This is a genomic window from Aquimarina mytili, from assembly GCF_016735115.1.
Classification (GTDB): Bacteria; Bacteroidota; Bacteroidia; order Flavobacteriales; family Flavobacteriaceae; genus Aquimarina; species Aquimarina mytili.
Genome location: NZ_JAERQJ010000014.1, coordinates 1 through 57671 on the forward strand (window position 1 = coordinate 1; position 57671 = coordinate 57671).

The 57671-nt window shown below is 32.1% G+C and carries 23 protein-coding genes, 1 tRNA gene and 1 rRNA gene (1 of these 25 running past the window's edge); 18 read left to right on the top strand and 7 right to left on the bottom strand.

Features of this window, described 5'->3' with window-relative positions; translation table 11 throughout:
* Positions 1-103 (top strand): 5S ribosomal RNA (gene rrf, locus JJQ60_RS20385); the annotation flags it as partial.
* Positions 104-229: 126 nt separating this feature from the next.
* The gene (locus JJQ60_RS20390) at positions 230-736 is read left to right on the top strand and encodes a TlpA family protein disulfide reductase (protein WP_201924364.1); all 507 of its coding nucleotides are present in this window, start codon (positions 230-232) and stop codon (positions 734-736) included.
* A gap of 62 nt (positions 737-798) precedes the next feature.
* Here JJQ60_RS20390 and JJQ60_RS20395 read toward each other — a convergent pair whose 3' ends face one another.
* Positions 799-1941: an acyl-CoA dehydrogenase gene (locus tag JJQ60_RS20395; RefSeq protein ID WP_201924365.1), complete on the bottom strand. Its 1143-nt coding sequence runs from the start codon at positions 1939-1941 to the stop codon at positions 799-801.
* Positions 1942-2394: 453 nt separating this feature from the next.
* Between JJQ60_RS20395 and JJQ60_RS20400 the strand changes: the two genes are divergently transcribed.
* The 7 genes from JJQ60_RS20400 (at position 2395) to JJQ60_RS20430 (ending at position 8557) form a co-directional block, all read left to right on the top strand.
* On the top strand, positions 2395-3621 hold the full coding sequence (locus tag JJQ60_RS20400) for a Glu/Leu/Phe/Val dehydrogenase dimerization domain-containing protein (RefSeq protein WP_201924366.1): 1227 nt from the start codon (positions 2395-2397) through the stop codon (positions 3619-3621).
* A 26-nt stretch (positions 3622-3647) separates the two neighbouring features.
* Complete coding sequence (gene nhaB, locus JJQ60_RS20405) at positions 3648-5117, top strand: sodium/proton antiporter NhaB (RefSeq protein ID WP_201924368.1); 1470 nt, start codon at positions 3648-3650, stop codon at positions 5115-5117.
* Positions 5118-5202: 85 nt separating this feature from the next.
* On the top strand, positions 5203-5886 hold the full coding sequence (locus JJQ60_RS20410) for a MotA/TolQ/ExbB proton channel family protein (RefSeq protein WP_394369558.1): 684 nt from the start codon (positions 5203-5205) through the stop codon (positions 5884-5886).
* 1 nt (position 5887) lies between these two features.
* Positions 5888-6280 carry an ExbD/TolR family protein gene (locus JJQ60_RS20415; protein WP_201924372.1) on the top strand — a complete coding sequence of 131 codons (393 nt, stop codon included), beginning with the start codon at positions 5888-5890 and terminating at the stop codon, positions 6278-6280.
* 2 nt (positions 6281-6282) lie between these two features.
* Positions 6283-7170: an energy transducer TonB gene (locus JJQ60_RS20420; RefSeq protein ID WP_201924373.1), complete on the top strand. Its 888-nt coding sequence runs from the start codon at positions 6283-6285 to the stop codon at positions 7168-7170.
* Between the two features lie 7 nt (positions 7171-7177).
* Positions 7178-8395, top strand: a complete 1218-nt coding sequence (locus JJQ60_RS20425) for a bifunctional folylpolyglutamate synthase/dihydrofolate synthase (RefSeq protein WP_201924374.1) — start codon at positions 7178-7180, stop codon at positions 8393-8395.
* Positions 8396-8482: 87 nt separating this feature from the next.
* A tRNA-Val gene (locus JJQ60_RS20430) sits at positions 8483-8557 on the top strand.
* A gap of 105 nt (positions 8558-8662) precedes the next feature.
* Here JJQ60_RS20430 and JJQ60_RS20435 read toward each other — a convergent pair.
* From JJQ60_RS20435 to JJQ60_RS20460, 6 genes are all read right to left on the bottom strand, one after another.
* Positions 8663-10831: a prolyl oligopeptidase family serine peptidase gene (locus tag JJQ60_RS20435; protein ID WP_201924375.1), complete on the bottom strand. Its 2169-nt coding sequence runs from the start codon at positions 10829-10831 to the stop codon at positions 8663-8665.
* 284 nt (positions 10832-11115) lie between these two features.
* Positions 11116-11295 (bottom strand): hypothetical protein, encoded by a 180-nt coding sequence (locus JJQ60_RS20440; protein ID WP_201924376.1) that lies wholly within the window; start codon positions 11293-11295, stop codon positions 11116-11118.
* 86 nt (positions 11296-11381) lie between these two features.
* Positions 11382-11561 (bottom strand): hypothetical protein, encoded by a 180-nt coding sequence (locus JJQ60_RS20445; RefSeq protein WP_201924377.1) that lies wholly within the window; start codon positions 11559-11561, stop codon positions 11382-11384.
* A 157-nt stretch (positions 11562-11718) separates the two neighbouring features.
* Positions 11719-13464 carry a helix-turn-helix domain-containing protein gene (locus tag JJQ60_RS20450; RefSeq protein WP_201924378.1) on the bottom strand — a complete coding sequence of 582 codons (1746 nt, stop codon included), beginning with the start codon at positions 13462-13464 and terminating at the stop codon, positions 11719-11721.
* Positions 13465-13482: 18 nt separating this feature from the next.
* Positions 13483-14358 (bottom strand): thiopeptide-type bacteriocin biosynthesis protein, encoded by an 876-nt coding sequence (locus tag JJQ60_RS20455; RefSeq protein ID WP_201924379.1) that lies wholly within the window; start codon positions 14356-14358, stop codon positions 13483-13485.
* Positions 14355-16637: a lantibiotic dehydratase family protein gene (locus JJQ60_RS20460; protein WP_201924380.1), complete on the bottom strand. Its 2283-nt coding sequence runs from the start codon at positions 16635-16637 to the stop codon at positions 14355-14357. The genes JJQ60_RS20455 and JJQ60_RS20460 overlap by 4 nt, the downstream gene beginning before the upstream one ends.
* 558 nt (positions 16638-17195) lie before the next feature.
* Between JJQ60_RS20460 and JJQ60_RS20465 the strand changes: the two genes are divergently transcribed.
* From JJQ60_RS20465 to JJQ60_RS20505, 9 genes are all read left to right on the top strand, one after another.
* A complete protein-coding gene (locus tag JJQ60_RS20465; RefSeq protein ID WP_201924381.1) occupies positions 17196-17723 on the top strand; it encodes a UpxY family transcription antiterminator in 528 nt (175 codons plus the stop codon).
* Positions 17723-19807: a condensation domain-containing protein gene (locus tag JJQ60_RS20470; RefSeq protein ID WP_201924382.1), complete on the top strand. Its 2085-nt coding sequence runs from the start codon at positions 17723-17725 to the stop codon at positions 19805-19807. The genes JJQ60_RS20465 and JJQ60_RS20470 overlap by 1 nt, the downstream gene beginning before the upstream one ends.
* A gap of 168 nt (positions 19808-19975) precedes the next feature.
* Positions 19976-26434 (top strand): non-ribosomal peptide synthetase, encoded by a 6459-nt coding sequence (locus tag JJQ60_RS20475; RefSeq protein ID WP_201924384.1) that lies wholly within the window; start codon positions 19976-19978, stop codon positions 26432-26434.
* 37 nt (positions 26435-26471) lie between these two features.
* Positions 26472-27446 carry a TauD/TfdA family dioxygenase gene (locus JJQ60_RS20480; protein ID WP_201924387.1) on the top strand — a complete coding sequence of 325 codons (975 nt, stop codon included), beginning with the start codon at positions 26472-26474 and terminating at the stop codon, positions 27444-27446.
* Between the two features lie 303 nt (positions 27447-27749).
* Positions 27750-29264: an amidohydrolase family protein gene (locus tag JJQ60_RS20485; RefSeq protein ID WP_201924389.1), complete on the top strand. Its 1515-nt coding sequence runs from the start codon at positions 27750-27752 to the stop codon at positions 29262-29264.
* 64 nt (positions 29265-29328) lie between these two features.
* Positions 29329-37071 carry a non-ribosomal peptide synthetase gene (locus JJQ60_RS20490; RefSeq protein WP_201924391.1) on the top strand — a complete coding sequence of 2581 codons (7743 nt, stop codon included), beginning with the start codon at positions 29329-29331 and terminating at the stop codon, positions 37069-37071.
* Positions 37072-37078: 7 nt separating this feature from the next.
* Entirely contained in the window at positions 37079-47440 is a 10362-nt protein-coding gene (locus JJQ60_RS20495; protein ID WP_201924393.1) for a non-ribosomal peptide synthetase/type I polyketide synthase, read from the top strand.
* Positions 47441-47487: 47 nt separating this feature from the next.
* Complete coding sequence (locus JJQ60_RS20500; protein ID WP_201924395.1) at positions 47488-53607, top strand: non-ribosomal peptide synthetase; 6120 nt, start codon at positions 47488-47490, stop codon at positions 53605-53607.
* A gap of 12 nt (positions 53608-53619) precedes the next feature.
* A protein-coding gene (locus tag JJQ60_RS20505) for a hybrid non-ribosomal peptide synthetase/type I polyketide synthase (RefSeq protein WP_201924396.1) crosses the window boundary here: on the top strand, positions 53620-57671 show its 5' end (the start). It continues 4876 nt past the right edge of the window; only the first 4052 of its 8928 coding nucleotides appear in the window; its start codon is at positions 53620-53622; its stop codon lies off the right edge, out of view.

A 57671-nucleotide genomic window follows, 5' to 3' on the forward strand; every position in this document is an offset into this window, starting at 1 on the left:
TGGTTATAGCATCGGGGCTCACCTCTTACCATTCCGAACAGAGAAGTTAAGCCCGTTAGCGCCAATGGTACTACAATCGTGGGAGAGTAGGTCGCCGCCTTCCTTGAAAACCCTTCATTATCATAATGAAGGGTTTTTTTTATATCCTGTTTTTTATGTTGTGAATTTAAGATTGTAACGACTATCTATAGTAGAATGTGTATTTTTAGAAATACAAATCAATAACCATATGAAAAAACTATTTCAATATATAATATTTGTTATAATAATTGGGGGTAGTGTGTTTTATCTATTTACTAAATATTCTGGTGTGGATGAAGGAGAACAAGCTCCTGACTTTGAAGCAACTTTAGTAGATGGTACGCCTTTTAAGCTATCTGATTTAGAAGGAGGTTATGTTTTACTCGATTTCTGGGGTTCATGGTGCCCACCTTGTCGAAAGGAAAACCCTAAATTGGTTAAGCTTCATCAAAAATATTCTGATAGACTTACTATAGTAACCATTGCATTAGAAAAAGACTCCTTATCATGGAAAAAAGCGGTCAAAAAAGATGGATTCTTATGGAAGAATCAGATTGTTAATCAGAACAGGTATGTAATGTTGTCCTCAATAGCAAGAAAATATGGAGTCTCAGAGATCCCTGCAAAATTTCTTATTTCTCCTGAAGGAAAATTATTAGGAAAACTTTCTTTTAAAGAGATCGATAACTTGTTTTCGGTTACAAGTAATTACTAAATATAATAGCCCAAATTATCATCTATAATTTGGGCTATTATATTTAGTAATTCTTTATTAAATTAATCCTTAAGAATACTTCGGGATATTACGATTTTCTGAATTTCACTAGTTCCTTCATAGATCTGCGTAATCTTAGCATCTCTCATTAAACGTTCTACATGGTATTCTTTTACAAAACCATTACCACCATGTACCTGTACGGCCTCAACAGTAACATCCATTGCTACTTGAGAGGCATACAATTTTGCCATTGCACCCGATAAATCATAGCTTTCATGATTGTCTTTATCCATTGCGGCTTTATATACCAACATTCTTGCAGCTTCTATTTGTGTATGCATGTCTGCAAGTTTAAAAGCTATGGCTTGATGATTCATAATTTCAGTACCAAAAGCCTTTCTAACCTTGGAATATTCTTTTGCTAGCTCATAAGCGCCTGCGGCAATACCCAAGGCTTGAGCAGCAATACCAATACGTCCACCAGCAAGAGTTTTCATTGCAAATTTAAAACCAAAACCATCTTCGCCAATGCGGTTTTCTTTTGGAACTTTTACATCATTAAAAATAAGAGAATGAGTGTCACTACCACGAATTCCAAGTTTATCTTCTTTTGGACCAACTTCAAAACCTTCCCATCCTTTTTCTACGATAAATGCATTGATACCTCTATGCTTTTTTTCTCTATCAGTTTGAGCAATTACTAAATAATAATCTGCACTTCCACCATTAGTAATCCAGTTTTTGGTTCCATTTAAAATATAATGATCTCCTTTGTCTATTGCTGTTGTCTTTTGCGAGGTAGCATCACTTCCAGCTTCAGGTTCAGATAAACAGAAAGCTCCTATCGATTCTCCTGTTGTTAATTTTGATAAATATTTTTCTTTTTGCTCAGGAGTTCCATAAGTGTCAAGTCCCCAACATACCAAAGAATTATTTACAGAAACAATTACAGAACAAGAAGCATCGATTTTAGATAACTCTTCCATGGCTAAAACATAAGAAACAGTATCCATACCACCACCTCCGTATTCTGGAGAAGCCATCATTCCTAAGAAACCAAGCTCTCCCATCCTTTTTACTTGTTCGGTAGGAAATTCTTGTTTATTATCACGTTCTATCACTCCTGGTAGTAATTCAGCTTTTGCAAAATCGCGAGCTGCATCGCGTATCATTAATTGTTCTTCGGATAGTTTAAAGTCCATATTTCTTTATGATTTACTGTGCGTGCATAACACGCAATTTTTGGTTTTTGATGAAAATAAATCGAGATAACTTCGATATTTTTATTAATCTTACAAATATAGTTGATAATATGATAGTTTTAATGTTTTTTTTATTTTTTGATAACATCATTTTTTTAACATAGAAATTTAAAAAACGAATCCATATGCTTTGATAAAATTGAATATTCTTCATTGAAAAAAGTATGCTTAAGGGGGTATAATTTTATTTTATTTAAGCTTTTGCCATGTTTAGTTTTTTATATTTGTGAGTCGCATATCGACAATAGTTCAATTTATTGTAATATTCTTTAATATGACTCAGCTCTAACCTCCGTTTGGGGGATTGTTTTTTAATTAAAAAAATAGATCAACACTATTGGTGTTGTTTTTAGAACATAGAGTTAAATGCCTAATAAATTGAAATCATTATCAATGAAAGAATTATTAAAAAAATACGAAAATAAGGCTCCAGAAATTGTCTTTAATTGGAAGGATTCCGAAACAGAAGCAGAGGGATGGACTGTTATAAATTCATTGCGAGGTGGTGCTGCAGGAGGTGGTACTAGAATGCGTCAGGGATTAGATATGAATGAGGTACTTTCTTTAGCAAAAACTATGGAAGTAAAATTTACAGTATCTGGTCCAGAAATAGGAGGTGCCAAATCTGGAATTAATTTTGATCCTAATGATCCTCGAAAAAAAGGAGTGCTTAAACGTTGGTATAAAGCAGTGTCTCCACTTTTAAAAAGTTATTATGGTACAGGGGGAGATCTAAATGTAGATGAAATCCATGAAGTGATTCCTATTACTGAGGAATGTGGTGTTTGGCACCCACAAGAAGGTGTTTTTAATGGACATTTTCAACCATCAGAGGCCGATAAGATAAATAGAATAGGACAATTAAGACAAGGGGTTATTAAAGTTTTAGAAAATACTACTTTTTCTCCCGATGTTTCCAGAAAATATACTGTTGCCGATATGATTACAGGATATGGCGTGGCCGAAGCTGTGCGTCATTATTATGAAGTGTATGGAGGCGATGTAAAGGGAAAAAGAGCCATTGTTCAAGGTTTTGGAAATGTTGGATCGGCCGCTGCTTACTATCTTTCTGAAATGGGGGCTAAAGTTGTAGGTATTATAGATCATGCTGGAGGACTTATAAAAGAAGAAGGATTTTCTTTTGAAGAAATAAAGCAATTATATCTTAATAAAAAGGGAAATAAACTCTATAACGAATCATTGATTTCTTTTGAGGAAATGAATGAAAAAATTTGGTCGTTACCAACCGAGATTTTTGCTCCTTGTGCTGCATCAAGGTTAATCACAAAAGATCAAATTACGAGTATGATTAGTGCAGGTTTGGAGGTTATTTCTTGTGGTGCCAATGTTCCTTTTGCAGACAAAGAAATATTCTTTGGCCCTATTATGGAATATACTGATGAAAGAGTGAGTTTAATCCCAGATTTTATTTCTAATTGTGGAATGGCGAGAGTTTTTGCTTACTTTATGGAGCGAAAAGTACAAATGACCGATGAAGCAATTTTTAAAGATACTTCAGAAACTATAAAAAAAGCAATTCAAAACACATATAATACTTTACAAACAAAAACAAATATAAGTAAAACAGCTTTTGAGATAGCTCTTAAGCAACTGATATAATATTAATCGAATAACCAAGTATAACTATGTTTAAATATTTTCTAGGTAATAGCCCAAAATGGTTTAAAACTGTAATGATCGGATTTTTAATTTTTAATGTATTTTCTTATTTCACTTTAGGGGCCACTATTACAGCTTGGTTGTTTATAGGAGAGTTTATTTTTACTTTGGCAATGGCACTTAAGTGTTATCCACTGCAGTCAGGAGGTTTGTTGGCGATTCAAATTCTAATATTGAATCTTACAACCCCTAAAAAGGCTTATCATGAGGTAGATCAAAATCTGGAGGTAATTTTATTACTAGTTTTTATGGTTGCCGGTATTTATTTCATGAAGCCCTTACTGATGTATATTTTTAGTAAGGTGTTTACCAAGATAAAATCCAAAATGATACTCTCTTTATTGTTTGTGTTTCTGGCAGCAGTACTGTCGGCATTTTTGGATGCATTGACAGTAACCGCGGTTTTAATTAGCGTGGCTGTTGGGTTTTATGGAGTATATCATAAAATTCATTCAGGGTCTGGAGATTATGACGAAAGTGGAGTACTCGATAGAAAAGAATTAAGCGGCGAAACACTGGAGCAATTTAGAAGCTTTTTAAGAAGTTTGGTTATGCATGGAGTCGTAGGAACGGCACTTGGAGGAGTATGTACTTTGGTGGGAGAACCTCAAAATTTATTGATAGGAGAGAGAATGGGTTGGGATTTCATTGAATTCTTCTTAAAAATGGCCCCAATTTCGATACCCGTTTTAGGAGCTGGGCTTTTGACCACAATGGTTCTAGAAGGGACTAAAGTATTTGGTTTTGGAGCTAAACTACCCGATGTAGCAAGAACAATTATTGAACGATATACCGAAGAAGAAGATGCAAGCCGATCAGATAAATCTAAATATGGACTAATTGTACAAGCTGTTTCTGCTTTATTATTGATTATTGGGCTTGCATTGCACCTGGCCCCAGTTGGTTTTATTGGCTTAGCGCTTATCGTAGTACAAACGGCATTTATGGGAATTATTGACGAACATCAATTAGGACCCGCTTTTGAAGAAGCATTGCCTTTTACAGGATTGCTTGTGGTGTTCTTTGTGATTGTAGCGATGATTCATGATCAACATCTATTTTCTCCGATTATCGAATGGGCCTTAACCCTAAAACCAGAAGATCAACCCGCCATGTTTTATGTTGCAAATGGAGTATTGTCTATGATAAGTGATAATGTCTTTGTGGCTACGGTATATATAGGCGAAGTGAAACAAGCATTTGATAATGGAGTTATTACTAGAGATCAATTTGAAAAACTAGCAGTAGCTATAAATACCGGAACAAATTTACCAAGTGTTGCAACGCCTAACGGTCAGGCAGCATTCTTATTCTTATTAACTTCTTCTTTAGCTCCTTTAATAGGTTTGTCATATACTAGAATGGTAAAAATGGCTTTTCCATATACAATAGTACTAGGAGGTATTGGTTTATTAGGAATTATTTACGTACTATAAATACAAAAAAACATATACTTAACCTGTAGAAATAACGTTAGTATACTAACACTAAATTAACAAAACTAAAATGATAAATTTATTTATGCTTAGCGCTTTAGCCCAAAAAGCCAGTGAGTCTACAACTAACGAAGAAAAAACATTATCTATAATGGATCTTTTACTTAGTGGTGGAACAGGAGCAATAGTAATCATTGCTATTTTATTTGTATTACTGTTTGTTGCAGTTTATATATATTTTGAAAGACTTTTTGCTATTAAAGCAGCCTCAAAATACGATGAGAGCTTTATGAGTAAGATTAGAGACAATGTTGTCAGTGGTAAAATTGAAGCAGCAAAAATCTTATGTGCGCAAACAAATAATCCAGTAGCCCGACTAACCGAAAAAGGGATTTCTAGAATAGGTCATTCTTTAGAAGATATTAATAAAGCTATTGAAAATGCAGGTCGACTGGAAGTATACAAACTAGAAAAGAATGTAAGTATTTTGGCAACTGTAGCAGGAGCCGCGCCTATGATTGGTTTTTTAGGAACCGTAATTGGCATGATTTTGGCATTTCATAATTTAGCATCTAGTTCTGGAACTGCGGATATGGGAGTTCTTGCAGAAGGTATTTATACTGCCATGACCACCACTGTTGGTGGATTAGTAGTAGGAATTATAGCTTATATTGGATATAACCACCTTGTAGTAAGAACTGATAAGGTGATTCATAGTATGGAAGCTAATGCAGTGGATTTCTTAGATTTGTTAAACGAACCTGCATAATATGAATTTAAGAGGAAGAAATAAAGTAAGTCCGGAGTTTAGTATGTCATCGATGACAGATATTGTATTTCTGTTATTGGTTTTTTTCTTACTAACTTCTCCTGCAATTACCCCGGAAGCCTTGGATTTAGTATTGCCAAAAGCTAAAGGTAAAAGCTCTAATGTGCAGAATATATCGGTTAGTATAACCAATAAGTTGCAGTATTATATTGATGATGAGAGAATAAGTCAAAGCCGCTTAGAATCTTTGTTATTGTCACGTTTAGAAGGGCAAAATGAGCCTACAATTATTTTGAGAGCCGAAGAAGGTGTTCCTATAGAAAAAGCAGTAGGTGTGATGGATATAGCAAATCGTAATAAATTCAAAGTTATATTAGCGGTGAAACCCGAATAGAAATGATAAAGCTCGATACAAAACATAAAAGAAAGTCCTTTGTGTTAACATTGATTGTACACATAGGGATCGTTTTTTTATTGTTTTATCTGGGCTTAAGCTACATTGATCCAGAAGAAGAAAGTGGTATTGCTTTAAATTTTGGAACCACTATAGCAGGATCGGGTAAAGTTCAACCTAATAAACCTATAAAATCATCTCCAAAACAAACTTCTCAAAAACCGACACCTCCTACTTCTGATGTACAAAAGGTAGTACCAGAAATTAGAGATAAGGTAGTTACTCAAGATATAGAAGATGCTCCAGTAATAGATAAAAAACCAAAAAAGAAAAAGACAGAGCTACCGAAAAAGAAACCTGAAAAAAACATTTCAAAACAAAAGACGGTCGAAAAATCGGTTGAGAAGCCTATTAAAAAGGTGGAGCAGAAAAAACCAGATCCTAAACCAGATAAATCTACTTTAGATATTCTCAATAGCTTTTCTAATGGTCCAAAAAGTGATGGAACAGCAAAAGGAGGAGAAGGAAATGATAAATCACCTGGCGATAAAGGAAATCCAAATGGAGATCCTAATGCTAAATCGTATTATGGGACTGGTAAAGGGTTAGATGGAGATGGTAATTACCGATTAGGAGGACGTAAAGCCTTAAATAAAGAAAAATTTGTTCAAAATTGCAATGAGTCAGGTATTGTTGTTGTAAAGATAGAAGTTAATCAAAACGGAAATGTTATTAGAGCTACTCCTGGAGTTAAAGGAACTACAAATAGTACGCCATGTTTGATGGAACCTGCAAAAAGAGCAGCTTTAGCCACACGATTTAATAGCGACTCTAAGGCGCCTGTAAAACAGGTTGGCGTCATTATCTATCAATTTAAACTTTCAGAATAATATTTTTATGACATATACTGAGACACTGGATTGGATGTTTACCCAATTGCCAATGTATCAACGTCAAGGTGCTAGTGCATATAAAATTGATCTTAGTAATACTTTTGATTTAGCTTCTTATCTTGATAATCCTGAGGCCAAATTTAAAAGTGTTCATGTAGCAGGTACAAACGGAAAAGGCTCTACCAGCCATATGTTGGCCTCTATACTACAAGAAGCTGGTTATAAAGTTGGATTATACACCTCGCCACATCTTAAAGATTTTAGAGAGCGTATTAGAATTAATGGTGAGAAGATTTCGAAAGAATATGTTGTAGATTTTATTCAAAGACATCGATCGTATTTTGAAAAAAATCAATTGTCATTTTTTGAAATGACCGTAGGAATGGCATTTCAGTTTTTTGCAGAATCCAATGTAGATATTGCTGTTATTGAAGTTGGTTTAGGAGGAAGATTAGATTCTACTAATATCATTAAACCAGAAGTCTCTGTAATTACTAATATTGGACTAGATCACACTCGTTTTCTTGGAAATACGATTCCTGAAATAGCTAAAGAAAAGGCAGGGATAATTAAAGATAATATTCCTGTTGTGATTGGAAGAGCTACCACCGAAACCAAGAACGTTTTTCAAGAAAAAGCAGATATGCATCAAAGTGATTTGTATTTTGCTGAAGAGTATACCGAACCACTTTACGATAGTGATTTGAAAGGTAATTATCAAAAGGAAAACATGAAAACGGCTTTACAAACGGTTTCTATTTTGCGAGCAAAAGGTTGGCAGATTAAAAAACAGGATATTCAACGAGGATTAGGTTCTGTTGTCGCAAATACTGGGCTATTAGGACGGTGGCAGATTCTTAGAGAGGTTCCTAAAGTAATATGTGATACGGCTCATAATGCAGATGGGTTAATCCCCGTTATGAAGCAATTATCAAAAGAAAGATATAATCGACTTCATTTTGTTTTTGGAGTAGTTAATGATAAAGATTTAAATACAATTTTGCCTTATTTGCCTAAAGATGCTCAATATTATTTTGCGAAACCGAATATTCTTAGAGGGCTTGATGAGAAAAAATTGAAAGACGAAGCATTAAAATTTAAATTAAAAGGCGAAGAGTATGCGTCAGTTAAAAATGCGTACAATGCTGCATTACAGGATGCTGCAGATCAAGATGTGATATATGTAGGCGGAAGTACATTTGTCGTTGCAGAAATAATTTAATTTTTCTTCAAAATTCTTTTGGTAGACTATAAAACTGTCTTATATTTGCATCCGCAATCAGGAAGTAGTATTGCAAAAAAACATTAAGGGCGCGTAGCTCAGTTGGTTCAGAGCACTTGGTTTACACCCAAGGGGTCAGGGGTTCGAATCCCTTCGCGCCCACAGAATAAAAAACCTGAAGATTTTTCTTCAGGTTTTTTTCGTTTAACTAAAAAAGGATTGTAGTGATTTCTTTTTTAAAGGAATAACATCCTAATTCTATTTTAATCACCTGCTGTTTTTTGGTTGATAATCCGGATGACCGGTTTGCCAAAATGCAAAAGTAAAAACCGTGGCAAATCTTTCAAATTGTTTTAATTTGGTGTTGTCAATACCGTGTCCCGCATCTTTATCGATTAATAATAAATTCTTTTTCTCAGATATATTAGCCATTAGAAGTTTTGCTGCAAATTTCACAGAAAACCATGCAGGTACTCTAGCATCATTTAAACCTGCGGTTAATAAGGTTGCTGGATACTCTTCTCCATATTTAATATGGTGATATGCGTCCATTTTTAGTAAACTTTTAAACTCTGTAGAATCGCTAAGGGCTCCAAACTCTTTTATGTTTGTTGCTCCATTAGCTCTCATTTCTGAACGTAACATGTTTAAAGAACCAAATTCTATAATTGCTGCAGCAAACAGGTCGGGTTTTTCAGTAATTGCTCTTCCTACCATTATTCCACCTGCACTTCCACTCCAGATGGCTAGTTTTTCTTTTGATGTGTATTTTTGTGATACTAAGTATTCGGCGCAGGATATGAAATCTTTCCAGGTATTAGGTTTTGTAGATTTATATCCTCCTTTGTGCCAAGCATCACCTTTTTCTCCTCCACCTCTTACATGAGCAGTTGCAAATATTCCTCCTTCTAAAACCCAGAGCAATCTACGTAAAGAAAAAGTAGGTGTGAAAGAAATACCATAAGCTCCATAGCCATCCATTAAAAGGCGGTTTTTACCGTCTTTTTGTGTTCCTTTTTTATAGAGTATAGATAGAGGGATTTTTTCTCCGTCATGGGCTTCTATTTCGATTTCTTCTACAATAATTTCGTCAAACAGTTTACTGCTTATAGTCTCATTTAGATTTTTATCAATAAGATTATGATTGTCGTATTCATATCGTTTGTTGTCGGAGGTCCAACCGATTGCGGTGATCCATAATTCAGAGTATTTTAGCCCTTTTGCAGTAATATTAATATTACCATAGACCTTGGGGAGTTTTATTTCCTTAATAGTTTTGTCATCATATTTATATAAGCTAGCTTTTACACCATTTTTACTTTTAACAACATATAATCCATCTTTGGTTAACTCAAAACCTGTAATGACTTCATGTTTATTTTCTTTTACGAGTATTTTTGGGTTGTCAAAATTTGGATTTATAATTGAAGTAATGCATATTTTGAAGTTAGGGGCATTTTTTGAAGTTTGAAAAATAATAGAATCACCCTTTAAAATGCTTTTTTTTACTTGATGAGATTTCTTGAACAGCGGTTTCCAGTTTTTGGTTTCAATTTCATCAATCGGGAGATAATATGAATTATAGTAACTACCTACTCCTGGAGTTTTTCCAATCAAATATTTACTTTCCTTACTTTCAAACTTAATGATAGGAAAATCATCTTCTTTTAATTTTAGTTTTGGATTATTTGAATACGAGAATATCTCTTTTATGCTTTTTGGATCGTCCCCTAGTTTGTAAAGTACAGATTTGGTGTTATTTAAAAACTCCATAGAGGTTACATCTATACAGGGGTAATGTAGATATATGAAACTGGTATTATCTGGTAACCATGTTACGCCACCTAAATAAGATGGCCATGCGTTGTCTATTACTTCGGGCAGTACCTTTTTTAAAGGTACGTCAATAATAATCATTTGAGAAACTTCTTTGCCTTTTGTAGTTATACTAACTACAATTTTAGACCCATCCCAGTTGGGTTGGATATAATTTATTATATATTCAGCTTTAGAATTTGGATCGAATTCTTTAGGATCATATAAAAATTCTTCCTTACTAGAGAATGTTTTTCTATAATAGAGTTTGGGGGCATTCTCATTAGGTAATCTTTTTAAGTAGAAATGATTGTCGTTTTCGGTTACCTTTAATTTAGTTATAACATGCTCTTTTTTAGTATCAAATTCTATTTGTTTATCGATTAAGTATTGTTTTTTTTCGATTCTATTTAATAGATCTGTAGAGATTTTATTTTGTGTTTGAATCCATTGGCTAACTTGCGGATTATTCAGGTTTTCGGCATATCGGTAAGGATCTTCAATTTTTTGACCATGATATATTTCGATCACAGTTTTGGGAGGTAAAATGTCTTTTTTATCTTGGGGTAAAATTAAATATGGAGATAAAATGACAAAAATGAATACAAATTTTCTATACATAATTTAATAAATTCATTTGCAGGGATTGAGTTTTTAATTTTGAGGATATTCTAATGAGCGTTTAGTAATATTGAATTGGTTGTAACTATTCTAAATTTTTGACTTTTAGATTCTTTTTGTTTCGATAAAGTATATAGTTTCCTTCTCACATTTTTTGATATGAGAAGGAAACTATATATGGAATTAATAATATGTTTTAAGAACTTTCAAATTGAATAGGTGTAATGTGTTTTTCAATTTATACATATAGAAAACTTAAGGGTAGTTTAATTCTAATGCTTTTACTACTTTAGATCTTCTCCTACATTACATATTTCTCGAACAAAAGTGTCAGACTTAATTTGAAAATTAACTCTGTTCTGATTTCCTTGAACTCCTCCTTTAATAAGATCAAGGTTATCAAGTTTAGTAATTCTTAATTTATCAAGTGTAAGTTTAGCCTTTGGATTGTTTATTGCTTTCATGTTGTGTTTTTTTAATTTGTGATTTTCCCTATTTGCAGTATTTGTTTTTTATAGAGTTTTTGAATTCTTCAATTTACCTTATAGTGTTACATTAAGTCAAGATCTCCTTGGTAACATTCTTCACCAAAAGTATCAGAACCAAAAGTTGTATTGGCTCTATTTTGCATTCCTAGAGCTCCTCCTTTAATGGTATCAAGGTTATCAAGTTTAGTAATTCTTAATTTTTCTAAAGTAAGTTTAGTCTTTGAGTTGTGTGAAGTTTTCATGTTTTTGTTTTTATGATTTGTTGATGGTGCTAAAGTATAGGTAAATCGCAAAAACAAAGAGTAATTTATGGTGTAGTGGTCTGGTTTTCAGGAATGCAGATGTCTGGATTCCTGAAAACAGATTTTTAAAATATTGAAAATCAAACACTTATGTGTTTTATTGATTTTCCGTATTAAATTGCTGTTTTTCGAGTTGTTTTAGGAAAAATGATGGATAAATTCCTGTAGTTTTATAAAAAGATTTAGAAAAAGCTTCGGTCGTATTAAAACCTATTTCATTTGCGATAGCTTTGATTGTATATTTTCTGAATTTCGAGTTTGATTTTAATTCTTCAACTACATAATCAATTCTCAGTTCATTTACATAATTGCTAAAACTTTTATCCTTATGCATATTAATTACTTTGGATAAATATTTAGAATTTGTTTTAAATCTTTTAGATAGACTACTTACTGTTAGATTAGCTTCTAAAAACTCATTGTTTTTTTCGAAAGATTCCAAATTCTTGAGGATGTCATTGACTATAATTTCTGAAATCCCTATATCGGTGGGTTTAGCATTTTCAGGTTTCTTATCAATAGTTATTGCTTCTGTTTTATGTATAGACGGTTTTTTATTGTTATCTAATAACTCCAGAAATCTCTTTTTGTAGGTTCTTTTCTTTTTCTCGTTTAGGAAAAGAACTATTAATAATACTAAAGAAACTATGGATAATATTACTAAAACAATAATCTTGGTCTTATTAGTTTTCTCAAGAGAGTCGATAATCTCTTGTTTTTCTAATATTAAATTAGGCGTAGAATATTCTTCATTAATTTGTCTGGATAAGTATTTAAAATTATTGTCAAGTATACTATCTACAGTTAATAGTTTATCGATATAAAAAATTTGCTTATCAGTATTTTTTCGTTCTTTGTAATATTTGATTAACAATTCATATGCTTCTCTTATTTTAGGAAAGAAATATTGAGTAGAAAATGCTATTGAATCAACATTTTTAAGATGATAGATGGATTCGTCAAAATTATTTTGGGAAAAATATATTTTACCTAAATAGAGTTCTACTCTTTCTGCTGTGCCAGGACCTTGAATTTTATAATCCCTTAGTTTTTTTAATTTATTAATACTGTCAAGGCCAGGTTGATATTGTTTTTTATAATAATGAGCCATGGCGGTGGTCAATAAAAGTCGAGTGTATAAAATACTGTCTTTTGATTTCAGACTTAGACGAATAGCTTTTTTATTGATGGCATATGCAGAATCGTATTTTTTTATTGCATTATATACGGTACCTGTGGCATAGAGCGATTTAATATAATCATATTCGTGCTCTCTATGTTGTGTAAATTTGTCTTCGTAATAGTTTACAGTTGATTGTAAAAGTTCTAGACTTTCTTGGTATTCTCCAAGATTATTCTTTAAAATGGCAATAAAATATTTTGTTTTAAATTTTTGATCAATATTATCATTTTTGTTCGCATATAAATTAGCCTTTACTAATTCATCCATAGATTTTTGATAGTATCCTTTAGAGCCAAAAACTCTTGCTTTTAATAAATATGCTTTGGCGGGGTAATCAAAATCATTTATATTTTTGGTAATAGTGATTATGCTATCAGCATATAACAAAGCATTGTCATGTTCTGATACTGTTGCAAGCATATAATATCCATTAGCCTTTTTTATAATGTTTGTGTCTTGTTTAGCTTTTAATAAGAAAGCTTGAGCATATACACGAGCTTTTACAGAATCATTTAATTGCAGATTGAATTTTTCTAAAAGCTCAGTATATTTTTTTTGAGCTAATGTGGTTATATTATTTTCATTAATTTCTTGCGCATAAATGTTTTGAAGAAACATTAAAATGGCAAGAAAGATGATTTTGTGTTTATTTTTTTTCATTTCCTAAGAGATGTGTTTTCAATTAGAATTAAATGATACAGTTTTCATGGTATCAGCGTTATATTTTTTGTATAAAAAATCATAAACTATAAGCTCATAAAAACGTTGTTGCGATCTAAATGCCCTATTAATCATCATATGTATATAGCTGCTGATAAGTTCATTTAATGGTATTTCTAAAGCATCATTTTTTTTGTGATTCAAAATAGTATCGATAATTCTAGTTGTTTCATTAGTTTTATTAAGCAATACTTCATCTAAAATATCGTATGTTTTATTTGAATGGTTTGTATTAAAAAAATCAGCTATTTCTTTTTTTATACTTGTATATTTTTTATTAAGCTGTTTGTTAAGTGTTTTGTCAGCATTAAATTCGGTTTTAAAATTATCTTTATTTCTAGAAACCAGTATTACCTTTTCTTTAACTCCATACTTGAAATTTTCTAATAATTGATGAACTGCCTTTAAAATGAACAAGAAATATAATTGTTCATCTTGTATTGATGTTATAGCATCTAATAGCATCTTACTTTCATGATAAAACATTTGTTCAGACTCTTCAATAGTATTTGATCCATATCTTTCAATCTCTCTTTGGTAGGTATCTACCTGAATTTTAAAAATTATATCATCATCTACATATGATCTTAAAGCTTTATTTATCAAAAGAATCACTTCATTAATTTTCTTAACATCATGAAGATGAAATCTTACTCTCAAGTGGTAATCAGGATCATTATATCGTATAAAAAACCATTTGTCAATAAGTTTAGTTTTAATTAAATGTTCACTTAACGGTTTTACGGTTTCTGTTAATATGATATCAGACATTCTCGCCCCACAATATAATTTGTAATACAACCATTCGTCACCTAATAAAAATATTCTTTTCATTTTTCTAGATATGTGTTTTTATTAGTGTAGCGCTTTTCTTTTTTGAACGATCTAATTTTTTTTTCATTATAAAAAGAAAATACAAATTGATTGGAGTAGTTTTTTTCATCACTTTTGATAATACTTTCTTCAGTAAATAAAAATTCTTCTAATATAAATTGAACTCTATTTTTGATTACATTAAGTAACATTTCAATAGAAGATTTATTCTCTAGATTAATTAATAAAGTATTATCACTATCAATTAATTGAACATATTTAGGGATCTGGAGCGATGATCTCAATGTTTTTAGTTCTTCAATAATATCTTTACCTTCTTCAAGGGATTCAAATAAGGCATTGATACTTTTTACAGTAATTTTCCACCGGGCCTTAGAAAAGATAAACTCTTTGTATTCAACTCTTGGTAAAAAAGCATTTTTATTAATCAATTCTCCCCAGTTGAATCCGATTGAACCTCTTAAATTTTGGTATTGAAGATCACATAAAAAATGATAAATAGGTAAGCTGTTTTGCCCTCTATAATTATGAGCATTTGTTAGTCTGGGTATGATTTCTTTATTATGTGTTTTAGATCGTAAAATTATCTTATTACGTTTTACAGAAATCATTAAATCATCTATGGAGATTTGCTGTTCTTCTGGAAGATTTGATTTTCCTAAATAAGGTATTTCATAATTTCTGATTGTAGCTCTACGTATTACATTACCTGTCCGAGATTCTGGAAGATGTATAATTTCTGTTAAGAGCTTATCTGGATACATTTCTTGTTCAAGATTGGCAATATCCAGAACTTGTCTCATGATTTTTGCATTTCCGGTAGAAAATCGACCTAAAAGATTAGCCGCAGAAGAACCTCCCATGTTTTGCAATACAATTTTATCTTTCCCGTCAATTTTTATGATTTCTACTAATGACGATATTGTATCAGGTAGATCATTCCAATCTTCTTGAAGCTGTTCAAAATCTTGATCATATAATTGTAGGGTATAGCTATTATCTTCTTTCGTTTGGATCAATTTCTTGTGTAAGATTTCATGAACAGGATTCCATGAGACTCTATGTGTATCCTCTTTTTGCGCTGGAATGTTCAGACCTTCCAAAAATGGTTTGTAATCAGCATCTACTTGATTTTGAAGATAGCCAATGCCAATTTCTGTGTCTAAAGCTTTTGCGAGAGGAATTTCTCTGGTTTCATACCTCTTTATAAAAGCGTTTTTAAATTGTTGAAGATTAGAGTTTTTTTGCGGAAAACTTATTTTATTTAAAAGACTCATTACCCTTTTTGTCTTGTAAGCAAATCGGATGTCCAATACATTTTGCTGGACTTTAGGATACATGTCTGTTTGAAATAAATACTTAGGTTCAAAAACAACATCAAGCTTTTTTATCTCTTGGCTACTTTTTGTATAGGCATCAATAGGGTTGCCAACCGCTTGATCTATTTGATCCAGGAACCTTTGGAAATAATTTATTTGATTAATAATAACTTCAGTACCATCTAATTTTGTTAGAGTTTCACAAATTTGAATTAAAAAATCTTTTCCCGTAACCGAAGGTTCCAGTTCGCTTACCAAGATTTGATTATCAATTAGTTGTATTACGTATTCTTTGGCTTCCTCCAGAGATATTTCGTCATTAACTAAAAGTGAAGATAATTCTTCAACTTTTTTACCTGATTTTGCACTTTGGAGAATAGTTTCTAAATAGGGTGTATGGGTAACGGCTTCTATACTATGTTGCCTGTTATTATACTTGTTATAGGTATACTCAACATATCTGTATTGCTGTCCTATTTTATATAGACTATTATTGGGATACCATGATAGTTGATTTTGTATATATTCTTCTTTGGATAATTTTTGAGAAAATGCAACCAAAAAATTCATATCAAACCTGGTTTGTCTTTGGTTTTTGATAAAACGATCAAATTCTATATGTGTGGATTTATCAAATTTACCTACACCACATCCGGCAAATATCCCAAAAGGAGTACACCTAGAAGACATTCGAGAGAGATATTTAAGTAAAGAAGATTGTAGTCGCTGAGTCTTTTTAGAATCTTTCATTTTACCTGAAAACCACTTTTCTATTTCTAGGAAAAGCTCAGGAGATGCCAGAAAAACAGCCTCTTTAATTACGGCATCATTCCATATTTTTTTATACTCTTCAAAAGATATTTCTTTACCCTTTGTTAAGTTGTAATAAAAATCCAATGATAGCAGAGGTATACGAATACAAAATTCTTCAAAAAATACATATGGATTTTTCTGTGTCAAAGTAAAAATTATAAATAAGCCCCAGTTAATAAGAACACAAATATACAGTTTTCTTTAGAATTGTTTTTTTTGCTTTCAATTGAGTTAAATAGTTGATAATCAATGTTTTTTTGTTTTTTTTCTGTCACTTAATTCCATGAATTACGGGTCTTGATTCCTGAAAACGGGTTTTAACCATTTGTTTCGAGGTTGAGTTTTGATTTATGTTTGTAACAGAATAACGAAACAGATATTATTTAATTCATATCATATTCGGTTATTAGTTTTTAAACTTTTTGATTAGTAGTAATATTTTCTCACAGATTAAATACGTGAGATAAAAATGAAATTAATTTTAAAGTCCTTTTTAGAACAGTAAGCAATTTTTACTGTTAGAAAGTAAGAGTAAAAGAAGCATCTTTTACTATCGATTACCTTTTATTTTTTTGAGAATATACTTGATGTGAGTCAAGGAAGCGAAGCTATAGCCTTTTACTAAATTCCTTATTGATGATCATCATTAATTAACAAGATAATATACTTATTCTAGTATTAAACATTATCAAAAACACAACAATCATGGGCAAACTTCTTAAAACTGGTTGGTATGTTCTATACGTTAGATCACGCCATGAAAAAAAAGTCGATAATTTACTTAAGGAAAGTGGTTTAGAATCATTTCTTCCCTTGGTAAAAACCATTAGAAAATGGAGTGATAGAAAGAAAACGATAGAGGCACCTCTTTTTCCGTCATATGTTTTTGTAAAGATTAATTCTGCAAAAGATTTCTATAAAGCCTCTTCTATTGAAGGAGCTTGTACTTTTGTTCGTTGTGGTGGTCAATACGCATTGGCCAAAGAAGATGAGATTCAGAAAATAAAACTTTTTCTAGGGTCAGAAGATATTACAAATATTAACAATGATAGACATGACTTAGAAATTGGCGAGATTATGTTGATTCAATATGGATCTCTTGCCGGTTTAGAATGTGAAGTAGTAAAGGTAAATAATGAGAATAAAATCGTTGTTCGATTAAATTCCATAAATCAGAGTATTACTGCAACAATACCTCCTCAATTCTTATCAAAAATCTCAAAAGCAGTGTGATGAAAAATAAAAATTCTAAGACGCATATTTATAATCGGTTAGATTATCATATGCCAGAAAATAACCAAATAGAGTTTGCTACTTATGTAAACACTATTGGAGAACATAGAATTGCTTCTGCTCCCATTTTTTATGGAAGAGATGATGATCAATCCAATTATAATGGATATAGAATAGAAATTAAAGAGATTGAAAAAACGATTCAACGCATTAATATCTACATCGTAGATTGTTATGTTCGTGTGGATAAAGTTAACAATACCCCAGTCTTGATAGCTTATCTTGTGGCAAATGAGTCTTTTGTGAATGTTACAACATTAGCTATTAAACTAAAAAGATATTTGCCTGATTATATGATTCCAACTCATTTTGTGGTTATCGATGCAATTTCTCTTCTTCCAAATGGCAAAATTGATGTTAAAAAACTGCCTAGACCTAAGTTTTCTAATAATGAAGAATTGATTAAACTGCCTTCTACAGTAGAAGAAAAGAATGTAGCGGCAATTTGGAAAGAATTATTGAAGTTAGACGAAGTAGATGTCAATGTTAGTTTTTTTGAGCTGGGCGGGCACTCATTACTTGCTAATGAGTTTGTAAATACGATAAGAAATGAAAAAGGAATAGATTTATCAATACAGGATTTTTATAAATTTCCAACGATACATGAAATTAGTAAATTGATTCCTTCATTAAAAAAGAAACAAAACCAGAAGACGATTGCTTCTAATTTGGATCTTTATCCGTTATCATTTTCTCAACAAGCAATTTGGTCTTTGGATCAGGTGGATACTACACATGAATTTTGTTATGAATCCAGAGCGATCAAGCTAAAGGGTAATATAGATTACTTTCTTATAGAAAAAACATTTTGTAAACTTATAGAGAAACATGAGATCTTAAGAACGGTTTTTGAGTTAATTGAAGATGAACCTTTTCAAAAGATATTACCGCCATATATATTTAGTATTCCTGTTACTAATTACATAGGGGTAAAGAAAAAAGATCAGAAAAAGATAATTCTTGATCGCCTTAAGGCTATTAAGGAAGTTTCTTTCGAAATTGAAAAAACACCTCTTTTTAGAGCAGAAATACTAAAATTCTCTATTACAGATAATGTTCTTGTGTTTTGTAGTCACAATATGATTCTTGATAAGTGGGCACAAAGAATATTGTTTAAGGATTTTGTTGATGTTTATAATGAATTGAAGAGGAATCCTGATTTTGAAATTAAAAGACCAACAGCAAGTTATAAAGACTATGCATTTCTAGAAAAAGAAAACCTAAATGAGGAAGCTCTTAATAAACGATTAGATTTTTGGAAAGATAAGCTTAATGGTTTTTCAAATGAAGTATTAATAGCTTCTGATAGCATAAGCCCCAAAAAACAAACAAAAATAAGAGGCGGTATACCATATACATTTTCATTAGAGTTTTCTGAGAAATTAAGGCAATTTTCTGAAATACAGAATGTTTCCCTATTTATTACAATGGTTACAGCTTTTAAAATAATGTTGAGTAAGTATAGTAAAGACTGTGATATCTGTATAGGAACTTCGACAATAAATAATTTCTATCAAGGATATCAAGAAGTTTTAGGAGTTACATTAAATACAATTCCATTACGAAGCAGGTTTAAGAATGATAACAGTCTAATAGAGGTTTTAGATCGCGTTAAAAAAACATGTTTAGACGCATATGCATGTGGTGATACTCCCTTTCAAAAAATTGTGGAAAAAGTATGTCCCGAACGAAGATTCGATCCTCAGGCATTATTTAGATATATGTTTAGTTTCATCGATTTTCCTATAAGAAACATGTCATTGTTGGATGCAGAAATCGAAATCATAAAAGAACATAATGAACTATCAAAGTTCGATATTAATATAGTCGTTAATACAACACAAGAACAAGCCGATTTTTCTTTGACACATCAGACTGATAGAAGAATTTCTATAGATTGGCAGTATAATTCAAACATTTTTGAATCCTCTACCATGCAACATATGTTGTCAATGTACTTAAGAACACTAAACGAGCTTATCACTAAACCAGATCAGTCTCTCGAAAACACTGCTGTCATTTAGACAAAAAAGATACTAACACATTAGTATTTCATGTCCGTCATAGGCATCACAATATCATAATATATTACAATTGATTCTTAAAACACTACTAAAACTTGTAGTGCGTTTTTGAGCACTCAAAATTGTAGGCTTTTATAATTCTAACATCCGTTAAATATTTCATACATAATGAATTCTTTAAGAAAACATAAGACACTTTCTCAAGTGCTCGAATTTAGGAAAAACTCAACCAGAGGAATAACTTTTATTGAAGGTAGCGAAAAAGAAAATTTTCTTTCTTATCAAGATCTATATCATAAGGCTGTAGCAAGATTATCGTATTTGCAAAAGCAAGGAATAAAACCTCAAAATGAATTGGTATTTCAAGTAAACGATAATGAGGCATTTATTGTTCTGTTTTGGGCATGTATCCTAGGGGGTATAATCCCTGTACCGTTAAGTATTGGAAGAAATTCAGAGCACAAACAGAAACTCTTTAATGTTTGGTCAATATTAAAGAATCCTTACTTGGCAATTTCAAAAGAAGAGATTAATAAGCTGAATAATCATGATAAGGAAGAGGAACTAGCAGAAATAAAACAAAAGATTATTGATGTTAAAGGCGAATGGAATTCAGGAGAAGATGCAGTACTATATGAAGCAAAAGAAGATGATATTGCTTTTATCCAATTCTCTTCAGGCTCCACTGGAAATCCCAAAGGAGTGGTGTTAACACACAAAAATTTGCTAACTAACATATTCGATATTAGTACAGCATCGAGCTATGCCGAAGAAGATTCAATGATTAGTTGGATGCCGCTTACTCATGATATGGGGCTTATCGGGTTTCATTTAAATCCGTTATTCATAGGAATGAATCATTATTTAATGCCTACTGATCTTTTTGTAAGAAGACCTTCTATATGGCTAGATAAAGCAAGCGAACATCAGGTAACCATTTTGTGTTCTCCTAATTTTGGCTATAAGTATGTTCTGAAACATTGTAATGTTGATACTTCAGAACAATGGGATTTGAATTCGGTTCGGTTAATTTATAATGGAGCAGAACCTATATCAGAAACCATATGCAATCAATTTTTAGAAGGGTTATCTAAATATGGCTTAAAAAAATCTGCCATGTGTCCGGTTTATGGTTTGGCAGAAGCAAGCTTGGCAGTAACCATATCTAATCTGGAAGATACTATTGTTTCTTTTAATTTTGATAGAGACCAACTTAAAATAGGAGATAAAGTACATATAACTGAAGCACAAGAAAAAAACTCGGTATCATTTGTCAAAGTAGGAAAACCAATCAATCATTGTTCTTTGAGAATTACAAATGATACTAATGAATTGGTAAAAGACGAAGTAATAGGTCATATTCAAATTAAAGGCCCTAATGTAACTTCTGGTTATTATAATAATGAAGAAGCCACCAAAAATGCCGTTCTGGAAAGTGGTTGGGTTAAAACAGGGGATTTAGGCTTTGTTAAAGATGGCGAACTTTATGTAACTGGTAGATTGAAAGATATCATTTTTAGTAATGGACAGAACTATTATCCTCATGATATAGAGCGTATAGCCGAAAAGGTAGAAGGAATCGAACTAAATAAAATTGCTTTTGGTGGTTTTTTTAACGGTAATACTCAAAAAGAAGAAATTATTGCTTTTGTATTTCACAGAGGAAGTTTAGATAAGTTTATTCCAATCATAACGGCATTAAAAGAAGTAGTAAATGCAGAAATTGGATTAGAAATAAATAGTGTGGTGCCTATTAAAAATGTGCCTAAAACTACAAGTGGAAAATTGCAGCGCTTTAAATTGTTATCTGATTATAGGAATGGAGTTTTTAACGAAATTAATGAGCAAATAAAATTTTTAATTTCTGAAAGGAATTTAGATAATATAGTAGTGCCCGCAAATGAAAAAGAACGTAAACTACTCGCTATCTGGAAAAACGTTCTAGACTTTGAAAATATTAGTGTAGAAAAAAGCTTTTTTGAACTTGGAGGTAATTCATTAAAAGCCGCCGAAATGATGATGGCATTAGTGAAAGAGTTTCAAGTAGAAATTACACCAGATGTATTATATAAATATCAAACGATAAGAGGTTTGGCTTCTGTGTTAACAACATTGAAACCAAAAGAGTATAAAGCAATTCCTAAAGCTGAGTCGTCAAACTTTTATCCTGTTTCCAGCGCACAAAAAAGACTGTACTATGCTTGGAAAATGAATAAAAAGAGTATTGCATATAATACTCCAACGGCATTTAGAATACAAGGAAGAATCAATGAAGAAAAACTAAAAAAGGTAATCTCCGAATTAGTAAATAAACATGACGCCTTACGAATGGTGTTTGATGAGAGGCCAAATCCGGTTTTTAACACAGATAAAATAAACGAAGTATCTATAACAATTAAGAATTGTGAAGGGAGTAATATTCAAAGTGAACTTCGTAGACTAGTAATGCCTTTTGATCTTGCAAAAGGTCCATTATTCAGAATGGCAATTTTAAACAGTGAAAATAATGATGCTATTCTGTTTCTAGATTTTCACCATATCATTTCAGATGGAGTATCGATCCATCATTTTGTAAAAGAAATGATATCACAATACGAAGGTAAAATTGTAGAACCATTGAGTATTGGTTATGGTGATTATAGCAATTGGGAAAATAATCATAAAGATGAAGAAGTTTTAACTTCTAATAAATCATATTGGTTAGATCAATTAAGTGGAGATTTACCAGAATTAAATATAGAGTTAGATTATCCCAGACCACCAATATTTACCCCTAAAGGTGAAAAATTAGAATTTGAGTTTGACAATCATACAACACTCAAATTAAAAGCACTCGCTAAAGAGCAAGGGTGTACTTTGCATGCATTAATGTTTACAATGTATCATGTATTGATTGCTAAGTATTCTGGTGCTAACGAAACAATAATCGGGATACCAGTAGCAGGAAGACAGCATCCAGACATACAAACCATGCAGGGAATGTTCGTTAATAACTTGCCTATACGAAATGTAATAAATGGAGAGGAAACCATAAGAGAAATTTTGAGAAATGTTGATGAACGTATCTCTAATGGTCTATTGCATCAAGATTATCCTTTTGATGAAATGGTTACCACTATAGTAAATACTCAGAATGCCAGTAGAAACCCAATTTTTGATACCATGTTTATTTATCAAAATATGGGGACAACTACCCTTATCGGGCAAGATTTTACACTATCAAGATACTTTTTTGATCCAGGTTATTCTAAGTTCGATATCTCAATGGAAGTTTTTGAAAACGATAAATCTCTTAAGTATGGCATAGAATATAATACCACATTGTTTAAAAAGGATACTATTTTAAGTGTTCAAAGATGCTTTGAAAACTTAGTTAATGAAATCCTTAAAAACCCTGACACCCAATATTCAAGATTATCACTACTGGATACCAAGGAGGCAAATAGGTTTACATATTTGTTTAATAATGATGTCCAAACCTATCCTAAAGAAAAAAGTGTATATCATCTGTTTGAAGAACAAGCACAAAGAACACCAAAATCTACCGCCTTGGAGTTTGGTTCTCAAACAATGACATATGAAGAATTAGATAATAGAGTAAATCAATTTGCTTTAGTATTAAAAGAAAAAGGAGTAGCCTCTCAAAATATTGTCAGTATCTTGTTACCGAGGTCTTTTGAGCTTGTCATTACAATACTTGGTGTCATGAAAATCGGAGGAGTATATGTTCCTTTAGATGCTGATTTACCGGAAGATCGAATTCGTTATATTCTTGGACATAGCCAATGTGATTTTTTAATTACAAACTCTGATAAAGAGTTTAAAGTGAATTCTGATGTTGGAAGTGTATTGCCAAGATCCATTACTATAGATAAGATTACATCTTCTAAAGAAACTCTAAATACTGATATTGAATTCGAATATAATGCTCAAGATCCAGCGTATATATTATATACCTCAGGAACGACGGGTAAACCCAAAGGAGTAGTTGTTAAAAACACTTCTCTAACAAATTATATTTGTTGGGCTGCAGAAACGTATATTAAAGAGAAATCAGCAAAGTTTCCTTTATACACATCAATCTCCTTTGACCTGACAGTAACCTCTATTTTTACGCCTTTAATTACGGGAAATACAATAGTAATCTATGAAGAGGAACAACAAGAAATGTTGATAGAAAAAGTGCTTAATGATACAATCTCAACGATTGTGAAATTAACTCCTTCACATTTAAAAATTATTAGAGAATTACATGTAAAAAGTACCAACTCAATTAAAAGATTTATTATAGGAGGTGAAGAATTAGAAACCTCTTTAGCAAAGGATATCTATAATCAATTTGGCGGACAGGTTGAACTTTATAATGAATATGGCCCAACAGAGGCAACCGTTGGCTGTATGATCTATAAATTTTCACCAGACGATACGTTTAGAACTGTCCCTATAGGAGATCCTATAAAAAATACCCAAATTTATGTACTGGATGAATATTTAAATCCTGTACCCGTTGGTGTAAGAGGAGATTTATATATATCAGGCGACGGACTTGCACAGGGGTATTTTAAAAATGATGTTTTGACTAATGAGAAGTTTATAGAAAACCCATTTATCGAAGGTCAAAAAATGTATCGTTCAGGGGATATTGCTGTAAGACGTTCTAATGAAGCATTAGAATACATTGGAAGATCAGACCAGCAGATTAAGATTAACGGTTATAGAATTGAAATTCCTGAAATTGAAAACTGTTTATTAGATCATCCAGATATAAAACAAGCGACAGTTGTATGTGACGAGGTATCAGGAGAAAAAGCATTACACGCGTATTACAGAAGTGTTGAAAATATAAAAATTGACTATTCTGATCTGGTAAGCTTTTTAGCAAATCGTTTGCCATATTATATGATCCCGAGGTCATATACCTATATTGAAAAAATGCCTCTAACCAAAAATGGCAAAATTGATTATAAAGCATTACCTGTTCCTGAGTTCAATACTAACCAAATAGAAAGAGAAGCTTCTGAAAATAATTTAGAAGAGGCAATTTTAGAGGTATGGAAAGACATATTTGGGACTGAAGATATATCGGTTAATGACAATTTTTTTGAAATGGGTGGAGACTCGATCAAGGCGGTTCAGATTTCTTCGAAATTAAATATGAAAGGAATTACCCTTGATGTAAAGGATATACTAACATATCAAACCATTGCAATTACAGCACCCTATGCTAATATTAATCTTGATAATGAAAAATATGACCAGGGGTTTGTTGAAGGACTTAAAGCTTTAAACCCTATTGAAAGTTGGTTTGTGAATCAAAAACAGCCAAATCCTAACTATTATAATCAATCCGTTTTATTAAACTTTAATGAGCCAATACATACCGAAGTTTTGACACAAGCTTTTATGAGGTTAATTAATCATCATGATGGATTAAGAATAAACTATAAACAAAATGAAAATAAGATATGGTTTAATGAAGCATACATAAATTATCCTTTCAAAATTGAAGAGCACAAAATTAATGCTGATGATGAATTATTCGAAGTATGTACGACTATTAAAAACAGTATGGATATTGAAAATAGTTTGCTAATTAAAGCCGCTATTATTATGTATCCGGATGCTTCCGAAAAATTATTTATTACGGCACATCATTTAGTTGTTGATGGGATTTCTTGGAGAATTCTACTGGATGATTTAAAAACAATTTATCAGTCATTACTGTCAGGTAATGAACCTGTACTTCCAATGAAAACCATGTCTTTACAAGAGTGGCAAATTACACTTACAAGTTTGGTACAAAAAACCAATTTTACAGCAAACGAAGTAGCGTATTGGAAAGCTATTGAAGAAGAAGATTTTGAGCTGCCATATGATACAGAAACAAACGATTGGCGTTTCAAAAATTCAAGACAAATAACGGTTAATCTTGATGAAGATCAAACAGCACATCTGGTAAAGAAAGCACACCTGTCATACAAAACCAATATAGTTACATTATTAAGTACAGCACTCTCATTAGCACTTCAAGAATGGATAAATAAAGAAGAATTTATTATTCAATTTGAAAATCACGGGCGACATGTTGAGAATGTTGATGTCTCGAGAACAAGCGGGTGGTTTACAGCAATGTACCCCGTAAAACTTACTTTAATACAAGGGACTATAGACGATCAAATAAAAAGTATTAAAGAGCAACTCGTGAGTGTTCCGAATAATGGATTAGGGTATGGTATTTCGAAATACATGAGGGAAACAGAATTAACCAGTAATGAGAAGCTTTCTGAACTCCGATTCAATTATTTGGGTCAATTTGATCAAGAACTTACTAACGATCTATTTGAATTCTCACAAGTATTTCATGGAAGTGAAGTGGGACTTGAGAATATATTGACCACCAAGCTCGAGATTAATGCTATGGTAGTTCAAGAAAAATTGCAGATTTCTGCTAATTATAATAGCAAATTCCATAAAAATGAGACTATCTCAAGGTTTTTGGAATCTTTCTTAACAAAATTATCATTCATAATTAATCATACTAAAGATCAAAAAGATATTCATTTTACACCTTCTGATTTTGAATCAGTAGATCTAGAACAAGGAGAACTAGACTCTTTATTCTCATAAAACATTCATTTTTCGAACTAACAAAAATAATAATAACATGAAATCACAAAATATACAAACAATTTCCGATAAAAAGATGTTGCTTCAAGTAACAGAAAAACAGGTTAATACTCTAGATTGGTTACAGCAGTACAAGGATGATATAGAAAATTTCATTTCTACAAATGGGGCATTATTAATTCGAGGTTTAGCAATCTCTAATGATAAAGAATTTGGGGAAGCTTTGAAATTATTATTTGGTGAAGATTTGGCCAATTATACGTATAGATCAACTCCTCGTACAGAAGTAAATCAGAGCAATGTATATACAGCAACAGAATATCATGCATCCGAAGTAATTCCACAACATAATGAAAATGCATATTCGAATGCTTGGCCAATGAGAATAGGGTTTACATGTTTAATTCCTGCGGATAAAATGGGAAATACTCCAATTTCAGACAGTAGAGAAGCATACCAAAAAATTCCTATCGAAATAAGAGAAGAATTCGAAAGAAAAAATATCATGTATGTTAGAAACTATTCTGATATAGATTTACCCTGGGAAGAAGTATTTCAGACCAATAACAAGGCTGAGGTAGAACAGTATTGTAATGAAAACAACCTCACATTTGAATGGACAGATAATGGGCTTAGAACAAGCCAGGTAAATCAAGCCACCATTATGCACCCAACAACAAAAGAAATGTTGTGGTTTAACCAAGCACACTTATTTCATTCTAGTAGCTTAGGGTCAGAAATCAAAGAAGGATTAATAGAACTATTAGGTGAGGAAAATTTACCTAGAAATTCATTTTTTGGCGATGGAACACCTATTGATGAAGAAGCACTTTCTATCATAAGACAGGTATTTGAAGATACAAAGTTTTCTTTTCAGTGGAATAAAGGAGATTTACTTCTTTTAGATAATATGCTATATACGCATGGAAGAGAACCTTATGAGGGAAACAGAAAAGTCCTTGTAGGTATGGCCAAAAAATACAGTGCTCAGTTGGATCATAGTATCGTATAAGCAAATCTATAATGCTTTAGTCTTGATTTAGGATATTGTTGAGAGGATATATATAGTAACATTAGACTACGATTACTACCGAAATAATTCATCATTGTTTATAGCATATTTGATGTGACTGTTTGCTTTTCAATACTTGAAAAAAGTAAATAATACAATGATTTCACATAAAGTGTGCTTGTAGAATTATTCTGATAAAAACAGTTCGATATAGTGAAAAATTAAAAAGTATCAAGCTATGATAGTTACCTCGTTATACTCCATTTTCTCTTTGAACAAGTTACAAACCGATAAAATTTTTACATGATACATAATCCATTTAAACCTTTTAAAGTATTAAGAAAAACGACAACCTGTTGTATACTTTTTTATTGGATCGCTCAATCGGTATTTGCTCAGCCAAATAATCAATATGATATTGTTTTACAAGGAGGAAGAGTAATAGATCCCGAAACTAAACTTGATGCTATTCGAAATATTGGTATTCGTGATGGGCAAATACTTGAAATTTCTACTAACACATTATCCGGAACCGAAATTATCAATGTTTCTGGCCTTATTGTGGCACCAGGTTTTATTGATTTACATGTTCATGGCATTACTAATATTGAGCAAGAGTACCAAATCAAAGACGGCGTTACCACCGCATTAGAGTTAGAGTGGGGATTACCATTTTTAAAAGAATGGTATGCGTTGAGAAAATCGAAGGCCCTCATCAATTTTGGAGCTAGTGTTAATTGGCCAATAACCAGAGTACAATCATTAGCTTCTTATCAAGAACAACTTAGCTCTTTGAAAGAAATAATGTCCACCAAGGGGTTACCAGTGACGCAAACGATGCCTGTTTTTGGTAAGAGTTTTTATCAAGAATTACCTCAAGATAAAATACCAGAAATGTTGGATTATGTACAAGAATCATTAAAAAGTGGAGGATTGGGTATTAGCATGCCTATAGGATATCTACCAGGAGCAAGTACAGAAGAGGTTTTTAGAGTATATCAATTAGCCGGGACATTAAAAGCGCCAGTATATGCACATGTTCGAGAAGGGGGAGTTATTGCCATACAGCAAGTTATTTCTGATGCTGTATTAACGCGTGCACCACTTCATATTTGTCATATCAATAGTATGGCATTGAATAAAATAATGCTAGCCATAGAGATGGTAAATACGGCTCAAAAATCTGGGTTTGATATTACAACGGAGTTATATCCATACACCGCAGGTTCTACCGATTTAAAGTCAGCAATTTTTGATACGGGTTGGCAAAAAAAATTAGGGATGAGTTTTAAAGACTTACAATGGGTTGCCACAGGAGAACGATTAACTGAAGAAACCTTTGCTACATATAGAAAAGATGGCGGTACAGTCGTAATGCACAACATGAAACCAGAGTGGATTGCATCCGGAATTGCTTCAAAAGGTATGATTATAGCTTCTGATGGGATGCCATATGCAAAGCTGGCTCACCCAAGATCGTCTGGTACGTTTTCAAGAGTATTAGGAAAATATGTTAGAGAAGATAAAGTAATAGATCTTACTGAAGCGATAGAAAAGATAACGTTTCTCCCTGCTAAGAGGTTGGAAGTAATTGCCCCGATGATGAAACGTAAAGGCAGAATTCAAGTCAATGCCGATGCAGATATAACAGTATTTAGTTTTGATAAAATAATAGATAAATCTACGTTCGAAAAAGGAATTCAACCTTCTGAAGGGATAGAATATGTTTTAGTTAACGGTATTCCTGTCCTTAGAAAAGGAAAAATTGTAAAAGATACATTTCCCGGTCAACCTGTTTATGGAAAATACAAAGAGTAATTCCTTGTATATCATTCGATAGACTTCAATTCAAATTGATTCTCCAAATTATAAAAAGAAACAAGTGGTTAATAAGATAGAAAAACAAAACGTCCAAGACATTTTTGAACTTAGTATGGTTCAAAAAGGAATGCTATTTCATCATTTGAAAAATGAAAATGGAAACACATACAATGCGCAATTAGTGTTTACTATTAATGGCGATTTAAATGTAAATACATTACAATCGGCATTAAATAGTGTGCAAGACAATCATGATGTGCTGCGTTCTGTTTTTAGATGGGAAGAAGTAAGCAAGCCTTTACAAATTATCTTAAAGAAGGCTTCTATTAAGATCCAATATTATGATGTTTCTGATAAGAATGCAAAAGATCGGCTTGACTATATTGAAGAGTATGCTTTAACAGATCAAAAAAGGCGTTTTGACCTTTCACAAGTTCCTATGCGAGTAACTGTAATCAAAGCATCAGAAACCTCTTTTGTATTATGCTTTACGAATCATCATATTTTATATGATGGATGGAGTACAGGTATTTTGCTAAAGGAATTATTTGTTAATTATAATGACCTGGCAAAAGGAAATACAGTAAAAACAAATCAAAAAGTATCATATAAGAGATATTTTTTGTCTAAACAAAAAGAGAACAATCCAGAGCAAGAATATGACTATTGGAAAAAGTATTTAGAAGAATATCAAATTACTTCATGTTTTTCTGAAAAAACCAACAACGACTATGTAGAAGGATCTGTTGAGAAGAAGAAAATAAAGCTCAACATAGAGTCAATTAAAGAACTGTCTAAGGGAGAGAGAATAACACCAACGGCGATAATTTATACTGCAATTGGTTTATTACTTCAAAAGCTTACCGGAACTTCTGATATTGTTCTTGGGACAACAGTATCAGGAAGAGATGGAAGTATTGAAGGTGTAGAGCATGTTGTAGGTAATTTTATAAATACAATCCCACTTAGAATTACGAATAAAAACAATACGTCATTTCTTGATATCGCAAAAGAAGTGTATAAAGAAGGTCTTGTAAGAAACCAAAACGCAAATACGTCATATTACGAAATAAAAAAACTCTTAGAACTTCAAGGATCTGAAGAGCTATTTGATGTTGTTGTCGTTGTCGAGAATTATCCTTTAGATGAGAAGGCCATTAATGGAAATCCCGGTTTTGAAGTTAAGTTAAAATCGGTATATGAAAATACAGGTATTCCTTTAGTAGTTACAGTGTTTTTAAAGGAAGAGTTAGAGATAGAATTGATTTACCAACCTTCAATAATCACCACTGATGAAATAGATTTGTTTTCAGTTTCTTTAGAAAGAATACTTAACCAAATTGAAGAAAACCCTGTTACACCAACACATTCTTTTGAACTTTTACATGAAGAAGAAAAAGTTTGGCAAATAAAAGAGTTTAATGAAACTGTAAAAGAATTATCAAAAAGAGAAACTATAGTTTCTCTTTTTGATAAGCAAAGAAATAATACTCCTGATAAAGTAGCTGTTATCTGTGGTTCAGAACAATTGACATATCAAGAATTAGGAGATTTATCTGATAAAATTGCAACCTATCTCAAACAAGAAAAAGAGATTAAAAAGGGCGATTTGGTAGGTTTAATGTTAGGAAGAGATTTTAATTTGGTTCCTATCATCTTAGGTGTTTTAAAGGCCGGAGCTGCTTATGTGCCTATTGATCCAACATATCCGATTGTAAGAATTAATAATATCCTGAAACAATCAAAGTTAGCACTTTTAGTAACAGAAGATAAGGATATAGATTCATCATTAAACACAACTTCTTCAATTATTGATGTTGAAGACCTTATGATGCGTCTTGATGGTGTAGATATTATATCGGATACAAATGTTTTAGAAGATGATTTAGCATACATAATTTTTACATCTGGATCTACAGGGACTCCAAAAGGGGTAATGATAGAGCATGGTACTTTGCTAAATTACATTTTTTGGGCTTCAGATTCTTATGTGAAAGAAGAAGAACTCACGTTTCCATTGTATTCTTCTATTTCTTTTGATTTAACGGTTACATCGATTTTTACACCGTTAATAACCGGAAATACAATTATAGTTTACAAAGATGAAGCACATCAATTGCCAATTGATGCAGTACTAAATGATACGAGAATCAATATCGTTAAGTTAACACCTTCCCATTTAAAAATAATTAGAGATAATGATTTGTTCGATTCTGCAACAACAAATATTCGAAAATTAATTGTTGGGGGTGAAGAATTAGAATATCATTTGGCTAAAGAGATTGTTGAAAAATTTAATGGAGATGTAACAATTTATAATGAGTACGGGCCTACAGAAGCGACGGTTGGTTGTATGATTTACGAATTTGATACTTCTTTAAATACGGGTTCTGTACCACTAGGAAACCCTATTTATAATACCCAAATTTATATTCTAGACCCTTATATGAATCCTGTTCCTGCGGGCGTAAAAGGAGAATTATATATAGCTGGAGGAGGGTTGGCAAGAGGTTATTTAGGTAGAGAGGACTTGACCATAGAACGATTTGTCAAAAACCCTTTTATACCTGGTAAGAAAATGTATAAAACAGGGGATTATGCTATACGAGAAAAAAACAATCATATTCTTTTTTATGGAAGAATAGATGAACAAGTAAAAATATCGGGACATAGAATCGAATTAAAAGAGATTGAGGCTACTCTTTCTACATATCCAGAAATTAAAGAATCGGTCGTAGCCGTTAAGGAGAAAGATAATAACAAGATACTTGTAGCTTATTATTTGTCAGATAGTGAAGTAGCTATCGAGAAATTAAAAGCACATGTTGGAGAGAAACTCCCTTCTTATATGCTTCCAATGGATTATATAAGATTAGAATCATTTCCGCTAACCTCAAACGGGAAACTAGATTTTAAAAAATTACCTGAACCAAATTCTTTATCAGCAAATGATTATCACGCACCAACGACTATAGTTGAAAAATTACTAGTTAAGCATTGGTCTGATGTGTTAAATGTTCCTGTAATTAGTATTACAGATAACTATTTTTTAATAGGTGGAGATTCAATCAAATCAATACAGATAAGTTCAAAAATGAGAGCTGATGGTTTTGAAGTCTCAGTTCAGGATATTTTTAGAAATCCAACGATCAAAACACTAGCAGCCGTTACCAAACCTTTATCAACACCGATTGATCAGTCAACGGTTACTGGAGAAGTGGTATTGAGTCCAATCCAAAAATGGTTTTTTGATAACTCTAAAACAGATCAACATCATTTTAATCAATCGTCTCTATTAGCTTTTGATTCAAAAGTAACACCACAAATAGTTCAGCAAATATTTTCTGAAATTCTTAGGCATCATGATGCCCTTCGTATGGTTTTCAAGAAAGAAGGTGTAAATATCGATCAACAAAATCAAGAGGATAATATAAAGATTGATATAGAAGAGTATGACTTAACTTCAATAAAAAATCCACAGGAAGAATTCCTGTATCATGCAAATAATTTACAATCTCAGATAGATTTAGCTGATGGTCCTTTACTCAAATTAGGTTTATTTCAGACTGAAACAGGAAGCCGTTTACTTATTGTGATTCATCATTTGGTTATCGATGGAATTTCATGGCGTATTCTATTAGAAGATATAGATACGTTATATCGCCAAATTTTGGCTGGTGATTCTATTAAACTTCCTTTAAAAACAGATTCTTTTAAAACTTGGTCCAAAACAATTAAAGAATACACAAATAGTGAACAATATCAAAAAGGGAAATTATATTGGGAGACTCAATTAAGAAAAGAAAGCTCAACGATTAAAAGAGATTTTCCTGATGGTCTAAATATTCATGAGTATCATAATAGCGAAATATTAGAACTCAATCAATTCGATACAAAACAATTACTAACAGATGCGCATGCTGCTTACGGAACTCAAATAAATGAACTTTTAATGTCGGCATTTTTGTTAGCCGTAAACAAAAAGTTTGGGCTTGATAACCTATGCATTGATTTAGAAGGACATGGAAGAGAAGAAATTGCAGCGGGAATTAATATAGGTCGAACCATAGGATGGTTTACTAGTATTTATCCTGTTTTGTTAGAGAGAAATGGTGAGGATGTTTCAAATGTGGTAAGAAATATAAAAGAAACCTTAAGAGCCGTTCCTAACAAAGGGATAGATTATTTGATCGCACAATATACTGATGTAGCTCCTTTAGAGCAGAAAAGTAATGCAGGTATCAGTTTCAATTATTTGGGGCAGTTTGAATCAGCATATGAGAATCTTCAAATACTGAAAGAGAACAAAGGGAATGAGATTTCTCTTCATATGGAACAACATTATGATTGGAATGTAATTGGTTGGGTTTCTGAAGAAAAACTAAAATTAGAACTAGTATATAGTACACAACAGTACAAAAAAGAAACTATAGCATCTTTTATAGAAGTATTCAAAGAAAGTCTAAAAGATATCATTAATCACTGCTGCCAACGTAATGAGGTAACATTAACTCCTTCAGATTTAACACACAATAAATTATCTATTGAGGATTTAGATCAAATTCAATCTAATTTAGAGATAGATGATGTATATACTTTATCTCCAACTCAAGAAGGTATGTTGTTTCACTCTGTATTGGAGCCTGAATCTAAAGTGTATTTTGATCAAAAGATACTAAGCCTTAAAGGAAATCTAAATACCATAGCTGTTGAAAAAAGCATGGAAGCTTTGGTGAAGCACCATGAGGTATTTAGAACAGTATTTTTGCATAAAAACTTAGAGACTCCGATACAAGTTGTTTTAAAAGAAAGAAAATTAGACTTCATTTATAAAGATATCCAAGAGGAATGTGAGCGTTTATCCATTGATGATGCTGTTAATTTATATATAACAGAAGACAAATCAAAAGGGTTTAATTTATCTGAGGATATATTAATGCGTGTAACTCTTCTTAAAGTTCAGGAAGAAGAATATCGAATGATTTGGTCTCATCATCATATTGTTATGGATGGTTGGTGTACTTCTATTTTATGGAATGATTTTAAAAATTTGTATTCTGGATTTACCAAAAATGACCCAATACAACTCGAATCTTCTCCAAAATATTCTCAATATATACAATGGCTTGAACAACTGGATAAAGATGCATCTAAAGAGTATTGGTCAACATATCTTGAAAATTATGAACATTTAGCTTCATTACCTAAGAGAGATGTAGATTTTAATGCACTAAAATCTTATGATTTAAGAAGTAACAAACATCTTGTAAGCAAAGAGAAAACTAATGTTTTACAAAAAATATCAAAAAATAATGCTGTTACTTTAAGCACTATTTTCCAAACTATTTGGGGAGTGGTTTTGGCAAAATATAATAATGTAGATGATGTTGTATTCGGAAATGTAGTTTCGGGAAGAACATCAGAAATTGCCGGAATTGAAAATATAGTAGGACTTTTTATAAATACGCTTCCCGTACGAGTACGATATGATGAAGAAGATACCTTAGAAACGTTATTAAAAAAGACCCAGGCTTCAGCATTTGAAAGTGAGCCGCATCATTACCATTCGTTATTAGATATTCAGGAGAATAGCGAACTCGGAAACGGATTGTTTGATCATATTTTGGTATTTGAAAATTATCCTATTTCTGAAAACATTAAAGGAGTAGAAGATAAGAAAAATGGTTTTTCAGTTACCGATGTAGATATTTTTGAACAAACCAATTATGATTTTAATGTAATTATTATACCAGGAGAAGAAATTCAGATTCAAATAGATTATAATCAAAATGTATATAGCCAAGCTACTATACATCAAATACTCTCTCATTTTGATAATGTTCTCGAACAATTGGTATTGGATAAAGATTCTCGTATTTCAAAATTGAAGTTGGTTTCAGAAGAAGAAAAAAATGTTCTTCAACAAAAACTCAACAATACACAAATTAACTACCCTAAAGATCTCAATATAGTTGATCTGTTTTTAAAACAAGTAGATAAGAATCCAAAAAATATTGCGATTAAGTTTGGAGATTCAGCAATTAGCTACCAAGAGTTGCATGAAAAAAGTAGTAAGGTTGCATGTGTACTAAGAGAATTTGGTGTAAAAAATGATAGTATCATAGGATTGTTAATGGATAGGTCCATTGATACCATAATCGGGATGCTTGGAATTCTTAAAGCAGGAGGAGCCTATCTTCCGATAGACATAAACTATCCCGATGATAGAAAAGAATACATCATACAAGATAGTAGAACATCATTAATTCTGACAACAATCAATTTTGAGGATATTCATAAACTGAAGGGAGATTTTCAGATACAGTATATAGAACACGCTTTTGAAAAATCTATCGGAGACAAAGACTTGGCAGTTAATAATGTGAGCAACCCTTCAGATTTGTGTTATGTGATTTATACCTCTGGAACTACTGGTAACCCTAAAGGAGTGATGATAGAACATCGCAATGTAGTTCGGTTATTCTTTAATGAAAACCCATTGTTTGATTTTGGTTCTAATGATACCTGGACAATGTTTCATAGCCATTGTTTTGATTTTAGTGTCTGGGAAATATATGGAGCCCTATTATTTGGAGGGAAATTAATTATTATTCCTCAATTAATAGCCAAAGACACAAAACAATATCTAGACATTGTTAAGCAGGAAGGGGTGACAGTTTTGAACCAAACACCTAGTGCTTTTTATAATTTAATTCAAGCAGAATTATCTTGCAAAGAGACATCTCTTGGATTGCGTTATGTGATTTTTGGTGGAGAGGCATTAAATCCCCGAAAACTAAAATCATGGAAAGAAAAATATCCAAATACTAAACTTATAAACATGTTTGGTATCACAGAAACTACCGTACATGTTACATACAAGGAAATTACAGAACATGAAATTCAAAACAATATTAGCAACATAGGAAAACCTATTTCTACACTGTCAACAATCATATTGGATAAGTATCAAAATCTGACCCCAAAGGGAGTTATAGGAGAGCTTTATGTAGGAGGAAGTGGGATCGCCAGAGGGTATTTAAATAAGCCTGAATTAACAGCAGAGAAATTTATACCCAATCCATATAATCCAGAAGAAAAATTATATAGATCTGGAGATTTGGCAAGAATATTAGATTCTTGGGAATTAGAATACAAAGGAAGAATAGATCATCAAATCCAACTTAGAGGATACAGAATAGAATTAGGAGAAATAGAAAATAAGATATTAACGCATCCAAAAATAGAGGAAGCCGTTGTTACATTTAAGGAGCGAGCAGGCGATAAGTATGTTTTGGCATATTATAAGTCGGCAGATGAACTTGATAGAAATGAATTAAGACGCTTTTTACTTGATAAGCTTCCCGATTATATGATACCGTCTTATTTCATAGCACTTACAGAAATTCCATTAACCTCAAATGGAAAATTAAATACCAAAGCATTACCAGAACCTGAACTAGAGGTTATTGAGGCTTCTTCAAAGCCTAAAAATGAAATTCAGAAAGAATTAGTAGAAATCTGGTCAGGCATATTAGAAATAGAGGGTGAAAAAATAGGGATACATAGCAACTTTTTTGATATCGGAGGTAATTCGCTAAAACTGATGAAAATGGTAGATAAAATAAACGCAACGTTTAATGCCGAGATCACAGTAGCTCAAGTTTTTGCTTACCCAGAAATATCAATGCTTGCTCAATTCTTGAGCAATGAAACCAACAATAAAACCGAATCTGAAGAAGAAACAGATATTGGGAATTTTGAACTCATGAACGATACCATCAATTTATTAAATCAGTTTTAAAATAGTTATGGAAAAATATACAGGATTAGAAATCGCCGTTATCGGTATGGCAGGCAAGTTTCCAGAAGCTGATAACATCGAGCAGTTTTGGGATAACCTTAAGAATGGTAAAGATTGTATTAGTGATTTTACTGAAGAAGAAGTTGCAGAAGAAGGAGAACAAGAATCACTGATAAAAAACCCTTCATATGTAAAAGCCAATGCATATCTAAAAAATAAAAAATACTTTGACTCAGAGTTTTTTGGATATACTCCCCATGAAGCTGAATTGATGGACCCTCAGGTACGGTTATATCATGAATGTTGTTGGGAGGCTATCGAAGATAGTGGTTGTAATTTAAAGGATCGATCTCTTAAAGTGGGTGTTTTTACTGCAGGGTATCCTAGTATTCCATGGATGCTGCATACTACTCAGAATCCTCCAGAAACTGGATTTGTAGATGATTTTACAGCTTCGCATCTAAGGGATGCCACCTTTTTGAGTTCAAGAATTTCATACAAATTTAACCTTAAAGGTCCTGCTGTCTTTGTTCAAACGGCATGTTCCTCTTCGTTGGTGGCAATACATGAGGCTTGTAATAGTTTACTATTAGGAGAATGTAATGTTGTGCTGGCTGGTGGTGTAAATGTTAAAAACTACTCTAAAAAAGGATATCTCTATCAAGAAGGGATGATACATTCTAAAGATGGTAAATGTAGACCTTTTGATGTTCAATCTAGTGGTACGGTAGGTGGAGAAGGAGCAGGAGTTGTAGTATTGAAAAGACTTAAAGATGCAATTAGAGATAGAGATAATATCCAAGCTATTATCAAAGGAACTGCTATAAATAATGATGGAAGCAGCAAAGTAGGGTATACAGCTCCAAGTGTTCAAGGGCAAGCAGAAGTTATCAAGAGAGCACACGCTATGGCTAGAGTAGATGTTAATAGTATAGGCTATGTAGAAACTCATGGAACGGCAACAAAATTAGGAGACCCAATTGAAATAGAAGCTTTAAATACAGCCTTTGGTAAAGACAATAATAGTGAATGTGCAATTGGATCGGTAAAATCAAATATTGGACATTTAGACTCGGCAGCCGGTGTAGCGGGATTTATTAAAACTGTACTTGCTTTAAAAAATAGAGAACTACCTCCTAGTTTGCACTACACGCAACCAAACCCTGGTATAAGTTTTTCTAATGGACCTTTTTATGTGAACAATGCATTAAAGCAATGGGGAACAACATCTGATGTTTTAAGAGCTGGTGTAAGTTCTTTCGGTATTGGTGGTACGAATGCACATTTAGTACTTCAGGAAGCTCCTAAAAAGAAAATATCAGAGACAAATAGAAACTATAAATTAGTAACGCTATCTGGTAAAACGATTAAAGATTTTCAAAAAAATGTAGCAAATCTTAAAGCGTTTTTTAATGAAAATCAACAAACAGATCTTGCCGATGCAGCATATACATTACAAACGGGTAGAGATCGTTTTAAATATAGAAAAACAATTGTAGGTGAACACATACAGAACGTTGTTGAACAATTAAAGAACATCTCATCCCTGGAACCGGTAGCTTCAAATAACCGAGAAGAATTACAGCATGTTATTTTCATGTTTCCGGGACAAGGTATGCAATATGTTAATATGTGTAAAGAACTCTATGCTACAGAAAACGTATTTAGAAAAGAGATTGATAAGTGTTTAGAATATGCACAAAAATACACCTCTACAGATTTACGCTCAATATTATTTACAGATGTAGAGGAGTCTGCAAAAAAAATCAATCAAACAGAATATGCTCAACCTCTTTTGTTTTTTACAGAGTATGCGTTGGCTAAACTGTTAATAAATTGGGGTATTACTCCAGATTATATGATTGGTCATAGCATAGGTGAATACGCTGCGGCATGTATTAGTGGTGTTTTCGAATTAGAAGACGCTATACGATTAGTAGTAAAAAGAGGATTACTAATGAGTACAGCCAGTAAAGGCACAATGTTAAATGTAAATGCAACCAAAAACCAAATAGATTCTTTACTGGAAGAGTACAATACAATTGATTTAGCGGTAATAAATAGCGAAAATGCCGTTGTTGTGTCTGGAACTTTAGATGACATTGATGATTTCCAGAATGTATTAGAAAGCCGAGGAATCACTTCTAAAAAATTACATACCTCCCATGCATTTCATTCTCGAATGATGGATGTTGTGTTACCGGATTTTGATAAAGAATTGAATACAGTAGATTTCCAATCACCTCAAATTCCTTTCATATCAAATCTTTCGGGAAAATTTGTTACTTCTCAAGAAGTTCAAGAACCTTCTTACTGGACGCAACACCTTAGAAATACGGTAAACTTTAAAGAAGGTATAGATACGTTATTGACACATGGCGATGCTTGCATTATAGAAGTTGGGCCTGGTAGAGCGCTAAGTAATTATGTTAATGAAAATGCCAATAAAACAAACGGTCATAGTATCGTCAATACAGTAAGACATGTAAAACAAAAAATTAGTGACCAAAAATATCTTCTTGAGAAACTAGGACAATTATGGGAAAATGGATTAAAAATCAATTGGAAGCAATTTTATGGTGATGAAGAAAGATATAAAGTATCATTGCCTACATATGCGTTTGATAGAAAAGAATATACTACGGATTTTGACTTAAATAAATTATTAAACAAGCAATTAGTTGCTGATACAAATAGAACAGTAACAGAAGACGCTAAACTTATTAATATATGCAATTGGAAACGTTCTATTCTTCCAAATAAAGCATTAGAACTTGATAAAGAAAAGTCTAATTTCTTAATATTTACTGGAGCCGAAGGATTTAGTGATGCTTTACATCAAAAACTAAGTGCAAAACAGCAAAATGTAGTTCAGGTAAGGCATGGTAAGCAATTTAAGAAAGTTAATGACGAGTTATTTGAAGTTAATATAGCAACCTTAGATCATATAGAAAAATTATGGACTGAGCTAGAAAACATAAAATTTAAAGCAGATGAAATTATTTACAGCCTGCCCCTTTCTGAAAAATATACGCTTCTGGATTATAATGCGATCGAGAAAGAATTAGATAAAAACTATTTAGGAGTATCGTATATCGCTAAAACTATTGCCAATTATCAGAATAGTGATGAGGTGAAAATGACAGTTTTATGTAATCATTTGGCTAAAGTGATAGCAGATGATGATGTAAATCCTCTAAAAGCAACTTTATTATCACCTGCTAAGATTATTCCTTCAGAAATAAATACACTTCAATGTAAAGTTATTGATATTCCTTATCCGTTTACTTCTGAAGATCAAGAAACAGAGTATGCGCAAAAGGTGATCAATGAAATGTTTTTTGAAACAGAAGATGCCTTTGTGGCATATAGATTTAAAGAGCGTTGGTTTAAAGATTTAGAAACCGTGTCGGTAAATGAAAAAACGACGTCAAATGTAAGTTTAGTTCCAGGAGGAACCTACCTAATTGTTGGAGGAACAGGAGGTATGGGATTGTCTATAACTGCGCAAATGAGCTCAGAAATTCAAGGAAATTTCATTTTGATACATCGCAGCGATTTCCCGAAAAAAGAAACCTGGGGAGAATGGTTAAAAGTATATGGCGATACTAATGAAGTAAGTAAAAAAATTCTACAGATTCAAGAAATAGAAAGCTTAGGTTCGGTAGTAGAATTACACCAATTAGATGTAGCAAATGAGTCTGATGTAAAACTATTTTCGGAGAGTCTATTAGATCGTTATAAACAAATTAACGGATTAATTTGGGCCGCAGGAGAAGTGGATTATGGTGGGATTATTCTAAATAGATCCAAAGAAGATTTTATAAAATACGGTGCATCAAAAATTCATGGAGTAGTATTATTTGAAAAATACATCAAGTTTGAGAACTTCGACTTTCTGGCGCTATTTTCTTCTATTGGAAACATTATTTATCAAGTAAAATTTGGTCAAGTTGGGTATAATGCAGGGAATGAATTTCTTGAAAGTTATGCACAATATGCAAAAAAACAATGGGGAGTTCACGCGTTTACAATCAATTGGTGTGATTGGTATGATGTAGGGTTGACCGTAAATGCGGTTAGAGAGCAAGATAAAATTGAAGATATAGTCGAAATTAACTCAAGAATTGACCATGCGATATATCCAAAACAAGGAGTTGAATTATTTTTCAAATGTCTTGAAAATAAAGAAACTACATTCAACATATTCCCGGGTGATCTCAAGAAAGCAATGGCTTCTCAGAGATTGCGATTGAAAGAATTTAGAAATGATACCACAGAAATATCAGGAGAAGCAGTAGATCACAGTATTGTAAATCAAGTAGATGATTTAGAAAAAACGCTAAGAGAGATTTACTCTACTTTTTTCGGAAAAGAAATAGGATTGACAGATGACTTTTTTGAAGTAGGTGGAGATTCATTAAAAGCAATGAGTTTGGCTGCAAGAATTAATCAAAAAACAGGAGCAAGCCTAGCTATTAATGATATTTATCAATATCCAACAATCAATGAAATAATGAACAAATTATCTGAAATCGGTTCTGATAATCAGATAATTACAATCCCGAATACTCCATCCAAAGAGTACTATGCAACATCATCAGAACAAAAAAGAATGTTCCTATTGCAGGCATTAGATGTTAATAGTACGTTGTATAATGAAATTGAAGTGCTATGGGTATTAGGTGAAATAAATAAAAAGAAAGTAGAAGAAGCATTTAAACAAATCATTCAACGACATGAAAGTTTAAGAACAACTTTTGCTTTTGTTGAAAACGAATTAAAACAAGAAATATCAGAAGAGTATAATTTTCAATTAGAATTATTTGAGTACAAAGAAGGTCAATTGGATGATATAGTAAAGTCATTTATTCGCCCATTTGATTTAACTAACAAAAAAGAGCCATTGTTGCGCGTAGGATTGGTCGAAAAAAGCCCAACAGAACATTTGCTAATAATGGATTCTCATCACATTGTTATGGATGGTGTGTCTAGATTTATTATAAGAGAGGAATTTAATCTTTTGTATAATGAAGCAAGCTTATCTCCATTAAAATTACAATATAAAGATTATGCAGAGTGGCAAAATAGTGAAGAACAAAAGAAAGGGTTAGATGAAGAAAAATCGTTTTGGTTAAATGAATTTTCAGAAGAATTAGAACCATTAGAGTTACCAACAGATTTTGTTAGACCATTAACTCGAAATAATGAAGGAGATTTTATTCGATTTGAAATAGGTCATGAAGAAACCAAAAAGCTAAAAGAAATTGCATCTGCCGATGGAACAACAGTATTTTCTGTTCTGGTAGCAATTCTTAATGTATTATTAAGCAAGTTAACTAATCAAGAAGATATTGTAATTGCTACTCCGGTGGCAGGAAGACAACATGCAGACCTTGAAAATTTAATTGGGATGTTTGTAAATACTATTTGTTTACGTAGTTATCCCAAAGGAGAGAAATCTTTTGACGAGTTTTTGTTAGAGGTAAAAGATAAAACATTAGAATGTTTTAAAAACCAATCTTACCCTTTTGAAGAGCTAGTTAAAGAGCTTAAAATAGCCAGAGATAATAGTAGGAATCCACTTTTTGATGTAATGTTTGTATATCAAAATTATGAAGAAGCTAAAAATGAAACTGAAGGTTTAGTCTTTAAACCAGAACAGTTTAATCATACTTCTTCTAGATTTGATATGACATTTTTAGCGGTTGATGATGCGGATCAATTATTCTTAAGACTTATTTTTTCTACAGAATTATTTACAAAAGAAACGATCCAACGATTCGTTTCTTACTTTAAGAATGTTGTTACCGTTGTAGTTAATAATCAGCATACATTGCTTTCTGAGATAGATATGATCCCTTCTGAAGAAAAAGCATTGTTGTTATCAAATTTTAATACTCCTAAGGTTGATTTTCCTACAAATAAGGTAAGTATCGAGCTATTTGAAGAATTTACACGTAAATCACCCAAAGATATAGCATTGGTAGATGGAGATCAATCTATTACATATAAAGAATTAGATGATTGGGCAATTGCAATAGCACAGAACATTGATAAAGAAGTAAGAAAAGATGAAAATTGTAAAATAGGGATACTTTTTAATTCTTCGATGGAGATGATTGCCAGTATTTTAGGGGTTCTGAAAACAGGTAATGCTTATGTACCTCTATCTCCAGATACATCAGAAGAAAGAAATAGATATATACTTTCAGACTGTGATGCAAAACTTGTACTGGTACAAGAGAACCTTAAAACAAATAAAAATGTTATTCCTCTAGTAAATGATACAAAGATGTTATGGGTAGGAAGCGAAGCATTGTCATCTTCTAATAATGGATATGAGTCGAAAAAGGTGTCCCCAGAAGATATTATGTATGTAATATATACATCAGGTACTACGGGAACACCTAAAGGAGTTGAGGTTAAATATTCTGGAATAACTAATATGTTATATGCCTTTAAACATGAGTTTGCAATGAAAAATTCTGTTAGAATGGCTCATCTGGCAAATGTAACTTTTGATGCTTCAGTATTTGAAATATGGCCTTCTTTAGCATTTGGAGGCTGTTTATATATTGTTTCGCAAGAAATACGACAAGATCCAGAATTATTAAAAGTATGGTTGAATGAAAATAAAATAGAAATATTATTTCTTCCGACCGTTTTGGCAGAGCATGTGTTAAAAAATGAAGAAGATCTTCAAAACTCATCTTTAAAAATAATAAACATTGCAGGTGACAGATTAAATTATTTACCAACAAAAAAACTACCTTATAAAATATACAATTTGTATGGCCCAACAGAAGATTCTATCTGGACAACCTCATTAGAACTAAATAATGATGAGGTATATGATTATTACTCAATTGGAAAGCCGATTCCAAATAAGAAAGTACTTATATTAAATAAATATGGAAGACTACAGCCTTTAGGTGTTCCAGGAGAAATCTGTGTCTTGGGAGAAGGTCTTGCTAAAGGATATGTAAATAATAAGACATTAACTAAAGAGAAGTTTATTAAAAATCCATTTTTAGTTAATGAAAGAATGTATCGCACAGGAGATAAAGGTAGTTGGCAGCCTGATGGAAATATTCAATTTCTAGGAAGGATAGACCATCAAGTAAAAATTCGTGGATTTAGAATTGAATTAGGAGAGATTGAAGCGCATTTATCAACATATGAAAGGTTTCAAGAAAGTACAGTTACGGCAAAAGGAGAAGAAGGTGATAAATATTTAGTTGCATATTATGTGTCTGAAAATGAGGTTGATATTAATGATTTGAAAAACTATCTATTGGAAAAATTACCTAGCTACATGATTCCGGCATATTATGTAAGGATGGATCAATTACCTCTTACTTCTAACGGTAAACTTAATCGAAAGGCATTACCATTACCATCTCTTACAGAGCAAAATAACTATGTTGGGCCAGAAACTGAGACTGAAAAAGTACTGACAGAAATATGGGGCAAAGTATTAGGAACACCAAATATAGGAGTGACCGACAATTTCTTTTTGGTAGGAGGAGATTCTATAAAGTCTATACAGATAAGTTCCAGATTGAGATCTTTAGGTTATGAAGTATCTGTGAAAGATATTCTTATCAATAAAGATATCAGATCTTTAGCAACAAAGTTGAGAAAAACTCTAAAACAATCTGATCAATCACAGGTAGAAGGTAAAGCTATATTGAGCCCAATTCAAAAATGGTTTTTTGAAAATAATCTTACAGAAAAACATCACTTTAATCAATCAGTATTGCTTGATTTTCCAGATAGTATCACAGAAGATACTGTTAGATCGATTTTCGAAAAGATTCAGGAACATCATGATGCTTTAAGAACAGTTTATAAAGAAAATGCCGAAGGACCATCATCATACTATTTAGGAATTGATGAATCCCCGGTTTCGTTACATGTTTTTGATTTAAGAGGCGCCAAAGATGCTTCGACGATGTTGTTATCTGAAAGTAAAAAAATACAATCAGGTATTAATATACAGACCGGCCCTTTAATGCATTTAGGATTATTTCAAATGGATAAAGGAAGTCGCTTGTTGATTGTAATACATCATTTAGCAGTCGACGGAGTTTCTTGGCGCATTTTATTTGAAGATATTGAAACGCTGTATCAACAGATAAAAAATAAAGAAACTCTTGAACTACCATTGAAAACAGATTCTTTTAAAAATTGGACCAATAAGCTACTCGATTATTCTACAGGCAATAGAATGGAATTAGCACAGAAATATTGGGATAATGAGTTGCAAAAACCATGTTCTATATTAAAAAGAGATTATCCAAATGGGGAAAATATTTTTAAGCATAAAGCTGTAAAACAATTTCAGTTAAGCGAAGAAGCTACATCAAAACTATTATCCGATGTTCACCTTCCATTTGGTACTCAAATTAATGATATACTGTTGACAGCATTCTTATGGACCTATAGCGAATTCTATAACAGTAAAGATGTACTCATAGATTTAGAAAGTCATGGAAGAGAAAATCTGGGACTAGGAGAAAATATTAGCCGTACCGTTGGATGGTTTACTAGTTTCTACCCTGTTTTATTGCAAGCAGAAAAAGTAGATAAAAACAACTTAAATACATTAATAAAAGAAGTAAAAGAAAAACTACGAAAAGTACCAAATAATGGGATTGATTATTTGATTTATAAATATTTGACTAAAAATGCTGTTGAAACAAAAAATAAAGCGCAAATAAGCTTTAATTATTTAGGGCAATTTGATGCAGATATAGCAGATAGTTCTTTTATTATAGGAAAAGAAGACAAAGGCGATGAAGTATCACCTGAAAAAGAAAGAGATTACGATTGGGATTGTGCGGGTATAATTACCGAAGGAAAATTGACAATGAGCCTTATGTATAGTGCTGAGCAGTATAACCAGGATACAATTAATGCTATAATGACTTCTTTAAAACAGAATTTGGAGCAATTGATAACATATTGCGCCACTTATGACAAGAAAGAATTATCTCCATCAGACTTTATTTACAAAGATTTGTCTTTTGATCAATTAGATCAGCTTTCTAAACAATACGATATTCAAAATATATATCCTTTATCTCCCATGCAGGAAGGAATGTTGTTTCATTATTTAATGAGTCCAGAATCAGAAAGTTATTTTGGGCAAATGACTTTTGAAGTTCATGGTGATTTGGACATACAGGCTGTCGAGAAAAGTATGAATGATTTAATTGCCCGACATGAAGTTTTTCGTGCCATTTTCCTCCATGAGGGATATGAAAGACCAATACAACTTGTTTTAAAAGATCGAGAAATAAAAATACTGTATAGAAACTTACTTGATGAAAAAACGACCACAAATAGTATCGAAGAAGAGGTAGAAAACTATAAGAAAAACCAAAAAAGTAGTTTTGATTTAAGTAAGGATCTATTAATGCAATTAACCGTCCTGCGTACAGCAGATAATACACATACTTTTATATGGAATTATCATCATATTTTAATGGATGGGTGGTGTACAGCTACGATATTATCTGAATTCAGAGAGATCTATTCTAAGAAGAGAAAAGGGTTACAAGCTGAGTTGCCTGTAAGTAATTCATACCATAATTATATAGAATGGTTAGAAAATAGAGATATCAAAAGTTCAGAGTATTACTGGAAGAATTATTTAGAGGGGTATAAGCATCCTGTATCCATGCCTAAAATCAATTCAATTTCTATTGAAGAAGCGGCTTTTGTTCCCAAAATTGAGCATTTGATTATTGGAGAAACCAGTACAAATCTTATCCAAGAATTGACCATTGAATATGGAGTGACAGTGAGTACGATAATTCAATGCGCATGGGGAATGTTATTAGCAAAATATAATAACGTAGATGAAGTAGTTTTTGGAACCGTCGTTTCTGGTAGACCTTCAGAAATAGAGGGAATTGAAGATATGATAGGATTGTTTATCAATACCATCCCCGTACGAATTAGATTTAACGACGATGAAAGTTTAGGTGATGTATTAAAAACAATACAAGAAAGCGCATTAGAAAACGAAAAACATCAATACCATCCATTATCCGAAATTCAAACCTATAGTACTTTAGGAAGAGATCTTTTTGATCATATAGTAGTAGTAGAGAATTATCCCGTTGTGGATGATGAAGAAACCGACAGTAACAAAAGTGACTTTTTAGTTAAAAATGTCGAGATGTATGTTCAATCTAATTATGGTCTATCTCTTGTTGTTGTGCCTAATGAAGAAATTGAAATAAAAATAGAATACAATGCTAATGTGTACGATAAAAATACTGTACAAAATATATTAGCACACCTCAATCAGGTAATTCATCAAGTCATATTACCTAGCGAAGTAGAAGTAGCTTAATCCACTCTACACTCAAAATCAAGTATTAACTTTTAATAAAGAAAACATTGGAACAGTCAAAATTAAATCTCAAAGGGATTAATCTCTTTGATATTAACCTGCTATCAGAAGAAGAGAAAAATCAGTATCTCTATGAGTTTAATAAGACAAATGCTGATTTTCCAGGTGAATCGAGCATAACAGCTTTGTTTGAAGAACAAGTTGATAAAACACCAGATCATATTGCACTGCAAATTGCAGACAAGCATATGACCTATAAACAACTAAATGATGAAGCCAATAGGTTTTCGGCATATTTAGTTGATCAATATAATGTAAAGCCTGGCGATCTTGTAGGGATTATGTTAGGGAGAAATTATGATCTAATTCCTGTTATTTTAGGAATTCTAAAAGCTGGAGCGGCATATGTTCCTATTGATCTTAACTACCCTAAAGAAAGAATAGAAAGGATTATAACCGATTCTAAAATTAGCACCTTGGTTATTGAGAACGAGAATACATTTTCTGTAGAGACAGACTTATCTATCCTAAATATTTATAAAGAGCAAAAAAAGATAAATGCTCAAAAAGTCAAAAAGAATAAAGAAAGAAAAAACACAGACCTAGCCTATGTAATTTATACCTCAGGATCTACAGGCAATCCAAAAGGAGTAATGATTGAGGATAAATCGTTAATTAATTATGCATTTTGGGCTTCTAATTATTATTTCCAGGGCAAAAAAGGAGTAATGCCATTATACTCTTCAATTTCTTTTGATTTAACTATTACATCAATTTTTGCTCCATTAATTTCAGGTAATACTATAGTTATATACAAAGAGGATAAAGCTACCAACCTTATAGAAAAAATCATAGAAGAGAATCTTTGTGATACTATAAAGTTAACCCCATCTCATCTAAAAATTTTAAAGGAGAGTGTAGCTTTAAAAAAACAAATTGAAAAAGGGAGTAATATAAGAAGGCTTATTGTAGGAGGAGAGGAACTTTCAACAAGTTTGGCTGCAAGTATGTATGAATTGTTTAAGGGCAATATAGAAATATATAATGAGTACGGACCTACAGAAGCAACTGTGGGATGTATGATCTATAAATATAACCCTAAAGATAAAAACTTATCGGTAGCTATTGGAGGACCAATTAATAATACTCAAATTTATATTCTGGATGATTTTTTAAATCCTGTAGCCAATGGCATGTTAGGAGAGTTATATATCTCTGGTGAAGGAGTTGCAAGAGGGTATTTGTCTAATGAAAAACTAACTTTAGAACGTTTTCTAGAAAACCCTTTTATTCCCGGAACTACCATGTATAAAACCGGAGATTTTGCACAAAGGTTACCAGATGGTTCTATTATTTTTTCTGGACGAAAAGACGAACAGGTGAAAATTAATGCTTACCGTATTGAGCTTGGTGAAATAGAAAATCAATTATCAAAATATAAAGATATTATTGATTGTACTGTAGCAGCAAAAGAAAGTAATAATGAAAAATACATTGTAGCATATTATACCACTAAAGAAGAAATAAAATCAAGTACTCTAAAAATATTTTTACAAGAAAAATTACCAGAGTATATGCTTCCTAGTTATTACATGGTAGTAGATAAGATTCCATTAACAGCAAATGGTAAACTTGATAAATCAGCACTACCTTTTCCTGATATTGTTGAAAATAGAGAATATATAGCACCAGTAAGCAATACTGAAAAAACATTGCAAAAAATTTGGTCTGAAGTGTTGAAACTACCTGAAGAAGAAATTGGTACTACTCAAAACTTTTTAGAACTCGGGGGTCATTCGATCAAAATGATATTAATGCTCAATAAAGTTTTGAAAGAATTTAAAGTAAAAGTACCTATGAATGAGGCATTTAATCGCCTTGAGATTCAGAGTTTGGCAAAATATATTGAAAGTTTAAATAAAGAGTCGGCACATAATGCTATTAACAGTGCACTCAAAAAAGACTTTTATCCATTATCATCGGCACAAAAACGACTCTATTTTTTACATCAATTTAATTCGTCATCTGTTACCTATAATATTCCTAAAATAGTCAGAATCATAGGTAAACCAAATACGTCTGAGATTAAAAATGCATTCTGTGAACTTATAGATCGATATGAAATTTTAAGGACATCTTTCTTTATGAATGGTTCAGATCCAGTGCAAAAAATTCATGATGATGTGGACTTTGAATTAGAATATTATACATGCAAAGAAGATGAACTTAATACGACTATTAATGAGTTTGTAAGACCATTTAACTTGCAAAACCCCTCTTTAATAAGAGCTGGATTAGTTGAAATTTCTAACAAAGAATATCTACTTATGGTAGATATGCATCACATTATTACAGATGGTGTATCTGAAAGTATATTGATAAAGGAATTTATGGCATTGTATGACAAACAAGAATTGCCTAAACTTTCAATACAATATAAAGATTTTGTAGAATGGCAATTAGAAGAGCCGCAACAACTTGTATTAAAAAAGGAAAAAGAATATTGGTTAAATGAGTTTAAAAATAAACAGTCGATATTAAACTTACCTTCAGATTTTATTCGACCAGCTGTTAATACTAATGAGGGAGCTGTAGTAAATTTTACATTCAATCAAAAGAAAACTAATGGATTAAAAAGATTAGCAAAGCAAGAAGAAACTACCTTGTTTGTAGTGTTACTTTCGGCATTTAACATTCTATTAAGTAAGCTCACTAATGAAGAAGATGTAACCATAGGAAGCCCAGTTTCCGGAAGACAGCATTCTGATTTAGAGTCTGTTGTAGGTGTATTTATTAATATGTTAGCATTAAGAAATTTTCCAAAAGCTAATCTTGGATATACAGACTTTTTGTCAAATGTAAAATCTAAGGTTTTACAAGCATTCAATAATCAAGGTTATCCATATGAAGAATTAATTGATGAATTAGAATTAGGTAGGGATATTAATCATAATCCTTTGTTTGATGTTATGTTTGCGTATCAAAACTTTGAAAATGAAACATTTCAAATTTCAAATTTAGAGGTTACCCCTTATGAACTTAATCGGGATGTATCGAGGTTAGATTTAAGCTTACAAGTTTTTGAAACTACCAATGAACTTCAACTACAGTTCGAATATTCGACACAATTATTTAAAGAAGAGACAATAGAAAGGTTCATTTCATATTTTAATGAAATTATAGTAGAGATAACCTCAAATCCAAATATAATAATAAGTGATATTGACCCACTTCCTGATAAGGAAAAACAAAAACTTTTAGTAGAGTTTAATAATACGGCAATAGATTTTTCAGAAGAAGACACTGTAGTTTCCTTATTTGAAAAACAAGCATTAAGATCTCCTGATAAGATAGCCATTGTTTATGAAGGAAAAACATTGACATATAAAGATGTAGATGAGAAATCAAACCAATTAGCACATTATTTAAAAAACTCTTGTCAAGTTGGAAAGAACGATATCGTAGGTTTTATGATGGATCGCTCAGAAAACTTAGTGATAGGTCTTTTAGGTATATTAAAAACCGGAGCAGCATATTTACCAATTGATCCTTCATATCCTAAAGAACGAATATCTTATGTATTAAAAAATAGTGGAGCTAATGTTCTTCTAGTCGATGATGAAATAGAGAATGAAGTTGTTGAAGATAAAGAGGTTGTTTATTTAAGTCAAACTGCACATGAGAAAAAGACGAGTGTAGACAGTAATATAAAACCTGATAGTGTTTGTTATTTGATTTATACTTCGGGATCTACGGGCAATCCAAAAGGAGTTATTATTACACACCAAAATGTGGTCAATTTTATAGCAGGAATTAGTGATCGTATCCCAGCAACAGAAAAGGATGCAATGTTAGCTGTAACCAGTACTTCATTTGATATTTCAGTTCTTGAACTATTCTGGACCATATGTAATGGGGTTGAAATCGTAATACATCCTTCTAACGTTTCATTATCTGGTCTTGATAGGTATATGCCAGGAGAAGACTTATCAATGGATTTTAGTTTGTTTTTCTTCTCTAGTTACAATAACAAAGAAACCAACAAGTATGATTTATTATTAGAATCTACAAAATTTGCTGATAAATCTGGTTTTAGCGCAGTTTGGACACCAGAAAGACATTTTCATGAATTTGGCGGTTTGTATCCCAATCCATCAGTAATAAGTTCTGCACTTTCTATGGTTACTAATCAAATTGAACTTCGAAGTGGTAGTGTGGTGGCTCCATTACATGACCCAATTCGCATTGTAGAAGAATGGTCCGTGGTAGATAACCTTTCAAACGGTAGAGTGGCGTTGTCATTTGCCTCAGGATGGAACCCTAATGATTTTTCATTAGCTAAAGATTCATATAAAGAGAGAAATAAAATCCTGCATGAACAAGTTGATGTGATGAAGAAGCTGTGGAGAGGAGAACCTATTAAAAGAGAAAATGGCCTTGGTAAAGAAGTAGACCTTACCGTTTTTCCAAGACCTATTCAAAAAGAAATGCCGATATGGATTACTTCAAGTGGAAATATAGAAACCTTTAAAAGTGCAGGTGCTAGTGGTGCTCACTTATTAACGCATCTTTTAGGACAAAATGTTGATGAACTTGAAGAGAAAATTAAACTGTATAGACAAGCTCGAGTAGAAAATGGTTACGACGAAAATGGAGGAAAAGTAGCAGTAATGCTTCATGCATTTATTGGCGAAGATATAGAAGAGGTAGAACGTATTGTTGAAGAACCATTTACAGAATATCTAAAGACTTCTATAGGTCTTAATAAACTATTAATGGAAGAATCAGGGCTAAATTCTGATGATATTGATGGTAAAGAAATGAAGCTTGTATTAAAAAATGCATTCAAAAGATATTATAAGAATAGCTCACTTATCGGAACCAAAAGTAAGTGTAGTGAAATGGTGCTAAACTTGAAAAAAATTGGAGTAGATGAAATAGCTTGCTTGATCGATTTTGGAGTAGAAAATGATAAAGTATTAGAAAGCTTAACCCATATCGAAGAGCTAAAACAGTTATTTGCTATGAAAGGAAACAAAGCTCATCAGCCTATTACAATGATGCAATCAACACCGTCATTTATAAAAATGACTCAAGAAGGTGGAAGTTCTGTTAAATTTTTAGGATCGTTAAAAACACTATTATTAGGAGGTGAACCAGTGCCAAAAATGCTAGTAGAACAATTACAAGAAAAAACGTCTGCCAGTATTTTTAATATGTATGGTCCTACCGAAACTACTGTTTGGTCCTCTATACATAAGTTTTCTGAAGAAGATTCAAAAGTGACTGTAGGAACTCCAATCATAAATACACAGATACTGATTTTAGATAAGAATAAGAAAATGGTGCCTGTCGGAGTTCCAGGAACATTATTTATAGGTGGTAAAGGCGTTTCAAAAGGATATTGGGCAAATGAGCAATTAACAAACGAAAGGTTTGTACAAAATCCATATAAAGAAAATGATATCATATATGATACAGGAGATATTGCAAAATGGAATGTCGATGGAACAATAGAATTAATAGGAAGAGAAGATGCACAAGTAAAAATTAGAGGGCATAGAATTGAATTAGGAGAAATTGAATCACAATTAAATAAACATAATTTGATTCAACAATCTGTAGTGGTATGTAATAATGTAGAAGAGGAGAAATATTTAGCAGCGTTCTATGTAGCATCAGAACCATTAGATGTTAATGATATTAGGACTTATTTATTTGATTACTTGCCAAGTTATATGCAACCTTCGTTTTTTATTCAATTAAATGAAATGCCACTTACTCCAAATGGTAAAATAGACAAAAAGGCATTACCAAATCCATTATCTATTCAAGAACATGATTTTGTGGCCCCATCTAATAGTGAAGAAGAAGCTTTAGTTGAAATTTGGTCAGAAGTACTGGAGCTTCACGCAAATCAAATTAGTGTAGAAAAAAGTTTCTTCGAATTAGGAGGTAATTCATTAAAAATATTAAAACTAAACTCCTTAATGCAAGAGAAACTTAATTGGGAGGTTTCTATACCAGAGATGTTCCGATATCCATCCATAGCTTCATTAATTGCATACAAAAATAGTTCGAAACCTAGCGGAGAAGACTATGGAAAAGTAGCAGAAGATGAGGTTTCAGAAATGGAAAGTATGTTTAATCTTATAGAACAAGAATAACCTTTATCACATATGAAAAAATATAACGGTGTAGAAATTGCCATTGTAGGAATGTCCGGGCAATTTCCAGGGGCAAAAGATATTGACCAATTTTGGGATAACCTAAAAAATGGAGTAGAATCAATAGGCTTTTTTACAGATGAAGAACTTAAAGAAGAAGATGAAGAAATTGAAACTATAAATAACCCTTCTTATGTAAAGGCGAATGCTTATTTAGAGGATAAACAATATTTTGATTCAGAGTTTTTTGGGTATACTCCATCTGAAGCAAAATTGATGGATCCTCAGGCAAGGTTATTTCATGAAAACTGTTGGAAAGCATTAGAAGACGCTGGATATGATATTACTACTAATACTGATAAGATAGGACTTTTTGCAGGAGCTTCTTCTAATGTAAATTGGCTGACTTATGCTTTGTTATCTAACATGGATAATAAAGTTAACAACTTTAATGCGTTTCATTTAAGAGATGTATCTTTTTTATGCTCAAGAGTTTCGTATTTGCTAAACTTACAAGGGCCTTCGGTATATATAAATACTGCATGCTCTACATCATTAGTAGCTATTCAACGAGCATGCATGAGTTTATTGTTGAGAGAATGTAAAATGGCTATTGCAGGTGGAATAACAATAAAAAACCATTCTAAAAAAGGATATTTCTATGAAGAAGGAATGATAGAATCATCTGATGGACATTGTAGAACGTTTGATGCAGATGCAGACGGAACAATTGGAGGAGAAGGTGTAGGAGTTATTGTATTAAAAAGACTGTCGGATGCTATAAAAGATGGCGATAATATCTACGCTGTTATTAAAGGAAGTGGAGTCAATAATGATGGTGATAATAAAATTGCTTATACAGCACCTAGTATTGACGGACAATCACAAGCGATTCATAAAGCCATGAGAATGGGGAAAGTAGAACCGCAAAGTATCAGCTATGTTGAAGCACACGGAACAGCTACTAAATTAGGAGACCCAATTGAAGTTGAGGCACTAACACACTCTTTTGGAAAGAGTGATGAGAAATATTGCGCTATAGGTTCGGTAAAAAGTAATATAGGCCATTTAGATATTGCTGCAGGAGTTGCCGGATTAATAAAAACTGCAATGTCGCTAAAAGATAAGTTAATACCGCCCTCTTTACATTTTAAAACACCTAATCCTAAGATAAATTTTTCAGAAAGCCCTTTTTATGTTAATACAGCATTGACGAAATGGAAAAATGATAAGTACCCACTAAGAGCGGGGGTAAGTTCTTTTGGTATTGGAGGTACAAATGCACATGTAATTTTAGAAGAGGCCCCAGAGATGATATCTTCTCCGGATAGTAGAGATTATCAAGTATTAACCTTCTCTGCTAAAACGACAACTGCTTTAGAGAGAAACCTACAGCGATTTTCAGAATTCATTAAAGAAAATAATGAACTAAAATTGTCTGATGTTGCGTATACATTGCAAACCGGACGAGCATCACTAGGATATAGAAAGACAATTGTTTGCAATGAAAAAGAAGATATTGCAGAGGCATTATCAAACCTAAAAATACAACACGTAGACAAATATCTTTCAAAAAAAGAAAGACCTAGCATTGTTTTTATGTTTTCAGGACAAGGTTCTCAATATGTTAATATGTGCCTTGACTTGTATAATAATGAAACAGCATTTAGAGAAAACTTAGATACGTGTTTCGAAGTTTTAGGACGTTTTACAGATAAAGATTTAAAAAGTATTTTATTTTCTGAGAATGAGACCGAAATAAATAATACAGAAAACGCCCAACCATTATTGTTTAGTATAGAGTATGCTCTTGCACAATTACTAATTTCTTGGGGTATTCAACCCGAAGCTATGGTTGGTCATAGTATTGGAGAATATGTAGCAGCGTGCTTAAGCGGTGTGTTTTCATTAGAAGATGCCTTGTTTTTGGTATTGAACAGAGGAGAACTAATGCAAAAAGCCTCTAAAGGTACGATGCTTAGCGTATCGATATCTGAAGAAAAACTACAGCCATATCTTTCACAAAATGATAGAATTTCTTTGGCAGCTGTAAATAGTTCAGACTTATGTGTACTATCAGGAACTCATGAAGAGATTGCAAAAATTAAGGCAGTTTTAGAGCATAAAGAATTTTCTTGTAAAGAATTGAGAACATCTCATGCATTTCATTCTCATATGATGGATGAAATTCTGGAAGAATTCCGTGCCATATTGGATAAAATAGAACTCAGTTCACCTCAAAAACCTTTTTATTCAAACCTAACAGGAGAATTAGTTTCTGATAATCAGGTTACTAATTCTGAGTATTGGGTAAAACATTTAAGGGGGACTGTTAAGTTTTCAAAATGTATAGAAAATTTAGCCAAAAAACAACAAACCTTATTTATAGAAGTTGGACCAGGTCGAGTATTAAGTTCATTAGTACGGTCTAATCCAGCAAGAAATAAAAATCAAGGAATTGTTAACCTGGTTAGACATTCTTCTGAAGAAACTAATGATCAGCGTTATTTATTATCAAGTATTGGAAGCATCTGGGAATATGGTGTAGAACCAGACTGGAAGACCCTATACCAAGATGAGACACGCTTAAAAGTATCTTTACCAACATATTCTTTTGATAAAGTGGCATACCCGACCAATGTGGATGCTTATAAAATGATGACCGAAATCTCGGGGGCAACCAATGCGAATAATGCTTCAATGTATTACGAGCCTTCTTGGAAGAAAGCATCAGTACCTAAAATCGATACTACTCAATCTGAAAATAAAGTAAATATCCTGTTTCTCGATGAGTTAGGTATTGGTGATGCATTACAAACGAAACTTGAGAAAAATTCAGATACTGTAATTGGTATTAAAAAAGCAGACAATTTTAGTATAGATACTTCAGGAACATACCACCTGAATCCTGAAAACAAAGAAAATATAGAACAACTTTTTTCTGATTTACATCAAAAAGGAATACATCCAGACAGAGTTTTATATGCTTGGCCTATCTCGGATGGTAAAAACGAACCCTCACTACAATATAAAATTGAAGAAACAAGTTTTTACACACTGTTTAATACCATCAAAAGCCTACATTCAAATTTCGATCTCGAAGAAAAAGAGCTTATTGTTCTAACAAATGATTTACATACAATTGTTGGAAATGAAGAAGGAAATTCTGAAGAAGGAATGCAACTTGGATTATTAAAAGTAATAGCACAAGAATATTCTGGAATTCTTACAGGTCATATTGATATCTCATTACATTCAAAAAATAAGGAAAAAGATGTTGAAAGATTATATCAAGAAATTTTATATAAAGAACAAGGGAAGAGTGTTGCACTAAGAAATGCAAATCGATGGGTACAAACCTACGAATCGATTAATGTAGATAATATAAAACCTGAAAGCGGATTTAAGAATAACGGGACGTATTTAATTACAGGTGGTCTTGGTAATTTAGGGTATACGCTTTCTAAATATCTACTTGAAAAATTTAAAGCAAAAGTAATACTCACAGGTCGAACAGAATTACCGAAAAGAAACGAGTGGAAAAAAATTGTAAATACGGGAGAAGCTAATGAATATCTTAAAACAAGAATTGAAAGATATCAAGAACTCGAAAAATTAGGTGGAGAAATAGAATATTATTCTTGTGATATTATAGATAAATCAGACTTTGAAAAACTAGTAGAAAATATTGAAAAAACTGAATTTATAGACGGTGTGATTCATGCAGCGGGAGTAATTCATGGAAATTCAATTAATCTAATAAAGCATCTGCAAAAAGAAGATTTTGAAGATCAATTCTTTGCCAAAACCATTGGTATAAAAGTTTTAGACGAAGTTTTTAAAGATAAAAACCTGGATTTTTGCCTGGTTATATCCTCGTTGTCATCTATTCTAGGAGGTTTAGGCTTTGCTGCTTATGCTTCGGCGAATAGTTTTATGGATTATTTTGTAAAAGAAAAGCTGTCTAGCGGAAATCTGGAAAACTGGCTTTGTGTAAACTTTGATGGCTTAAATTTTTCAGATAATTCATCTGATGATGCTAGCCTTGATGTAGGAGAAATATA

Excerpts from the sequence above, each read along its gene's own strand:
- JJQ60_RS20465 (WP_201924381.1), top strand. The coding sequence starts at position 17,196 with ATGGGCAAACTTCTTAAAACTGGTTGGTATGTTCTATACGTTAGATCA.
- JJQ60_RS20410 (WP_394369558.1), top strand. The coding sequence starts at position 5,203 with ATGCTTAGCGCTTTAGCCCAAAAAGCCAGTGAGTCTACAACTAACGAA.
- JJQ60_RS20495 (WP_201924393.1), top strand. The coding sequence starts at position 37,079 with ATGGAAAAATATACAGGATTAGAAATCGCCGTTATCGGTATGGCAGGC.
- JJQ60_RS20485 (WP_201924389.1), top strand. The coding sequence starts at position 27,750 with ATGATACATAATCCATTTAAACCTTTTAAAGTATTAAGAAAAACGACA.
- JJQ60_RS20440 (WP_201924376.1), bottom strand. The coding sequence starts at position 11,295 with ATGAAAGCAATAAACAATCCAAAGGCTAAACTTACACTTGATAAATTA.
- JJQ60_RS20425 (WP_201924374.1), top strand. The coding sequence starts at position 7,178 with ATGACATATACTGAGACACTGGATTGGATGTTTACCCAATTGCCAATG.
- JJQ60_RS20400 (WP_201924366.1), top strand. The coding sequence starts at position 2,395 with ATGAAAGAATTATTAAAAAAATACGAAAATAAGGCTCCAGAAATTGTC.
- nhaB (WP_201924368.1), top strand. The coding sequence starts at position 3,648 with ATGTTTAAATATTTTCTAGGTAATAGCCCAAAATGGTTTAAAACTGTA.
- JJQ60_RS20445 (WP_201924377.1), bottom strand. The coding sequence starts at position 11,561 with ATGAAAACTTCACACAACTCAAAGACTAAACTTACTTTAGAAAAATTA.
- JJQ60_RS20390 (WP_201924364.1), top strand. The coding sequence starts at position 230 with ATGAAAAAACTATTTCAATATATAATATTTGTTATAATAATTGGGGGT.
- JJQ60_RS20395 (WP_201924365.1), bottom strand. The coding sequence starts at position 1,941 with ATGGACTTTAAACTATCCGAAGAACAATTAATGATACGCGATGCAGCT.
- JJQ60_RS20470 (WP_201924382.1), top strand. The coding sequence starts at position 17,723 with ATGAAAAATAAAAATTCTAAGACGCATATTTATAATCGGTTAGATTAT.
- JJQ60_RS20480 (WP_201924387.1), top strand. The coding sequence starts at position 26,472 with ATGAAATCACAAAATATACAAACAATTTCCGATAAAAAGATGTTGCTT.
- JJQ60_RS20450 (WP_201924378.1), bottom strand. The coding sequence starts at position 13,464 with ATGAAAAAAAATAAACACAAAATCATCTTTCTTGCCATTTTAATGTTT.
- JJQ60_RS20455 (WP_201924379.1), bottom strand. The coding sequence starts at position 14,358 with ATGAAAAGAATATTTTTATTAGGTGACGAATGGTTGTATTACAAATTA.
- JJQ60_RS20475 (WP_201924384.1), top strand. The coding sequence starts at position 19,976 with ATGAATTCTTTAAGAAAACATAAGACACTTTCTCAAGTGCTCGAATTT.
- JJQ60_RS20415 (WP_201924372.1), top strand. The coding sequence starts at position 5,888 with ATGAATTTAAGAGGAAGAAATAAAGTAAGTCCGGAGTTTAGTATGTCA.
- JJQ60_RS20420 (WP_201924373.1), top strand. The coding sequence starts at position 6,283 with ATGATAAAGCTCGATACAAAACATAAAAGAAAGTCCTTTGTGTTAACA.
- JJQ60_RS20435 (WP_201924375.1), bottom strand. The coding sequence starts at position 10,831 with ATGTATAGAAAATTTGTATTCATTTTTGTCATTTTATCTCCATATTTA.